Below are 52,115 nucleotides of genomic sequence, written 5' to 3' on the forward strand. Positions count from 1 at the left end.
GCGGCCGGGACATCGTCCCGGCCGCCTCTCTCGTGTCCTGGATGCGTCAGCGCATCTTTCCGCCGCGCGGCATCCGCATGCCCTTGGGCATCGGGCCCTTCGGCAGCGGCATGTTGCTCATCAGGTCGCCCATCGCGCGCAGCCGGTCGTTGGTCGAGGTGACCTGCGGGCCGCTGAGGACGCGGGGCAGCTTGAGCATCGTGGTGCGCACCTTCTTCAGCGGCACCTGGCCCTCGCCGTTGCCGACCAGGATGTCGTGCACCGGGACGTCCACGACGATCCGGTTCATCTTCTTCTTCTCGGCCGCGATCAGCGTCCTGACCCGGTTCGGGTTGCCCTCGGCGACCAGCACGATGCCGGCCTTGCCGACCGCGCGGTGCACCACGTCCTGGTTGCGGTTCATCGCCACCGCGGGAGTCGTGGTCCAGCCGCGCCCCACGTTCTGCAGGACCGCCGCGGCGGCGCCCGGCTGGCCCTCCATCTGCCCGAAGGCCGCCCGCTCGGCGCGGCGTCCGAAGACGATCGCCATCGCCAGGAAGGCCAGCAGGAAGCCCAGGATGCCCAGGTAGATGGGGTGGTCGATCAAGAAACCGATCGCGAGGAAGACACCGAAGGTGACGATTCCCACAGCCGCGACGACAAGACCGACCCTGGGGTCGGCCTTACGGGTCATCTTGTACGTCAGGGCGATCTGCTTCAGTCGCCCGGGGTTCGCAGCAGCGTCAGCGCTGTCTGAGTGTGCCTTCCTCGCCATACCTGAAGTTTACGTGGCCTAAGACGTGCGGGGAGCCACGGCCTCCAGAACGTGCTGGGCCTCGACGCGGTCCTTGGCCCGGCGCCGGTCCTCCAGCACCGCGGCCCAGGCGTTGCGGCGGGCGGTGCGCTGGCCGCCGCCGAGCAGCAGGGACTCCATGGCGCGCAGGGCGTCGGTGACGGACGGGATGGCTGTGGCGATCACGGGACGTACCGGTGCGGCCTGCATGCTGGAGGTCGGCATCGTGAAGGTCCCCCCTCGGGGCGGGAGTCGATGAGTGGGAGCTGTGCGTACATTCAGCGTCACTGTTCGGTGTTACCAGGGCATGACGAGGTGGTCAAACGCCGATGAAACACCGATGGGCGCCCTGCGAAGCCGTCGCGAACGCGGACGCGGCCCGCACCACGTCCCCGACCTGCGGGGAGGATGCGGGCCGCGCCCAACTGGCCTTTACTGGCCGGTAGTTGCTTGTGCCTGAATTCACACGGCCTGGGCGGCCTGCGCGGAGTCGGTGGCCGTCGCGGTACCCCGGGCCTCCATCGCCTGCTGGAAGAGGCGGCCGGCGCGGTACGACGAACGGACCAGCGGACCGGACATGACACCGGAGAAGCCGATCTCCTCGGCCTCCTCCTGCAGCTCGACGAACTCCTGCGGCTTCACCCAGCGCTCGACCGGGTGGTGGCGCACGGAGGGGCGCAGGTACTGGGTGATCGTGATCAGCTCGCAGCCCGCGTCGTGCAGGTGCTGCAGCGCCTCGCTGACCTCCTCGCGGGTCTCGCCCATGCCGAGGATCAGGTTCGACTTGGTGACCAGGCCGTCCTCGCGGGCGCGCGTGATGACCTCGAGCGAGCGCTCGTAGCGGAATCCGGGGCGGATGCGCTTGAAGATGCGCGGCACCGTCTCGACGTTGTGCGCGAGCACCTCGGGGCGGGAGGAGAAGACCTCGGCCAGCTGCTCGGGCACGGCGTTGAAGTCGGGGATCAGCAGCTCGACCTTGGTGCGGCCGGCCTCGCGGCCGGCGGTCTGCGCGTGGATCTGGCGCACGGTCTCGGCGTACAGCCAGGCGCCGCCGTCCTCCAGGTCGTCGCGGGCGACGCCGGTGATGGTGGCGTAGTTCAGGTCCATCGTGACGACGGACTCGCCGACGCGGCGCGGCTCGTCACGGTCGAGGGCCTGCGGCTTGCCGGTGTCGATCTGGCAGAAGTCGCAGCGGCGGGTGCACTGGTCGCCGCCGATGAGGAACGTGGCCTCGCGGTCCTCCCAGCACTCGAAGATGTTGGGACAGCCCGCCTCCTGGCAGACCGTGTGCAGACCCTCGCTCTTGACCAGTTTCTGCAGCTGGTTGTACTCGGGGCCCATCTTCGCCCGGGTCTTGATCCACTCGGGCTTGCGCTCGATGGGGGTCTGGCTGTTCCGGACCTCCAGGCGCAGCATCTTGCGTCCGTCGGGTGCGACTGCGGACACGACCGGCTCCCTACAGCTTCGATTCTTCGGCGAACACCAGAGTACGCCCGTTAAAAGTGCGGCCTTACGTGTGGCCAACCCGTGGCCAGAGGGACGCATTCCCCAGGGCCGCCGGCAGCCGTCAGGCGGACGCCTTCTCGATCACGCGGGGCTGCGGCTCCGCGTTCTCCAGGACGTCGCGCAGATGCCTCTCCAGGACCGGGAGCACCTCCTCGATCGTGATGTCACGGCCCAGCTCGTTCGCGAGCGAGGCCACGCCCGCGTCGCGGATGCCGCACGGCACGATCCGGTCGAACCAGGTGTTGTCCGGGTTCACGTTCAGGGCGAAGCCGTGCATCGACACGCCCTTCGCGATCCGGATGCCGATCGCGGCGAGCTTGCGGTCCTCGCGGCGCTGGCCGGCGTTGGAGGGGGCGTACTCCGGCCCGTTCATGCGCGGGTCGAACTCCTCGTCGTGCAGTCGCGGGTCGAAGTCGAGCGAGAGCCCGCCGAGCGAGGGACGCTCGTCAGCGCTCTCGGTCGCGCTCCGCCTCGACTCCGCTTCGGCCGGGTGTCCCTCCCTCGTTCCTCGGTCGGAACCCCCAACCTGCGCTGCATCTCGGCTGCGCCGCTCCATCGGGTCCCCGAGCACCCACACGCCACTGCGGCCCTCCACCCGGCTCGTCTCGACGCCGAACTCCGCGCAGGTGCCGATCAGCGCGTCCTCCAGGCGGCGGACGTGCGCGATGACGTCCACCGGGCGCGGCAGCTTCAGGATCGGGTAGCCCACCAGCTGGCCGGGGCCGTGCCAGGTGATCTTCCCGCCCCGGTCCACGTCGATGACGGGCGTGCCGTCCAGGGGGCGCTCGCTGTCCTCCGTGCGCCGCCCGGCCGTGTAGACCGGCGGGTGCTCCAGGAGCAGACAGGTGTCCGGGATCTCGTCCGCGAAGCGGGCGGCGTGGACCTCGCGCTGCTTCTGCCATGCCTCCTGGTACTCGACGGCGTCCTCGCCGAACCCCAGTCGGACGAACCGCAGCTCACTCACGGCTGTGCCTCCTCGAACCTTCGCCCAGCAGTAATCCGGGCCCATGCCACTGTACGGCGGCCTGGAAACCGGTGACCGGGCAGGTGGCTTCCGCCCTGCGTCCGTCAGCGCGGCTGTCATTGCCGCCGCCAATCCTCACACGATCGGATGAATGTGGGGCGAAGGCGGCGGAATGGCCGGGGCGGGCCGCTAAATTCGCGCCGTTCCTCCCCCAGGGCTTCTCCCCCAGAGCTACGCCTGGGGGGACCCCAGGAGGTACCCCCATGGGCTGCTCCCGGCCCGGAAGGCAGGAGACCCGACAGCAGATGACGGAACGAGCCCCACAGCGCACCCCCAACCGGCAGCTCGCCGCGCTCATCGCGGAGGCGGGCTTCTCCCATGCCGGGCTCGCCCGCAGAGTCGACCAGCTGGGCCTCGAGCACGGCCTCGACCTGCGCTACGACAAGACCTCCGTCACGCGCTGGCTGCGCGGTCAGCAGCCGCGCGGTACGACCCCGGCGCTGATCGCCGAGGTGTTCACCCGGCGGCTCGGGCGGCGGCTGTCCGCCCAGGACCTCGGCCTGGACGCCTGCGCGCCGGTCTACGCGGGCCTGGAGTTCGCGGCCACGCCCGAGGAGGCCGTGGACATCGTCAGCGGGCTGTGGCGCAAGGACTCCGGCAGCCACGCCGAACTGCGGAAGATCGCGTTCACCCCGGCCGGTCTGGTCGTGCCGAGCCGGGACTGGCTGATCGGCCGCGCCGACGAGCGGGTGGGCCGCGGTGAGACGGCGCACAGCGGCGCGGGCCGGGTTCCCCTCCAGGGCGGCCGCGTCACCGTGCCCCGGCAGCGCGGCACCGATCGCGGACCCGGCCAGAAGGTCTCCGGCGGCGACATCTCCGCCCTGCGGTCCGTCGGCGAACTGTTCCGCGCCCTCGACAACGCCTACGGTGGCGGCCACGCCCGGCAGGCCCTCGTGCGCTACCTGGAGCACGAGGCCGAGCCGATGCTGCGCGGCACGTACGGGGAGGCGCTGGGCCGCCGGCTCTTCGCCGCGGCCGCCGACCTGACCCGGCTCGCCGGGTGGACCTCGTACGACATAGCGGCACACGGCCTCGCCCAGCGGTACTTCGTCCAGGCCCTGCGGCTCTCGCAGGCGGCGGGGGACCGGGCGTACGGCTCGTACGTGCTCGTCACCATGAGCCGCCAGGCCGTCTACCTCGGGCACGGCCGCGAGGCGGTCCAGCTGACCCGGGTCGCACAGCAGGGCGTGGGCTCCTCGGCACCGCCGCTGGTGCAGGCGCTGCTGAACGCCGCCGAGGCGCGGGCCCACGGGGTCCTCGGCGAGGCGCGGGCCTGCAACGCGGCCCTCGCCCGCGCGGAGCGCGCGCTGGAGTCGGCCAGGCCGGGCGACGACGTGCCGCACTGGGCGAGCTTCTTCGACGAGGCGCAGCTCGCCGACGAGATCGGGCACTGCCACCGTGATCTCCAGCAGTACCGCTCGGCGGTCCAGCACGCGGAGCGCTCGCTCCGGCTGCGGGCCCCCGCCTTCGCCCGCAGCCGGCTGTTCTGCCGTGTGGTCCTCGCGACGGCGCGCCTGGGCCTGGGGGAGCTGGAGCAGGCGTGCGCGCTGGGGGCGGAGGCGGCGCTGCAGGCGTCGGAGATGCGGTCGGCGCGGGCGTCGGAGTACGTGCGGGAGTTCGAGCGCCGCCTGGAGCCGTACCGGGACGCGAGCCCGGTCCGCACGTACCGCGACCGGGTGGCGGCGCTGGGGTGACGTCCCGCCCCGGGCGGGTGACGCCCGCGGCGGTGCCCTCAACCGCCGGCGGGGCTGACAAGTCAGCCGCGCCGCGATTGAGGCGCTGGGGCTCCCCCCACGCCCGCAGGGCGTAGGGGGCGGGTTCGGGGACGGAGTCCCCGGGTCAGGCGCGCGCCCCCCGGACCTGGACCTCCGCGAGGGACAGCGGATTCGTGGACGACGCCAGCCGCACCCGCACGTACCGCGCGTCCGTGCCCGGCGGCAACGTCACCGTCGTCGTGCGGCCCGCCTGGGACGTGACGTGGACCGCCGTGACGCCGGGGGCGCTGCGTGCCGCGTCCAGGCCGTCCGCCGTGAACGGGTTCGCCGAGGCCGGCATCCAGAGGTCCTTCAGCCGGTCCGCGCAGCAGTCCGTGCGGTTCCCCACCTGCACCTGGTCCACGCGCGCGCTCGTGCCCAGGTCCACCTGCCACCACGCCTGGTTCGACGGCTCCGCGGTGTCCGTCACGGAGCCGCTGCCGAAGGCGCCGTCCGTGTTGCCGTCCACGGCGCGTGAGGCGGGCGCGTCCCAGGCCGCCGACTTCTGCGTCGCGAGGCGCAGCACGATGTCGCCGGCGGCGGCCCGTTCGGTCGCCGAACCGATCCGGGGTGTGAAGCCGCTGGTGCGCGTGATCTCGCCGCGCAGCTGCTCGGCGAGCTCCCGCACCGACTGGCGTGCGGGGCCAAGGGAGAGGTCGGATGTATCGCTTGGACTTCTGGGGCGAGTCGTCCGAGGGCGGTGGGCCGCCCCGGGTGACTCAGGCCGCCGCCTCCAGCGCGGGCGTCACGCAGCCCGGCCGGATGCCGAGGTCCGACAGGAGCGCGTGCGCGGCCCGGCGGCCCGAGACCAGCGCGCCCTGGACCGTCGCCGTGTCCCGGTGGTCGCCGCAGACGTAGAGCCCCGCCAGCACACGCACCGGGCGGCGCAGGTCGTGCGGCGGCTTCATCTCCGGTACGCCCGCGGCATCGTGATGGACGCTCAGGAGATCCCAGTCGTTCGTCGGCGTCCCGTACAGCGTCGCCAGGTGGCGTCGCACCTGCCGGTCCACGTCGTCCGGCAGGCCCCCCACCACCGTGGAGGAGATCAACGCCCTGCCCTCGGGGGCGCGGGACGGGTCGACCTCGCTCATCACCGCCGTGTGCGAGACGGGCCCGACGCGGTCCGCGTCCAGGACCAGCGACGGATCGGTCAGCGGAGGCTCCGGCGCGGTGTGATGCACCACCGTCACCGGCCGGAACGAGGGCACGCGCAGCCCCGGCAGCAGCTCCGCCGCCGTGCGCGCCTCCGTGGCGACCACGACGGAACGGCAGCGGAACTCGCCGTGCTCCTCGGTCGTGACCCTGTTGGTCGCGATGTCCGTGACCCGTGTGCCCGTGCGGACCGTCCCCTCCGGCAGCGCGGCGGACAGCAGTTCGGGCAGGGCGGACGCCCCGCCCGCCGGGACGCACAGCCTGCCGCGCGCGTAACCGCGCAGCACCAGGTCGGCGCACCGGCTGGAGGTGGTCAGCTCCGGGTCGCACAGCAGCGCGGCCAGCAGGGGGCGCAGGAAGCCGTGCACCGTACGGGCGGGCAGTCCACGGCTGTGGAGGGCGTCGGCGGCGGCGCGTTCCGGCCGGGCCAGCACCCGCCGTACGGAGGTGCCCGCGAGCCGCGCCAGCGACGCCCCCAGCCGGGCCTGGTCGAGATGCCGCGGCCGAGGGGCGCTCGCGAGGGCGCGCGCGACGGTGAATGCGACCCCTACGCCCCGGGTGGCGTGCGGCGACGTCCCGACCTCTCCGGTCCGCTGGAGCCGCCCCTCGGCGTGCACGAGCACACCGGGCGAGAACAACCGCAGTTCGGCGTCGCGCAGCGCGGTGATGCGCCGCAGCTCCGGGAACGCGGTACTGAGCAACTGACCTGCGCGGTCGAGCCGGAATCCGTCGACCCGCTCGGTGGCCATGCGCCCGCCCACGACCGGGGCGGCCTCCAGGACCCTGACCGTCACCCCCGCACTGGTGAGCCGATGAGCTGCCGAGAGTCCGGCGATCCCGGCCCCGACGATGACGACGTCCGCGTGATCCGCATGCTGAGCGGTGCTGAGCACGTGCCCCTCCCCGAGGTCGGCGCGGCTGGTGGGAACCTCATGCCCCCATCAGGCCCGTGGAATACCCGAGTTCGCACCGAGACTAGGAACCGGGACCCCGACCTGCAGTCGCGCACACGACGGAGCACCGGAGCGCGGGGGCGCACGGCGCTGGTCGTCCGTCGTTCGCGGGCGGCGGTGATGCGCGCGTGGCGGGCGCGACGTCGTCGGGGGCCATGGGCCGCCGTCCGGGAGCGTCTCGGTGCGCAATCCGGTCGGTGAGCCGCACGGCGCGCTCCAGGCCCAGGGGCGGGATGCCCTTTCGGACGGTGCGTCCGAGTCGGCTCCTGCCGGTATCGGCCGACGCGTTCACCACGTCGGCCGATACCGGCGGTTCGGCAGGGGCGAGGTCAGGCCGCGACCTCCGCCCGTGCACCGGCCCGGGGCTCCTGCCGTACGACACGCCGGCGCCGGGACGGCATGCCCGCTGTCGGGTTGGCGACGCCCCAGGCCGCGCCCTTGCAGATCAGTTCCTTGTAGAGGGAGGCCACGCGGCCCGTCAGGGCCCTGTCGACCGCTCGGTCGTCGGCCGTGACGAACTGGACCAGGCCCTCCTTGCGGCCGAGGGAGACGCACTGCTGGAAGTAGCGGATGGAGACGTGGGGGACCTTGGTGGCGGCGAGGCGGGCGGCGATGGCGTCGGCGGCCTGCCAGGCCATGGGGACGCCCGAGGCGCAGGACATCCGCAGCGGCTTGTCGTTCGGACCGATCGCCATCGCCGCGTCACCCACGGCGTACACGTCCGGGTGGGAGACCGAGCGCATCGTGGTGTCGACCACGATCTGGCCGCGGTCGGTGACCTCCAGGGTGGTGGCCCGGGCGATCGGGTGGACGGCGAAGCCGGTGGTCCACACGGTGACCTCGGCGGGGATGGTCCGGCCGTCGGCCGTCGTCACGCCGTCCGCCTCCACGGCGGTGACCGCGGCGTGTTCGTGGACCGTGATGCCGAGCTCGTCCACCACCTTCCGCAGGTGGGCGCGGCCCTTGTCCGAGAGCCAGTCGCCGAGGGCGCCGTGTGCGGCCAGGGCGACGTCGAGGTCCGGGCGGGTCTCGGCGATCTCGGTCGCGGCCTCCAGGCCGGTCAGGCCACCGCCGACCACGACCACGGGCCGGCCGGCGTCCAGGGCCGCCAGGCGGTCGCGGAGGCGGAGGGCGCCGGGGCGGCTGGAGACCTCGTGGGCGTGTGCGGCGGCGCCGGGGACGCCCCCGTCGTTCCAGCCGCTGCCGAGGGCGTAGACCAGAGTGTCGTACTCCAGTTCCTCCCGCTCGGAGCCGGGCGCGGCGGCGACCGTCACCGTCCTGCGGTCCACGTCCACGGCGGTGACCTTCGCGAGCTTCAGTGCCACGCCCGTGCCCGCGAACATCTCGCTGAACGGCCGGTGCCTGAGGTCCTGGCCGGCCGCGAGCTGGTGCAGCCGGACGCGCTCGACGAAGTCGGGCTCGGGGTTGACGAGGGTGATGGTGACGTCCTCGCGGTGCAGCCGCCTGGCGAGGCGGCCGGCGGCGACGGCTCCGGTGTAGCCGGCTCCGAGGACGACGATGCGGTGCTGCATGGGCCTGCTCCTGTCTGCGAGGATTCCGCCGCTGTCTTGGCGGTTTCGCCACTTGAACCGGGCAGCCCTGCGATTCCTGACAGGATCAGGATGTGAAGCACGTCACATCGACTCAGAGGGTGTAGAGCGGGGTGCCCCCGTGGTCCGCGGCGGCCCACTGCTCGGTCGCGCGGACGAGCTTGTCGGGGTTGACCTGGCTGCGGACCGCGGTGATGCCCTCCTCGGTGACCTCCAGGCACGTGATCGCGACGACCCGGCCGTCCACGACCGCCACGATGGCGGGCTCGCCGTTGGCGGTCGTGGCGTAGATCTCGGGCGCGCCGCCGACGTAGGCCCGCTTGGCCTCGCTGGGCTTGAACAGGCCGCGCAGCAACTTCGCGACGGCGACCGCGCCCTCGAACGCCTTCGCGCGTGCCGGGACCTTCCCGCCGCCGTCGCCTACCGAGACGGCGTCCTGGGTGAGCAGGCGTATGAGGGGTTCGGTACGGCCGCTGGTCGCCGCGGCCAGGAACTCCTCGACGATCCTCCGGGCGGCGGCCTCGTCGATCTCGGTGCGCGCCTTGCCGTTTGCGACGTGCTTCTTGGCCCGGTGGTAGATCTGCTGGCTGGCGGCCTCGGTGACGTCCAGGATCTCGGCGATCTCCCGGTGCGGGTAGTCGAAGGCCTCACGCAGCACGTACACCGCCCGCTCGTTGGGCGACAGGCGCTCCAGCAGGACGAGGACGGCGTACGACACCGACTCGCGCTGCTCGGCGGTGTCGGCCGGGCCGAGCATCGGGTCCCCGGCGAGCAGCGGCTCGGGGAGCCACCTTCCCACGTACGTCTCACGCCGGGCACGTGCCGAAGCGATCATATTGAGGCAGAAGTTGGTGAGGACCTTCGTCAGCCAGGCCTCAGGCACCTCGATCCGCTCGACGTCAGCCGCCTGCCAGCGCAGGAACGTCTCCTGCACGGCATCCTCCGCCTCACTCGCCGAGCCGAGCAGCCGGTAGGCGATGGCCTCCAGCCGGGGCCTCGCAGCCTCGAACCGGTCCACGTCACTCATGATCAGGGCCATGCCCGCGATCCTAGTCGCCCCAGGGCGGAACGGCAGGCGGGACAGCGCGCCCCGGTCAGCATCCGGGCCTGGTCCAGGAGTTGCGGGGTCACGACGTCCGGGGCGGCAGCGGCCGCGCGAAGTCCCACTCGGCATCGGACAGTTCATGGCGACACATCACCCGACCGCGATCCACCAGCCGAGATCACATCGACGACAGACCCCAGTCAGCGCAGGGCCGCGCGGATGGCGTCGTCGATGTGGGGGAACGCGAACGAGAAGCCCGACTCCAACAGGCGTACCGGCAGAGCGCGTTGGCTGCTCAGGACGTCCGCGGCCATCTCGCCCAGCACCAGCCGCAGCGCCGGCGTCGGGACCGCGAAGAGTGCCGGGCGGTGCAGGACCCGGCCCATCGCCTCCGTCACCTCGCGGTTCGTCACCGGCTCCGGCGCCGTCAGGTTCACCGGGCCCGACAGCGACTCCGTGTCCAGGATGTGCCGCAACGCCGCCACCTCGTCGTGCAGCGCGATGAAGCTCCAGTACTGGCGCCCGCTGCCGAGCCGTCCCCCGAGCCCCGCCCGGAACAGCGGGAACATCCGGCCCCACGCGCCGCCCTCCCGCGCCACCACCAGGCCGGTGCGGGCGAACGCCGTACGCACGCCCGCCTCCTGCGCGGGCGCCGCCGCCTCCTCCCACTCCACGCACACACCCGGCAGGAAACCTTCCCCGGGCGGCGCGTCCTCGTCCACCGGGCGGTCCCCCGTGTCGCCGTAGAAGCCGACCGCGCTGCCGCTGACCAGCACCTTCGGCGGGGTGTCCAGCGAGGCCACCGCCTCCGCGATCGCCGCCGTGCCGAGCACCCGGCTGTCGCGGATCTCCCTGCGGTACGCCTGCGTCCAGCGGCGGTCGCCCACCCCCGCGCCGGCGAGGTGCACGACCGCGTCGCAGCCCACGAGGCCCGCGACGTCGACGTACTGCCGCCGCGGGTCCCACTCGACCTCGTCCCCCGCCCTGGACGGGTGCCGTACCAGCCGCACCACCTCGTGCCCGTCCGCACGCAGCGAGCGCACGAGCGCCTTGCCGATGAGCCCCGAGGCGCCGGTGACGGCGATACGCGATCTCTGCATGGCCCCATCCTGCCCCGCCCGTACCGCATGGCACAGTTGCCCCCATGCCCGAGCCGCACACACGTCCCGCGATACCCCCGGCGATACGTCCCGCGCGCGCCGCCGACGACACGGCCCTCGGCGAACTCGACCGGGCGACCTGGTCGCCCCTGCACGCCGTGCAGCCGCGGCCCGAGCCCCCGTACGGGCCGTTCTTCGACGCCACCCACCGGCCCGAGGACTTCCTGGTCACCGAGGACACCGACGGCACGCTCCTCGGCTACATCCGCCTCGTGCGGCCGACGCCCCTCGCCTGCAACCGGCACGTACGCCAGATCGAGGGCCTCGCCGTGGCCGACCGGGCGCGGGGCCGCGGCGTCGGCCGGGCCCTGCTGCGCGCGGCGTGCGACGAGGCGCGCCGCCAGGGCGCCATCCGTCTCACCCTGCGCGTCCTCGGCCACAACGTCCCGGCGCGGGCGCTGTACGAGGCGGAGGGCTTCAGGGTCGAGGGCGTGCTGCCGGGCGAGTTCCTGCTGGAGGGGCGTTACGTGGACGACGTCCTGATGGGCCGTTCCCTGAAGGCGTGACCCGCGCGGACGTACCGCCGGGCGGTCAGCCGCCGAAGCGTTCCCACAGGCGCGGGAGGCGCCGCGCCAGCGCCGCGTCGTCGTCGAAGGCGAACGGGACGCCCGCCGGCTCGGTCGCCTGCGCCGGAATGCCGAGGTCCGGCGCGTCGACACCGGTCAGCTGCTCGTACGCCTCGTCCGCCGCGTACCCCAGCTCCTCGCCGTCTCCGTCGATGTCCTCGTCGAAGTCGTCCAGAAGCTCCGCCAGCGAGTCGGGGTCGTGCACCGCGCCTTCGAAGACCTCGCGGCCCTGGCCGATGAGCCAGCAGCGGAAGTAGTCGAACGCGTCGTCGCTCGCGCCGCCGAGCAGCACGGCCGCCGCGCCCCACAGGTCCCATGTGTACGCGCGGTTGTAGCGGGCCTCGAAGTGCCGGGCGAAGTCCAGCACGGAGTCGGGATCGAGCTGCAGCAGCCGCTCGACGAGCAGCTCGGCATGGTCCTCGGGGTCGCCCTCGGCGGCCTCACGGGTGCTGTCGACGATTTCCCAGAACTCCGTCTCGTCCATCACGGGACAAGCATCGTGTCTGGGGGAGGGCGGCGCACGCGGAGCCGGGGAAAGCGGCCGTATCGAGATGAGCGGTCCATCGGGGCGATGGGCGGCAATGCCGGACAGAAGGTGTCGGGATTCCGTGCGACGGTCGCTCCATGACGACGAACGAGCCGTTGAACGGATCCGTGGACACGCCCCTGCACCACCCTCCGCAGGAGGCGCCGGCCGGCCCCCCGGACCGGCCGCTGCACGGCAGGATCGCGCTGGTCGCGGGCGCGACCCGGGGCGCGGGCCGCGCCATCGCCGTGGAACTCGGCGCCGCGGGCGCCACGGTCTATGTGACCGGCCGCACCACCCGGGAGCACGTCAGCGAGGTGGGCCGCGCGGGGGAGACGATCGAGGGGACCGCCGAACTCGTCACCGCCGCGGGCGGGACGGGCATCGCCGTCCCCACCGACCACCTGGAGGCCGACCAGGTCCGGTCGCTGGTCGAGCGCATCGACCGCGACCACGGACGCCTGGACATCCTGGTGAACGACATCTGGGGCGGGAACTTCCTGCTCGACTTCGACACCAGGATGTGGGACGTCGGCCTCGAGCGCGGCCTGCGCATGATCGACCTGGGGGTGCGGACGCACATCATCACGAGCAGCATCGCGCTGCCGCTGCTGGTACGGGAGCCGGGCGGCCTGGTCGTCGAGGTGACGGACGGCACCGCGGAGACGAACAGGGAGCGCCGCGAGAACTTCTACTACGACCTTGCCAAGAACGGGCCGATCCGCATGGCGTACCTCCTCGGCGAGGAACTGAAGGAGATGGGCGCGACGGCGGTGGCGGTCACCCCGGGGTTCCTCCGCTCCGAGGAGATGCTGGACATCTTCGGCCTCACGGAGGAGACCTGGCGGGACGGCATCGCCAAGCAGCGGCACTGGGCGCTGTCCGAGTCCCCGGCGTACCTGGGCCGCGGCGTGGCGGCCCTGGCCGCCGACCCGGACCGGGCCCGCTGGAACGGCGCATCGCTGGACAGCGGCCGGCTGGCCAAGGAGTACGGCATCACGGACACGGACGGCAGTCGCCCGGACGTCTGGGGCTTCATGCTGGCGGAGAAGGCGGGCGAGAGCCCGCGCGTGGACGCGTACCGCTGAGCCAGGGCCCGGGGGGCATCGCGCCTCTCGGGCCCCGCCCGGCGCAGGCGCCCGGGGCCGCGGGCGGCGTGCCTGCTTCACCGCCCCGTGGCCGGTGCCGGCGCGCCCGGTGGTCTGCCTCGGCGGCGCGGGGCCGTCAGGCGTACAGGTCGCGCAGCCGCGTCGCCGTCGTCGCGAAGCGCTCCCGGAGCGCCGCCGGTCTCAGGACCTCCACCTCCGCGCCCAGCGTCAGCAACTGCGAGTACGCCACGTCCAAGGACTCCACCGGGAGCGTGAGCGTCACGCGGCCCCCGGCGTCCGGCGGGGGCGCGGCGGCGAGCGCCTCCTCGGCCACCGAGCGGTCCGTCACGTACGGCAGGCGCTCCGCGCCCGCCTCCGTCACCCGCACCACCACTTCCGCGCGGAGGATGGAGCGCGCGAACTCGGCCGCGCGCTCCGCCCAGAAGCCGGGCAGGTCGAAGTCCTCGTCCCGTTCGAAGACCTCCCCGTCCGCCTCCACCGCCGAGAACCGGTCGATCCGGTACACCCGGAACGACCCCTCCGCGCGGGCGCACAAGTACCAGACGCCCGCCTTCAGCACGAGACCGTACGGTTCCAGCTCCCGCTCCACCTCGGTGTCCCGGCGGCGGTACGACGCCCGGATCCGGTGATCCGCCCACACCGCCTCCGCGATCAGCGGCAGCAGCTCCGGCGTCCGCGGCTCCTGGTACCAGCCGGGCGCGTCCAGATGGAACCGCTGCGCCGCCGAGTGCGGGGCGTCTCGCAAGGACGGGAGCAGCGCCGCGGACACCTTCAGGCGCGCCGCGGAGGCCGCGTCCTGAAGGCCCATGTCCCGCAGCGCGCCCGGCAGTCCGGACAGGAACAGGGCCTCGGCCTCGTCGCGCCCGAGGCCGGTCAGCCGGGTGCGGTACCCACCGATCAGCCGGTAGCCCCCGCTCCGCCCACGGTCCGCGTAGACCGGCACCCCCGCCTCGGAGAGCGCGAGCGCGTCCCGCGTCACGGTCCGCTCGGACACCTCCAGCTCCCGTGCCAGCTCGGCCCCGGTCATGGAGGACCTCGCCTGGAGGAGCAGCACCATCTTGATCAGCCGGGCAGCGCGCATGGAGGCATTGTCGCGCAGCTCAGGCCAGCGGCTCCTGGAGCTCCGTCACCCACTTCTCCTTGTCCTGCGGGCACTCCAGGTAGACCTCCCGGGCGTACCCCGCCGAGCGGTGCCCGCCCGCCTCGATCCACTGCGCCAGGTTCTGCGCGGTGGGCACGATCGCGTCCATCGGACCGCGGTGCACGATTGTCGCCGCCCGCTCGACGGCGGGGAGATCGACCACAGTGAAGCCCGTGCCCGGTGCCTGGCCGGCCGAGACGGTGCACCCGGCGTGCACCAGGATCGCGCCGTCGCCCTCGGGCGCGTCCTCGTAGTACGCGATACCGGGCCCGGTCGGAGTGACGCCCGCCGCCTTCAGGCGGCGGAACAGCTCGTCGTACAGCGGGCTGATCACGGGGCCGATGTGCTCCGGCCCGTAACCGGCGGCGACGGCGGTCAGCTCGGCGACCCGCACCGCGGGGGTGCTCTTGATCACGACGTCCTGGGTGGGCATGCGGCCCTCGCTCTCGATCGACCGGAGCCTCGCCTCGACCTGCGCCAGCCGCGCGGCGGCCGCCGCCATCGACTCCTCGAGTTCCGCCTGCCGCAGTGTGAGCATTCCGCGCAGCTCCTCCGTGCTCACGCGGTCCTCCAGGATCTCCCGCACTTGTTGCAGGGTGAAGCCGAGATCCTTGAGGGCGACGAGACGGTTGAGGCGGGCGAGCTGGGCCGCGGAGTAGTAGCGGTAGCCGGTGAAAGGGTCGGTGTGTTCCGGCCGCAGCAGCCCGATGGCGTCGTAGTGGCGCAGCATCCGGGCCGACACACGGCCGTGCCGGGCGAAGTCTCCGATGGTGAACATGACGTCTCCCAGTGCACGGCTTCACACGGTGTCAGGGTCAAGCATCACGCGGAGGCCCCCGGCGACAGCGGGCGGTCGCCAGGGGCCTCGGAGCCTGCCTTACAGGGCCTGCCTCACAGGCCGTAGCGCTCGCGCGCCTCCTTCACGGCCGAGGCCGGGACCTCGCCGCGCCGGGCCAGCTGGGCCAGCGCGGCGACCGTGATCGACTGCGCGTCGACGCCGAAGTGGCGGCGCGCGCCCTCACGCGTGTCCGACAGACCGAAGCCGTCCGTGCCGAGCGACGACCAGTCCTGCTCGACCCACTGGCTGATCTGGTCGGGCACCTGCCGCATCCAGTCGGAGACGGCCAGCACCGGACCCGGAGCACCCTCCAGCGCCTGGGTCACGTACGGCGTGCGCTGCTCGCCGCGCAGCAGGGCCTCGTCGGCCTCCAGCGCGTCGCGGCGCAGCTCGCCCCACGAGGTCGCGGACCACACGTCGGCGGCCACGTCCCAGTCGGCGGCCAGCAGTTCCTGGGCCTCGAGCGCCCAGTGGATGGCCGTACCGGAGGCGAGCAGCTGCAGGCGCGGCGCGTCCGCCTCGGCCGAGCCCTCCTTGAAGCGGTACAGGCCCTTGACGATGCCCTCCTCGACGCCCTCCGGCATGGCGGGCTGCGGCTTGGGCTCGTTGTAGACCGTCAGGTAGTAGAAGACGTCCTCCGCGTCCGGACCGTACATCCGGCGCAGACCGTCCTTGACGATCACCGCGACCTCGTACGCGAAGGCCGGGTCGTAGTTCAGCGACGCCGGGTTCGTGGCGGCGATCAGGTGCGAGTGGCCGTCCGCGTGCTGGAGGCCCTCACCGGTCAGGGTCGTACGGCCCGCCGTCGCGCCCACGATGAAGCCCTTGCCGAGCTGGTCGGCGAGCTGCCACATCTGGTCGCCGGTCCGCTGCCAGCCGAACATCGAGTAGAAGATGTAGAACGGGATCATCGTCTCGCCGTGCGTCGCGTACGACGTCGCGGCGGCGATGAAGTCGGCCATGGCGCCGGCCTCGGTGATCCCCTCGTTGAGGATCTGGCCGTCCTTGGCCTCCTTGTAGTACATCAGCTGGTCGCGGTCGACCGGCTCGTACGTCTGGCCCAGCGGCGAGTAGATGCCCGCGGACGGGAACAGCGACTCCATGCCGAAGGTGCGGGCCTCGTCCGGGACGATCGGCACCCAGCGCCTGCCGGTCTCCTTGTCCCGCATCAGGTCCTTCATCAGCCGGACGAAGGCCATGGTCGTGGCCATCTCCTGCTTGCCGGACCCCTTGTACAGGGCCGTGAACGCGCGCTCCTCCGGCTGCGGCAGCGACGCCGCGTGGACCCGGCGGGCCGGGGCGGGCCCGCCGAGGGCGGCGCGGCGCTCCTGGAGGTAGCGGACCTCGGGGGAGTCGGCGCCCGGGTGGCCGTACGGCACGAGGCCGTCGGCGAAGGCGCTGTCGGCGATCGGGAGCCCGAGCAGGTCGCGCATGCCCTTGAACTCGTCGATCGTCAGCTTCTTCATCTGGTGGTTGGCGTTCTTGGACTCGAAGCCCTTGCCGAGCGTGTAGCCCTTCACCGTCTGGGCGAGGATCACGGTCGGCGCGCCCTTGTGCTCGACGGCCGCCTTGTACGCCGCGTACACCTTGCGGGCCTCGTGGCCACCGCGGGAGGTGTAGAAACACTCGGCGATCTTCGCGTCGGTGAGCAGCTTGGCCAGCTCGACGAGCGCGGGCTCGGCGCCGAAGAAGTGCTCGCGGATGTACGCGACGTCGCGGGTCGCGTACGTCTGGAACTGCGCGTCCGGCACCTCGCGGAGGCGGCGGACGAGGGCGCCGGTGGTGTCGAGCTGGAACAGCTCGTCCCAGGCCGAGCCCCACAGCGATTTGACGACGTTCCAGCCGGCGCCGCGGAACTGGGCCTCCAGCTCCTGCACGATCTTGAAGTTGGCGCGGACCGGGCCGTCGAGACGCTGCAGGTTGCAGTTGATGACGAAGGTCAGGTTGTCGAGCCGCTCGCGGGAGGCCAGGGCGAGGGCCGCGGTCGACTCGGGCTCGTCCATCTCGCCGTCGCCGAGGAACGCCCAGACGTGGGAGTTCGCCGTGTCCTTGATGCCGCGGTTGTGCAGATAGCGGTTGAAGCGAGCCTGGTAGATCGCGGAGAGCGGGCCGAGACCCATGGAGACGGTGGGGAACTCCCACAGCCAGGGCAGGCGGCGCGGGTGCGGGTAGGAGGGGAGGCCGTTGCCGCCCGCCTCCTGCCGGAAGTTGTCGAGCTGCTGCTCGCTCAGCCGGCCGTCGAGGAACGCGCGGGCGTAGATGCCCGGGGAGGCGTGGCCCTGGATGTAGAGCTGGTCGCCGGAGCCGTCGCTCTCCTTGCCGCGGAAGAAGTGGTTGAAGCCGGTCTCGTAGAGCCAGGCCGCGGAGGCGAAGGTGGCGATGTGGCCGCCGACGCCGAAGCGGGAGCCGCGGGTCACCATGGCGGCAGCGTTCCAGCGGTTCCAGGCGGTGATGCGCGCCTCCATCTCCTCGTCGCCCTCGAACGCGGGCTCGGCGGAGGTGGGGATGGTGTTGACGTAGTCCGTCTCCAGCAGCCGGGGCAGGGCGACGCCCGCCTTCTCGGCGTGCTGGAGGGTGCGGCGCATCAGGTACGCGGCGCGGTGCGGGCCGGCATGCTCCGCGACGGCGTCGAGGGACGCCGCCCACTCGGCGGTTTCCTCGGCGTCACGGTCCGGGAGCTGGTCGAGCTCGCTCGGAAGCTTGCCTACGGGGTCGGTCATGATCGCCGCCTTCCGGACAGGAGGGGGTGGAGAAGGGGGTGCCGTGTCTGGCAGGACAGGGCGAGGGTTGGTGAACCCGTCGACGACTGTAAGTCTCTGATCGATGATCGATCAAAGCCTGGGGAGAAATTGGCATCCGGTGCCGCAAAAGTGGGCACCCTGTGCCGCGGCGAATAGGTCTTTTCCGGGCGCTCGGCGCCCGGCCCCGGGCAGCGTGACGCTCGACCACCACGTACCGCCCGGCGGGGGTAGGGACGCGCAGGGGTCGTGTTCGGGACATAAGGCGTCGTCGGTCACCGCAACGCACGTTCGTGACAGCAGTCCCGCATTCGAGCCCCGGAGCGGCCCGACGCCGCGGCCACGGATCAGGCCGTGCCCGAGAGGCCCGTCGGGCCATGCGGGGTGGCCACACCCGGGGAGGCGTAACCCGGAAGCCCGCGCCGTCAGGCGCGAGGGGCGCAGCCCAGCACGTGGGACTTCACCAGCGTGCCGATCGACGGGTCGCGCCTGCGGAACGCCTCCACCAGCTCCTGGTGCTCCTCCGCGTACGACTTCTGCACCGTCCCCAGCCACCGGATCGACAGCGCCGTGAAGACCTCGATCCCGAGCCCCTCCCAGGTGTGCAGGAGGACCTTGTTGGACGCGGCACGCACCAGCTCGCGGTGGAACGCCACCGTGTGGCGGACCTGGGCCGCCGAGTCGCCCGTGCGGTCCGCCTCGTACAGCGCCGTGACGTGCGGCTCCAGCGCCGAGCAGTCGTCCGCCAGCCGCTCCGCGGCCAGTTCGGCCGCGATCTGCTCCAGGCCCGCCCGGACCGGGTAGCTCTCCTCCAGGTCGGCGGCCGTCAGATTCCGTACCCGCACACCCTTGTTGGGCGCCGACTCGATCAGCCGCAGCGACTCCAGCTCGCGCAGCGCCTCGCGCACCGGGGTCTGGGAGACCTCCAGCTCGGTCGCGATACGGCGCTCGACGATGCGTTCCCCGGGCTTCCAGCGGCCGCTGACGATCCCCTCCACGATGTGCTCGCGGATCTGATCGCGCAGCGAGTGGACGACCGGGACGGTCATGGAGCGCTCCTTAAAGCCGCGTCGACCTGTGACCCCTAGACAATACGGCGGCGCCCCCGCCGGAATGTACTCCCAGCGGGGGCGCCGTTCGTGAGGCTGGTTACAGACCGAGTTCGACCTCGAACTCGCCCGCCTCCAGGATCGCCTTGACGGCCGTCAGGTAGCGGGCCGCGTCGGCGCCGTCCACCAGACGGTGGTCGTAGGAGAGCGCGACGTACGTCATGTCGCGGACAGCGATCGTCTCGCCGAGGTCCGGGTGGTTCACGACCACCGGACGGCGGACCGTGGCACCGATGCCCAGGATGGCGGCCTGGTTCGGCGGCACGATGATCGTGTCGAACAGCGCACCGCGCGAGCCGGTGTTGCTGATGGTGAACGTCGCACCGGCGAGGTCGTCCGGCGTGATCTTGCTGGCGCGCACGGCGCCGGCGAGCTCGGCCGTCTTCTTCGCGATACCGGCGATGTTCAGGTCGCCCGCACCCTTGATGACCGGCGTCATCAGACCCTTCTCGGAGTCCACGGCGATGCCGATGTTCTCCGAGTCGAAGTACGTGATGGTGCCCTCGTCCTCGTTGATCCGGGCGTTGATGACCGGGTGGGCCTTCAGCGCCTGGGCCGCGGCCTTGACGAAGAACGGCATCGGGGAGAGCTTGACGCCCTCGCGCGCCGCGAACGCGTCCTTCGCCCGGGCGCGCAGCTTCATCAGCTTGGTGATGTCGACCTCGACGACCGAGGTCAGCTGGGCCTGGCCGTGCAGCGCCTTCATCATGTTGTCGCCGATGACCTTGCGCATGCGGGTCATCTTGACGGTCTGACCACGCAGCGGGGACGCCTCCAGCTTCGGAGCCTGCGGCGCGGCCGGGGCGGCAGCGGCGGCGGGCGCCGGGACGGCGGCCCTGGCGGCCTCCGCGGCGGCGATGACGTCCTGCTTGCGGATACGGCCGCCGACGCCGGTGCCCTTGACGGTGCCGAGGTCGACGCCGTTCTCGGCGGCGAGCTTGCGGACCAGCGGGGTGACGTACGCGTCGCTCGCCTCGACGGCGGCGGGCGCGGCGGGCGCGACCGGGGCGGCGGGCGCCGGTGCCGGGGCCGCGGGGGCGGCCGGGGCAGCGGCGGCCGGAGCCGGAGCGGCAGGTGCCGGAGCCGGAGCCGGGGCAGCAGGCGCGGGAGCCGGTGCCGGGGCCGCGGGGGCGGCCGGAGCCTCGGCGGCCGGGGCCGGGGCCGGGGCGGCGGGAGCCGGGGCAGCGGCCGGAGCCGCACCCGGAGCGCCGATGACGGCCAGCTTGGCGCCGACCTCGGCGGTCTCGTCCTCGCCGACCACGATCTCCAGCAGCACACCGGAAGCCGGGGCCGGGATCTCGGTGTCGACCTTGTCGGTGGAGACCTCGAGCAGGGGCTCGTCCTCCGTGACCTCCTCGCCGACCTCCTTCAGCCAGCGGGTGACGGTGCCCTCGGTGACGCTCTCGCCGAGGGCGGGGAGGACGACGTCGGTGCCGGAGGCGGAACCGCCGCCGGACGCGGCCTCGGCCGTCGGGGCCGGAGCCGGAGCGGCGGCCTCGGTGGACGGGGCGGCCTGGGGGGCCTCCTGGGCGGGGGCGGCGGCCGGAGCCGGGGCGGCAGCAGGCGCGCCCGTGCCGTCGTCGATGACGGCCAGCTCGGCGCCGACCTCGACGGTCTCGTCCTCGGCGACCTTGATGGAGGCCAGGACACCGGCGGCCGGGGCCGGGATCTCGGTGTCGACCTTGTCGGTGGAGACCTCGAGCAGCGGCTCGTCGGCCTCGACGCGCTCACCCTCGGCCTTCAGCCAGCGGGTGACGGTGCCCTCGGTGACGCTCTCGCCGAGCGCCGGAAGGGTTACGGAAACCGCCATGGTTTCAGTTGCTCCTTACGGTGGGGTCTCCCCAGCTCGTGCGAAGCACGAGCGAGGGGAAGGTGCGGAAGTGGTCGTCGCGCCCGGACTGATCAGTCGTGGGAGTGCAGCGGCTTGCCGGCCAGGGCCAGGTGGGCCTCGCCGAGGGCCTCGTTCTGCGTCGGGTGCGCGTGGATGAGCTGCGCGACCTCGGCCGGCAGAGCCTCCCAGTTGTAGATCAGCTGCGCTTCGCCGACCTGCTCGCCCATACGGTCACCGACCATGTGGACGCCGACCACGGCACCGTCCTTGACCTGGACGAGCTTGATCTCGCCCGCGGTCTTGAGGATCTTGCTCTTGCCGTTGCCCGCGAGGTTGTACTTCAGGGCGACGACCTTGTCCGCACCGTAGATCTCCTTGGCCTTGGCCTCGGTGATACCGACGGAGGCGACCTCGGGGTGGCAGTACGTCACCCGCGGCACGCCGTCGTAGTCGATCGGGACGGTCTTGAGACCGGCCAGCCGCTCCGCCACCAGGATGCCCTCGGCGAAGCCGACGTGCGCGAGCTGGAGCGTCGGGACCAGGTCGCCGACCGCGGAGACGGTGGGAACGTTGGTCTGCATGTACTCGTCGACCAGGACGTAGCCGCGGTCCATCGCGACGCCCTGCTCCTCGTAGCCGAGACCGGCCGAGACCGGGCCGCGGCCGATGGCGACCAGCAGCACCTCGGCCTCGAAGGTCTTGCCGTCCGCGAGGGTGACGCGCACACCGGTCTCGGTGTACTCGGCCTTCTCGAAGAAGGTGCCGAGGTTGAACTTGATGCCGCGCTTGCGGAACGCGCGCTCAAGAAGCTTCGAAGAGTTCTCGTCCTCGACCGGGACCAGGTGCTTGAGGCCCTCGATGACGGTGACGTCGGTGCCGAAGGACTTCCACGCCGAGGCGAACTCGACGCCGATGACGCCGCCGCCCAGGATGATCGCGGACTGCGGGACGCGGTCCAGCTTGAGGGCGTGGTCCGAGGAGATGATGCGGTTGCCGTCGATGTCCAGACCCGGCAGCGACTTCGGCACGGAGCCGGTCGCCAGCAGGACGTGGCGGCCCTGGATGCGCTGGCCGTTGACGTCGACGGAGGTGGGGGAGGACAGGCGGCCCTCACCCTCGATGTAGGTCACCTTGCGGGAGGCGACCAGACCCTGCAGGCCCTTGTACAGGCCGGAGATCACGTCGTCCTTGTACTTGTGGACACCGGCGATGTCGATGCCCTCGAACGAGGTCTTGACACCGAACTGCTCGGCCTCGCGAGCCTGGTCGGCGATCTCACCGGCGTGCAGCAGAGCCTTGGTCGGAATGCATCCGTTGTGCAGGCAGGTGCCGCCGAGCTTGTTCTTTTCGATCAGTGCGACGTCCAGGCCCAGCTGAGCTCCGCGCAGCGCCGCAGCGTAACCGCCGCTACCACCGCCGAGGATCACTAGGTCGAAAACGGTGCTGGCGTCGTTCGCCACGTCACGTCCTCCATGCATGTGCGCCGTTCGCCGTCGTCGATGACGGGCGGCGGCTGGTGTTCGGCCGCTTAGTCTTCGGCCCTGTGGTGGGGCCCTGTCCTGCCGAGAACCCATCTTCGCACTTGTCGGCGGACGGCGGGACGTGGGGCCGGGGCTTGAGATAGTGAGCTTGAACGCGTTGTGCGGATACCGGGGGGTAGGGGGCGCGCCCGACCGTACCGGGCTTCGCGCCGTGTCCTCGAACTCCCCCACAGCCTGGCGGCCCTGGGCGGGGGACCCCTACGCCCGCCGGACGCAGGTGGGGGTCCCTCCCCCGGCCGCCGGGCCGTAGGGGGAGTGTCCGGGGGCAGAGCCCCCCGGACACACGCGTCAGCCGAGGTCGCCGTCGGCCGTGCGCTCCGCCAGCTTGACCAGCGTGCGGACCGCCGAGCCGGTGCCGCCCTTGGGCGTGTAGCCGTACGGCGCGCCCTCGTGGAAGGCCGGGCCCGCGATGTCCAGGTGCGCCCAGGTGATGCCCTCGCCCACGAACTCCTTCAGGAAGAGGCCGGCCACCAGGCCGCCGCCCATGCGCTCGCCCATGTTGGCGATGTCGGCGGTCGGCGAGTCCATGCCCTTGCGCAGGTCGGCGGGGAGCGGCATCGGCCAGGACGCCTCGCCGACCTCCTCGGCGATCTCGTGGATGGCGGTACGGAAGGCGTCGTCGTTCGCCATGATGCCGAACGTGCGGTTGCCGAGCGCCAGCACCATCGCTCCGGTCAGCGTCGCCACGTCGACGATGGCGTCGGGGTTCTCCTCCGACGCCTTCGTCAGCGCGTCGGCGAGCACCAGGCGGCCCTCGGCGTCGGTGTTGAGCACCTCGACCGTCTTGCCGCTGTACATGCGCAGCACGTCACCGGGGCGGGTGGCCGAGCCGGACGGCATGTTCTCGGCGAGCGCCAGCCAGGCGGTGACGTTGACCTCGAGGCCCAGGCGGGCGGCCGCGACGACGGCGGCGAACACCGCGGCGGCGCCGCTCATGTCGCACTTCATCGTCTCGTTGTGGCCGGCCGGCTTCAGGGAGATGCCGCCCGAGTCGTACGTGATGCCCTTGCCGACCAGGGCCAGGTGCTTGGCGCCCTTGGAGTGCGTGTAGGACAGCTTCACCAGGCGCGGCGGGTTCTGCGAGCCCTGGCCGACGCCGAGGATGCCGCCGAAGCCGCCCTTGGCCAGCGCCTTCTCGTCGAGCACCTGCACCTTGATGCCGTGCTCCTTGCCGGCCGCGGTGGCGATGGCGGCGAAGGACTCGGGGGTGAGGTCGTTCGGCGGGGTGTTGATCAGGTCGCGGGCGCGGTTGATCTCCTCGGTGAGGGCGATCGCGCGCTCGGCGGCGGCCTTGAACGCCTTGTCGCGCGGCTTCGCGCCGAGCAGCGTCACCTCGGCCAGCGGCTTCTTGCCGTTCTTGCCGTTCTCCTGGTAGGCGGTGAACGCGTACGCCCCCAGCAGCGCGCCCTCGGCGATGGCCTCCGCGTCCTCGACCGCCTCTATCGGCAGCGCGAAGGCGGCCTTCTTCGAGCCGGTCAGCGCGCGGGCCGCGCTGCCGGCCGCACGCCGCAGCGCCTCGGTCTCGTACGCCTCGTCCTGCTCGGGCGCCGCGCCGAGCCCGACCGCCAGGACGACCGGCGACTTGATGCCGGCGGGGGCGGGGAGCTTGGTCACTTCGCCCTCGGCACCACTCGCGCCGAGGGTCTCCAGGACGGCGGCGAGCCTTCCGTCGAACGCCTGGTCCACGGCCTCCGCGCCCGGTGCGACCACCGGGCCCTTGGCCCCCTTGGCGACACCGACGACGACGGCGTCGGCGCGCAGCGTCGCCGCGCCGGCAGTGCTGAGAGTGAGAGCAGTCACGGTGGTGAAATCTCGCTTCCGTTGAGTTCCGAGGCCGCAGCGGCCGTACACGGGGATGGATCGGCATCCCCACGCCGGGGAAGAGCCTACGCGCGGTCGTAGGCCTCGCTCACGGCGACGGCGGTTCACTCGTCCGTGGTGTCTCTTTCATCTTTGAGCCAAAGGCCGTGAGAGGTCAGCCACACTCGGGCCGTTCGGGCAAGGGGACGCCGTGTTCCTTTGCATCATCTCCACAGATCCTCCTCGTGCCCGACCGTGCCGGGGAGGGCGTGCAAGGGGGAATCATGGAGTTGCACGGATCACGCATGGGCAGAGCCGCCGCGGCGGTCGTCGCCGCCGCCTCGCTGGCGACGGCGTTCCCGGCGGCCTCGGCCGCCGCACCGCTGCCCCGGATCGATCTGACCGTCCTCGTCGTCGATGACGGCGGCGGCGCGGTCGACGCGATCGTCTCGGAACTGCAGAGCACGGGGGTGCCGTACCGGAAGGTCGACCTGACCGACCCCGGCCGGCCCGTCGTGGACGCCGCGTTCCTGAGCGACACCCTCGACGGCCGGCCGCGCGCGAAGTACCAGGGCGTGGTCGTCCCGGACGAGGACCCGTTCGGCGCGGACACGACCCGGGGGGCGGCCGAGAACACGGCGCTTTTCGCGTACGAGAAGACGTTCGGGATTCGTCAGGTCGACGCCTACACCTGGTCGCATCCGGGGGTCGGCCTGGAGTACGTGGACGCCGGCGGATACGCGGGCGCCCTCGACGGCGCCCCGAGCGCCCTCACCGCGGCCGGCCGCTCCGGCCCCTTCCGCTACCTCGACGGGCCCGTCGCGTTCGAGGACAACTCGCCCACGGTGATGGAGAGTTACGGCTATGCCGGCCGGCCGCGGGAAGGTTTCACCAGCTACCTGGACACGCCCGTCGGCGACGGAACCGCGCGCGGCAGCCTCATCGGCGAGTACGCCCACGACGGACGCCGCGAGCTGGTGGTGACCTTCGCCTACAACCGGCACCAGCGGCAGTTCCGGGTCCTGGCCCGCGGCATCGTCGAATGGCTCACCCAGGGCGTCCACCTCGGGCAGAGCCGTCAGTACTTCTCCGTGCACGTCGACGACGTCTTCGCGCCCGACGCCCGCTGGGACACCGACCGCAACTGCACCCCCGGCGACTTCGACTGCACCGGCGCCGGCGAGGAGACCGCCCCGATCCGTATGACCGCGGACGACGCCGCGTACGCCGCGGCCTGGCAGCGCACCGCCGGCTTCACGCTCGACATGGTGCACAACGCGGGCGCGGGCGAGGAGTGGAGGGCCGAGCACGGAGGCAGCGACCCACTCACCGACCGGCTCCTCGCCGACAAGGCGCAGTACCGCTGGATCAACCACACCTACACCCACCCCTTCCTCGGCTGCGTCCAGGACGTGTCCGTCGTGCCGTGGCAGTGCGCGAGGGACGCCGCGGGCAACACGCGCTGGACCAGCCGCGCCGAGATCTCCGCGCAGATCCGCGACAACCACGACTGGGCCGTGCGCAAGGGCCTCGCCGTCGACCGCACCGAGCTCGTCACCGGCGAGCACTCCGGTCTCAGGACGCTGCCGCAGCAGCCGGTGGACAACCCGAACCTCGCGGGCGCCCTCGCCGACAACGGCGTCACATGGATCGCGAGCGACAACTCCCGGGAACCGCAGCAGCGCCCCGTGGGCGCCGCCCGGACCGTTCCGCGCCACCCGATGAACGTGTACTACAACGTGGGCACCGCGGCCGAGATGACGGACGAGTACAACTGGATCTACACCTCGGCGGCCGACGGGGGCAGCGGCGTCTGCGAGACCGACCCGGCCTCCACCTGCCTGCCCGAGCCGCTCGACACCGCCACCGGCTACGCGTCGTACATCGTGCCGCAGGAGGCGCGCACCGCGCTGGGCCACGTCGTCGCCAACGACCCCCGCCCGCACTACGTCCACCAGTCCAACCTCGCGGAGGAACGTCTCCTCTACCCGGTGCTCGACAAGGTGCTCGCCGACTACCGCGCCCTGTTCGCGCAGAACACCCCACTTGTCAACCCGCGCCAGCGGGACACCGGCACCGAGCTCGCGCGGCGCGCCGCCTGGAGCAGGGCGCTCGCGCAGGGCAGGGTCACCGCGTACCGCATCGGCGGCACCGTGACCGTCAAGGCGCCGTCGGGCGTGGCGGCACCCGTCACCGCGCCGGACGGCACCCGCAGGCAACTCCTTTTGACCACCACGGCGTTCGGCACCGCCTACGCCGGGGCGCGGTCCGCCTGGACCACGCCCGCACCGCTCCAGTCGGCGATCACGCTGAGGCTCCCGTCCTGAGCCGCTGAGCCCTCGACGTATCGACCGCTCGCCGACCGCTGTCCTGGGGGGACGAACCATGCTGAGCTGTGGCCGCCATGTCACCATGCTCACCGAAGGCACCTATCCGCACGTCCACGGGGGCGTGTCCACCTGGTGCGACCAGCTCGTACGCGGCATGCCGGAGGTCGACTTCCAGGTCGTCGCCCTCACCGGCAGCGGGCGCGAGCCGGTCGCCTGGGAACTGCCGTCGAACGTCTACCGGCACACCTCCTTCCCGCTGTGGGGCCCCGAGCCCGCCCGCCGGCGGCTCCCGCGGCGGGAATGCCGCCGCTTCCTCGACATCTACGAACGCTTCCTGCTGTCGCTGCTCGACCCCGCCGCCGGCTGCGACTTCGGCGCGGCACTGGACGAACTCACCGGCTACGCACGCGACGGCCGGCTGACGGCGGCGCTGCGCTCCGAGTCCGTGCTGCGCTCCCTGATGTGGATCTGGACGATGCCGCACCTGGAGATCTCCGCGGCCAGGCCCACCGTGCACGACGCGCTCACCGCCACCGACCTGCTGGAGCACGCGCTGCGCCCGCTGGCGGCGCGGATACCCGACGACGCGATCGCGCACGCCGTCAGCGCCGGGCTCGCCACGCTCCCCGCACTCGCCGCCCAGCACGTCGACGGCGTGCCCTTCCTGCTCACCGAGCACGGCATCTACCTGCGCGAGCGCTACCTCGGCTACCGCGCCCAGGCGCAGCGCGCGCCCGTGAAGACGCTGATGCTGAGCTTCTACCGGGAGCTGAACTCCCTCGGCTACCGGCGGGCGGACCTGATCACCCCCTGCAACCGGTACAACCGGCGCTGGGAGGAGCGGGGCGGCGCGCCCGCGGAGCGCATCCGCACCGTCTACAACGGCGTCGACCCGCACGCCTTCCCCGACGCCGGGCCCGAACCCGACGTGCCCACCCTCTCCTGGGCCGGCCGGATCGACCCCATCAAGGACCTGGAGACGCTGGTCCGCGCGTACGCGATGGTGCGCGCCGAACTGCCCGCCGTACGGCTGCGGTTGTTCGGCGGCGTGCCCGCGGGCGGGGAGGCGTACCGCGTCCGGCTGGAGAAGCTCGCGGCCGAACTGGGCGTCGTGGACGGCATCGCGTGGGAGGGCCGGGTCCGCGACGTGGCGCGCGCGTACGCGGCGGGCAGCGTGGTGCTGCTCTCCTCGATCAGCGAGGGGTTCCCGTTCTCGCTCATCGAGGCGATGTCCTGCGGGCGGGCGACCGTGTCCACGGACGTGGGCGGCGTACGGGAGGCGGTCGGGGACACCGGCCTGGTGGTGCCCCCGCGTGAACCGGCGCTGATGGCCGAGGCGACGCTCGGCCTGCTGAGGGACGCCGGGCGGCGCGCGGAGCTGGGGCGGCGGGCCCGGCAGCGGGTCGTCGACCGGTTCACGCTGACGCGGTCGGTCGACGGCTTCCGCCGCATCTACCGCGAACTGGCCGGCTTCCCGGAACCCGTGGCGCAGCCTCGGTACGCCGAGGCGGTGGCCGGGTGAGCGGTCCCCTGTGGCAGGGGCCGGGGCCGCGGGTCGACGCCCTGCCCGTCCTGCCGCGGCAGCGCGGCGGGACGGCGGCCGACCCGCTGGACGCGCTCGCGGAGCGGCTGCACGACGTGGTCGCCGCGGCCGTGCACCCCGACGAGATCGCGGCGGTGCTCGAGTCCGACGGCATGACGGACGACCACATCCGGCTCACCTACGGGCGCCCGGACTCCTTCACGCTGGCGGAGGAGCTGTACGCCAGGGTTCCCCGCGCCCACCCCGAGCCTCCCGGGCCGCCCGCCGACCCCTGGCAGGTGGGCCTGCTCGGCTGCCTGCTGCGCGGTCTCGTGTTCGCGCTGCCCGGCCTGGCCTACGTCCTGGCCGCGCCGCTCCTCGCGGGAGCGGCCCTGGCGCCGCTGCTCGCGGGCGCGCTGACGGGCTGGACGTGGAACCAGGCGCTGTCCCACCGGGCCTATGCGTGGCTCGGCCTCGGCGACCGGGCCTCGGCCGTCCGCTGCCTGCGCGCCGGCGCCCCGGTGGGGGCCGTGCTCGGCACGGCGGCGGCGCTGCTGTGCACCGGAGCGGGCCAGTGGCCGTCCGCGGTGTTCGCCGCGGTCCAGTCGCTCTACCTGGCGGCGGCGACGCCCCTGCTGGTCCTGGACCGCGAACGGGCCCTGCTCTGCTGCCTGTCGCCCCTCCCGGCGGGCACGGTCCTGGTCCTGCTCCACGAAGCGACACCGCTGTGGGCGCGCACGGGCCTGCTGCTGGCGTCGCTGACGGCGGCCCTGGCGACGGCGACGGCGGTCCTGCGCCCAGCGGCCGGGGCAGGCGCGCGTCTGCGCGGAGTGCTGGGGCGCGTCCGGCGCGGGCCAGGACGCCGGGAACCGCGCGCCCCGGCCGGGCAACGGCCGTACGGGGATGCGGAGCCGGCCGCCGGTGACGGCGGCACGGCCGGGGCGCGGTCCGCGTTCGGCACGCGCCCGGCCACCGGCACGGTGACGCGGCTTCCGGGCGGGAGGTCACGGGGTGCGCTGCGCGGTTTCCGGCACGGGTGGCCCACCTGCCGGCCCGGTGCGGAAGGAGGCCGTCCTGTCGCCGTGGTGGCGGGCAGGCTGTGCTCGATCGCCGGTTGGGCGCCCGTCTCCGAGCGCGCGGGGGACGGCCGCACGGCGGGCGTGCGGCCCGTGTCCGCCGCCGGCGCGCGCCCGGCTCCCGCCGGGGTGCCGCGGGCTTCGGGCGCAGGCCGCCTCTGCCTGCTGAGAGCGGCCCGCAGGAGGCGACCGCCGCTCGCCGCGCCGCGGCTCGTCGCGTCCGTGCCGCACGGGCTGTCCGGGCTCGGCGTCGGGGTCCTCGTCCTGTACACGGCCCTCGGTGACGTCCTCGGCGGGCTGACCGGCGCCGCCGTCGCCGCGCCGTCCGCCGTCGCGCTCACCCTCAGCATGGGGCCCGCCGAGTGGCTGCTGCACCGCTTCCGCAGCGAGACCCTCGCCGGGCTGCGGGCCAGCACCACGGCCCGCGCCTTCTGGCGCACCGCCGCCGCCGTGCTCGCCGAGTGCCTCGCCGGCTACCTCGCCGTCCTGTTCGCGCTCGCGCTCGCCGGGACCCTGCTGTGGCCCGGCGCTCCCGCGCTCGGCGGCGTACGGCTCGCGACGCTGCTCCTCATCGGCACGGTGCTGTGGACCGGACTGCTGCTCCAGTCGTTCGGGGCCGTCACCGTCGCGGCCGGCGTGTGCTGCGCGGCGGCGCTCGTCCAGACCGCGGCGCTCGTCACCGGCACGGGCAGCCCCCGGGCGGCGGGGCTCGCCGTCGCGGCGACGGCGGCGGCCGTCCTCGTCGGACTCGTCTGCGCCCTTCTGGGCCGGGCCACGGCACACCGCGTATGAGCGGACTCCTCGTCCCGTACTACGAGCACCCCGCCGACCGCCCTGCCGCCTGGGACGCCGTCGTCGCGGCCGCGCCCCGCCTCTACGGGGTCGTCCTCAACCCGGCCAGCGGCCCGGGCGCCGCACCCGACGCCGAGTTCGCCGCGGTCGCGGCCCGGCTGCGGGACGCCGGGGTGCGGGTCGTGGGCTACGTGGACACCGACTACGGCCGCCGCCCGCACGCCGCCGTCCTCGCCGACCTCCTGCGCCACCGCGACTGGTACGCCACGGACGGCGTCTTCCTCGACCAGGTCGCCTCCGGCCCGGAGGCCCTGCCCCACTACGGTCGCATCGCCGTCGCCGCCCGCGCGGCGGGCGCCACGACCGTCGTCCTCAACCACGGCGTCCACCCCGACCCCGCCTACGCCGAACTGGCCGACCTGCTCGTCACGTTCGAGGGCCCCTGGGACGCCTACCGCACGGCGGGTGTCCCGTCCTGGACGTCCGCGCACCCGCCGGAGCGGTTCTGCCACCTGGTCTACGCGGCCCCGCCCGACGCCCGCGCGGGCGCGGCGATCCACTGCGTGGTCCCGGGCACGGGCGCCCATCCGTGGGGCACGCTCCCGCACGCGCTGGCGCCCTCCGCCTACCGGCCGAGCGGGTGACCCAGCGTCAGCACGATCAGCGCGGCCGTCGCCGCCGTCTCCGCCAGGGCGCCGAACACGTCGCCCGTCACCCCGCCGAAGCGGCGCACGCAGTGCCGCAGCAGCACCTGCGCCGCGGCCAGGGCCGCGAGGACCGCGAGGGCCGCGTGCGGGGCACCGTACGGGCCGGTCAGCGCGCCCGCGCCCGCCGCGCACCCCGTCACCAGCGCCGCCACCGCGAACGCGAGGCGTGCGGGGACGGACTCCGCGACCGCCGCGCCGAGGCCCTCCGGGCGCGCCGCCGGGACGCCCGTGCGGGACGCGAGGGTCAGGGCCAGGCGGGCCGTGACCGCCGACAGGGCCGCCGCGCCCGCCCCGAGCGCCCAGCTCTGCGCGTACAGCGCGCTCAGCGCCGCGACCTGCGCCAGCAGCACGAAGAGCAGTGTGATCACGCCGAACGGGCCGACGTCCGACTGCTTCATGATCCGCAGCGCGTCCTCGGCGGGCTTCCCGCTGCCCAGGCCGTCCGCCGTGTCGGCCAGCCCGTCCAGGTGCAGTCCGCGCGTGAGCACGGCCGGTACCGCGGCCGTGGCGACCGCGGCGAGCAGCGGCCCCAAGCCGAGCAGGAGCAGGACGCCGCCGAGCGCCGCGGCGCACAGGCCCACGAGCAGGCCGGCGAGCGGCGCGCACAGCATTCCGGTGCGCGCGGCGTCGCGGTCCCAGCGGGTCACCCGCACGGGGAGCACGGTCAGCGTGCCGAAGGCGAAACGCACGCCATGCAGAGCAGTCACCGCGCGAGGGTAGCCCGACGCCTGAGAAGCTGAATCGCCCATAACGCGCAAACCGGAAGCGGGTGGCATGGGTCACTGGTTCTATGACAACTTCGTCGAGCCGGGAAAGCTCCCGATGCTGCTCGCGCTGGCCTCGTTCGTCATCACGTTCCTCGTCACGCGCACGGTGACCCGGATGATCCGCGCGGGCCGCGGGCCCTTCAGGAACGTGGCTCCGGGCGGCATGCACATCCATCACGTCGTGCCCGGCGTCATCCTCGCCGTGGTCGGCGGGTTCGTGTCCCTCGGCGGCGACCGGCGCAGCGTCACCGCCTGCGTCGGCGCCGTCATCTTCGGGGTGGGCGTGGGGCTCGTGCTCGACGAGTTCGCGCTGATCCTCCACCTCGACGACGTCTACTGGACCGAACAGGGCCGCCAGAGCGTCGAGGTGGTCGTGCTCGCCGCGGCCCTCGCGCTCCTCGTGCTCGCCGGCTCGTCGCCCCTCGGGGTCAACGACCTCACGCCCGACGAACGGCAGAACCGCGCCTCGCTGATCCTCACCCTGGTCGGCAACTTCCTCCTGGTCATCGTCACCCTCTTCAAGGGCAAGCTGCGGATGGCCATGATCGGCGTCCTCGTCCCCTTCGTCGCCGTCGTCGGTGCGGTACGGCTCGCCCGGCCCGGCTCACCGTGGGCCCGCCGCGTCTATCGCCGCCGGCCCCGCGCCCGCGCCAAGTCCGTGCTGCGCGCCACCCGCCACGACCGGCGCTGGGGCGGACTGCGCCGGCGGTTTCAGGACCTGATCGGCGGCGCGCCCGACCGGCTGCCGACCCGCAGACACTGACGGCGCCGCCGCAGCAGCGCGTCCACCCCGCACACCAGCAGCACCGCGCCGATCGCCGCCAGGTGCTCCTTGCCCGCCAGGTTCGGCTTGACGATCACTTCGACGATCATCGCCACGACGACCAGACCGGCCGTGACCCATGCCCCGTAGCGGTAGCAGACGAACACCGCGAGCCCGACCACCGCCGCCGACGGCCCCGTGTCCACGATCCGCGCGTCCGAGGCCGGCAGCCCGAACGGCACGTGGGGGCCCACCGCGACACCGATCCGCGCGTACGTCGTCCCGGCCAGCGTCGACAGGTACGCGACGACCAGCGTGCGCCACCGCCCCAGAGTCAGCTCCGCGATGCCGAACACCAGCAGGATCTGCGCCAGCGCACCCCACACGGGCAGGTCCAGCGCCGGCACGAACAGCGACAGCGGTGTACGCAGCAGGGCGAGCCACAGCGGGTCCTCGGCCCGGACGAAGCCGATGTCGTGGACCAGCCGCAGGCCGCCGGGCCGGTGCTGGAGCACGTAGAAGAAGGCGGTGAGCCCGACGGAGGCGAGGGTGAGCGCGATCGCCCGCCACCGCCCCCGGACGAGTGCGGCACGGACCGTCGCGTACAGCGCGCCCCACTCACGGCGCGCGAACGCGGCAACGGACGCCGTGCTCACCGACCGGCCTCCGGACCACGGGGGCGCAGCCTCCCCCAGACTTCGCCCGGGGGAACCCCCAGCAGTCTCGGGGCCTTCAGGAACCCCTCGGCGCGTGCGGCTGCGACGCCGATGCGCAGCAGGTCGGCGCTCTTCTCGAAGAGCATGAATCGCGGCTCCCAGATCGGTCGGTACTTGGCGTTGGCCCGGTAGAGGGACTCGATCTGCCACCAGCGGGAGAAGAAGCCGAGCAGCGAACGCCACAGCCTCAGCACCGGTCCCGCACCGAGCTTCGAGCCCCGTTCGAAGACCGACCTGAACATCGCGAAGTTGAGCGACACGTGAGTGATCCCGATCTCTCCGGCGCGCTGGAGGAGTTCGATGACCATGAACTCCGTCAGTCCGTTCTCCGCCTCGCGGTCGCGCCGCATGAGATCCAGTGACAGCCCCTTCGGCCCCCAGGGCACGAAGCTCAGCAGCGCCTTGAGCTCGCCCTCGCCGTCCGTGCACTCGAGCATCACGCAGCGCCCGTCCGCCGGGTCGCCGAGCCGCCCCAGCGCCATCGAGAAGCCGCGTTCGGTGGCGCCGTCGCGCCACTCGTCGGCACGCCGCAGCAGCTCCCGCATCTCCGGCTCGGGGATGTCCTCGTGGCGGCGGATCCGCACCCGGTACCCGGCGCGGCGGACCCGGTTGTAGGCCTGGCGCACGGAGCGCATCGCCCGGCCCTCCAGCATGGTGCGTTTTCCCGGGAGTTGACCCCCGGACCCCCATTCGGCCGTTTCGACGATCGCCTCGTCGCCGAGTTCGAGGGCGTCCATGCCGTGCCGGGCGTACACGGTGCCCGCTTCCTCGCCCGCTCCCATCACCGCCGGGATCCAGCCGTGCTCGCGGGCCTCGGCCAGCCAGGGCTCGATCGCGCCGGGCCACGCCTCCGGGTCGCCGATCGGGTCGCCCGACGCGAGCGAGACCCCGCCCACCACGCGGTACGCCACGGCCGCCTTGCCTGTCGGCGACCACACGACGCTCTTCTCGCGGCGCAGCGCGAAGTAGCCCAGCGAGTCCCGCTCGCCGTGCCGCTCCAGCAGGGCGCGCAGTCTCGCCTCGTCGTCCTCGGTGAGCGGGTCGACGGCCCGGCGCGAACGGAACGCCGCGTACAGCACGGCGAGAAGCAGCAACGTGGCCATGACGTTGATGACGACGTCCACCCAGCCGGGCGTGGTGATCTGGGGGAAGCGCTCCTCGTCGCCGGCGATGGACACGAGCCGCATCGCTCCGTGGCGCCAGCGCTCCAGGAAGGCCGAGCTCTGGGGGGAGGTGTTGGTGACGGTGACAAGACCGGTGGCGAGCAGGGAGGTGACCAGCAGTCCGCCGACGGCGACGGCTGCGGCCAGCTTCGGGTTGGAGCGGTCGCCCTTCGCGTAGAACTCGCGACGGCCGAGCAGCAGCGCGGCCATGAAGGCGGCACTGAGCGAGAGGGAGATCCAGTTCTGGGCGTGCTGCCGGATCTCGGGGTAGGTCATCGCGACGGCGAACAGCAGCAGGAACACCCCGCCGAGGACGAGGTTCAGGATCCACGCTGCCCGTTTGCGGCGCCGCATGGTGATGGCCAGGAAGAGGGTGAACACGCCCGAGGCGAAGCCCGCGGTGAGCAGGTAGGGGGTGAAGTAGTTGTCGGTGTTGTGGCGGCGCAGGTCCTGGCCGAAGGCCACCCACACGGCGCTCAGGAAGTTGAGGAACGTCACGACCCGCAGGTACCAGACGGCGCATGCCGCGCTGCGTCGTGTGCGTGCGGTACTGCGCCTGGACTCTTCACCGGACGAACGGACTTCTCCCATGAAACAGGATCATATGGGGCATTGCGGGTCATGCAGGGTCGTGCTGCGGCCGCCGTCCTGTCGGCGGCCGCGTCCGCCGGTCCGTCAGCCCGTCCCGCTCGTGTCGTCGTCGCCGTCCGCCGCGCCCGTCCCGGGCTCCCGCTCGGGGAGCTCCGCCGCGAAGGCGGCGGCCGCCTGGACCAGGGGGAGAGCGAGCAGTGCCCCCGTTCCCTCGCCGACCGTGACGCCGTGGTCGAGCAGCGGGGTGAGCGCCAGCCGGTCCAGTGCCTTCGCCTGCGCCGGCTCGCCGCTGAGCTGACCCGCGAGCCACCAGTCCGGTGAACGGAACGCTGCGCGCTGGCCCACGAGAGCGCACGCCGCCGCCACGACACCGTCCAGGACGACCGGCATCCGGCGCACCGCGCACTGCAGGAGAAAACCGGTCATCGCGGCCAGGTCGGCGCCGCCGACGGTCGCGAGCAGCTCCAGCTGGTCGCCCAGCACCGGCCGCGCCCGGCGCAGCGCGTCGCGGATCGCCGCGCACTTGCGCATCCAGGCCAGGTCGTCGATCCCGGCCCCGCCGCGACCGGTGACGACGGACGCGTCCGTGCCGCACAGCGCGGCGATCAGGGTGGCGGCGGCCGTGGTGCCGCCGACGCTGAGGTCGCCGAGGACGACCAGGTCCGTGCCGGAGTCGGCCTCCTCGTCGGCGATCGCCATGCCGAGGCGTACGGCCTGCTCGGCCTCCTCGGCGGTCAGCGCGTCCTCGATGTCGATACGTCCGCTGCCGCGCCGCACCCGGTGCTTCACGACGTCCTCGGGCAGCAGCCCGGGATCGCAGTCCAGTCCGGCGTCGACGATCCGCACCGGCACGCCGGAGCGGCGGGCCAGCACGGCGACGGGGCTCACGCCCTCCAGCACGGCCCGCACCAGCTCGTGCGCGGTACCCGACTCCCGCCCGGACACGCCCAGTTCGGCGACGCCGTGGTCGCCGGCGAACAGCACGACGCGCGGCTGCTCGATGGCCCTGACGGGAACGGCGGCCTGCGCGGCCGCGAGCCACTCACCCAGCTCGTCGAGCCGCCCCAGCGAACCGGGCGGCACGACCAGCCGCTCCCGCCGTTCCTCGGCGTCGCGCCGGATGCCGCTGTCGGGGCGCTCGATCAGATCGGAGAAGTCGTCGAGATTCAGCCTGCTCATTCGCCGAACAGTACCGTTTCCCCACCCCGCCCCTTCCCGTAACCGGGGGCTCCGCCCCCGGACCCTCCCCCTACGGCCTGGCGGCCGTGGGAGGTGCCCCCAGCGGGGCTGGATTTCGCTGCGCGAAATCAGCCCGTCCGGCGTTTGAGGACACCGCGCGAAGCGCGGTACGGGGTCCGGGGCTTGCCCCGGTTCGGGAAGGGGCGGGGTGGGGAAAGGCGCCCCTCGCCGCAGCGGCGCACACGCCCCCGCCCGCCCCGCGTCCCGGGCGGAGCCCCCGGAAGGGCTCAGCCCCGCAGGGGCAGCACCTGCCCCGCGACCACCAGCAGTACGTGCTCGCACTCCTCGGCGAACGCCGCGTTCAGGCGCCCCAGTTCGTCGCGGAACCGGCGGCCCGACGGCGTCGCCGGGACCACGCCCGAGCCGACCTCGTTCGTGACCGCGACCACCGTCCGGCTCGTCTCCCGCACCGCGGCCACCAGTTCGGCCGTCCGCGCGCGCAACGTCCGCTCGCCGTGCGCCGCCCACTGCGCGTCGTCCCACGCCTCCGCCCGGTCCATCGCGTCGGTCAGCCACAGAGACAGACAGTCGATCAGCAGCGGCGGCCCGTCCTCGCCGAGGAGCGGCGCCAGGTCGCACGTCTCGGTCGTACGCCACGAACCCGGCCGCCGCTCGCGGTGCGCGGCCACCCGCGCCGCCCACTCGGCGTCACCGTCGCGGCGCCCGCCGGTCGCGACGTAGAGCACGTCCGGGAAAGCCTCCAGCCGCCGCTCCGCCTCCAGCGACTTGCCCGAACGGGCCCCGCCGGTCACCAGCGTGCGCCGGGGCACGTCCGGGACCGCGTGGTACTCGCCGACGATCAGCGTCGTCCCGTCCGGCACCGCCCGCGCCCCCGCGGCCGCCAGCCGCCGCGCCAGCTCGGGACCGCCGGGCACGTCGTGGTCCAGATGGACGGCGATCACGTCGGTCGTGGAGCCGATCGCCCCCGCGGCCCGCAGCCGCGCCACCGCGTCGGGCCGCCCCACGACGTCCGCGACGACCATCTCGTACGCCGCGAGCCCCTCGGCCAGACCGGCCGACGCCGCGCCCGGCGGCAGGTACAGGAGCCGCTCGCCCTCCGGCGACGTCACCTCGTATCCGGTGCCGGGATTGTCCACCGGCACCGCCCGCACCCGGTGACCGCTGATCAGCGTCAGCTCCCGCCCGTCCGGGACCCGGCCGGCCGCCGGCAGCCCGGCCGGGAGGTCGACGGCGGGCCCGTCGTGCGGATGGGTCAGCAGCACCTGGCGTACGCCGACGAGCGAATGCCCCGCCCGCGCCGCCGCCAGCGCGGCGCCGGGCGTGAGGTCGAGCAGCAGTGCGCCGTCCACGAGCAGGGCGGTGGCGGCCCGTGCCTCGGTGCCGCGAGCGGTCGCGCAGACGGCACACGGGCAGTCGGGACGGGGGAGTCCGGCGGGCGCGCCGGTGCCGAGCAGAGTCAGTTCCACGTCCCTGATCCTCCCGCGTCCCCCCGGCGGGTGCGCGCCCGGCTACGCTGCGGGCAGCAAACTGATCAGCTGCCAGGACCCGGAGGCGCACATGGCATGGACGTGGCGGTTCGAGAAGTCCGACGGTACGGAGGTGCAGCCGGCCGTGGAGCCGGAGGAGTTCACCACCCAGGGCGACGCCGAGTCGTGGATCGGTGAGCACTGGAAGGAGCTCCAGGAGGGCGGGGCGGACCAGGTGGTGCTGTCGGAGGACGGGTCGAAGATCTACGGCCCGATGAGCCTCCACGCGTCGTAGCCCCGTAGCGGACGGCGCACCGGGCCGCGCCGAGGGCGTGGCCCGGCCCGCACGTCGTCGGCCATCGCGCGGCCTCCGGGCGCGACGGTCCCGGGCCGACGTCAGATCTCGCCCAGCGTGACCTCCGCCGTGCGCTGCGACCCGCCCCGTTCGTACGTCACCGTCACCTCGGCGCCCGGCCGCTGCGAGGCCAGCGCCTCCGCCAGCGACGTGATGGTCGTGATCTCCTCGTTCCCGAGCTTGGTGATGACGTCGCCGGCCCGCAGCCCGGCCCGCTCCGCGGCGCCGCCCGCCACGACCTCGACCACCGCCACACCGGTCGGCGTGTAGTCGTCGTCGAGGACCGTACGGCCCGTGATGCCGAGCGCGGCCCGGCCCGAGTCCGTGACCCGGCCCGTCCTGATGATCTGGTCGGCCACCGTGCGCACCGTCGAGACCGGGATGGCGAAGCCGATGCCGGGCGCCTGGCCCTCGCCCAGCGCGGGATCCGTCGCGGCGAGGGTGGGGATGCCGATGACCTCGCTCTCCATGTTGACCAGCGCGCCCCCGCTGTTGCCCGGGTTGATCGCGGCCGAGGTCTGCACCATGTTGGCGATCGTCGCCCCGGTCCCGCCGTCCCGGGCGGTCTCGCTCACCGTCCGGCCGACCCCCGAGACGATGCCCTGGGTGACGCTGCTGGACAGCCCCAGCGGCGAGCCCATGGCCAGCACGATGTGCCCGACCTGGACCGTGGAGGAGTCGCCGAACTTCGCCGCCTTCAGTCCGTCGGGCACGGACTGAAGGCGGATGACCGCGAGATCCTGTTCCGGGTACGAGAAGACCAGCCGCGCCGTCGCCGGTGCCTCGCCCGTCGCCAGCGTCACCCGGAACGACCGGGCGTCGCCCACCACATGCGCGTTCGTGACGATGTGCCCCTTGTCGTCGTAGACGACCCCGGAGCCGAGATTCTCACCCGCCTCGATCTGCACGACCGACGGGAGCACGTTCTCGATGACGGTCAGGTAGTCGTCCTCCAGCTCGTTCGCGGCCGTCGGAGCCATGGCGTGCGCCGCGTCCCGGGCCGACGGCGCGGACGGCCGCGGTGGTGACGCCTGCGAGCAGCCGCCGAGGAGCACGGCCACGCAGAGCACAGCCGTGGCGGGCAGCGGAAGGCGGCGTGGCGGACGGCGGTGCGGGGATGCGCTCATGCCCGGAGTATCCCTTTTGTCACTCCGGGGGTGCCCGCCGGGAGCCGCCGATCAGGGGCGCCGGCCACGGCGCTCAGGGCCTGCGGGGCCCAAGGGCCGAGGCACCCGCGGCGTACGGCCTGCGGGGCTGGAGGGCCCGCAGGCCCCGCTGGAGGCCCGTCGCGCTCAGGCCCGCCGCACTCCGCACAGGTGCAGCAGCGCCGCCACCCGCCGGTACGGGTCGGCGCGCCCCGCCCGCTCCTCCACGGCGAGCAGCTGCTGGAGCTCCTCCGCCGGGGGCAGTTCGACGTCGTTTCCGACGTTGTCCGTGAAGACCCGCACCCCGTACCACGCGTGCAGCGGAGCGTTGATCCCCTCGAGCGTCTCCGTCAGCGCCGCCAGCCGGTCGGCCCGTACGGTCAGCCCGAGCCGGTTCGTGTACATGTCCGTGTCGAACGCGGCCCTGGTGGCCGGCCAGTCACCGGCCAGCCCGGGCCGCATCGCCAGCGCGTCGCCGTTGCGCACGAGCAGGGACAGCAGACCGCCCGGCGCCAGCATCCGCGCGAGGCCGGCGAGCATGGCGTCCGCATCGGCGACGTACATGAGCACGCCGTGGCACAGCACCACGTCGAAGCTGCCCGGCAGGAAGTGGACGCCGGTGTCGCGCCCGTCGCCCTCGATCAGCCGGACCCGCTCGCGGATCCCGGCCGGTTCGCCGACGAGCGCCTCACGCGCCGCCTTCAGCATGACCGGGTCCGACTCCAGGCCCGTGACCGTGTGCCCGGCCCGCGCCAGCCGCAGCGCCTGCGTGCCCTGGCCCATGCCCACGTCGAGCACCCGCAGCCGCTGCCCGACCGGGTACCGGCCGGAGATCTGCTCCTCCAGCTGACGGGCGACGAGCTCCTGTCGCACGGTGTTGCGCAGTCCGCCCGCACCCGCGAGCCACTCGGCCGACGCCCTGGCGAACCCCGAGGGCTCGGCGGAGTACGTGCTCAGGGCCGCTCTCCGCGCTTGACCTGCGGCTTGGGAAGGCGCAGCCGGCGCATCTGGAGCGTACGCATCAGGCCGTACGCGACAGCGCCGCGCTTCGGCTCGTTCGGGAAGCGCTCGCGCAGCTGCTTCTTGAGCCGGATCGCCAGACCGATGGAGTCGATGACGATCAGCACGATCACACCGAGCCACAGCAGCAGAGCGATGTTCTGCAGCTGGGCGACCCGGATCATGCTCAGCACGAGGATCACCACCGCGAGCGGCAGGAAGAACTCGGCGATGCAGAAGCGGGAGTCGACGAAGTCGCGCACGAAGCGCCGCACCGGACCCTTGTCACGGGCCGGCAGATAGCGCTCGTCACCGCTGGCGAGGGCCTCGCGCTGCTTGGCCAGGTCCGCACGGCGGGCCTCGCGCTGGCGCTTCATCGCCTCCTTGCGGTCCAGCGGTGGACTGGACGCACGGCGGCGCTGGCCCTGGGCCTCACTGCGCTTCGGCGTCGGGCGGCCCTTGGGGGCCTCGGGGTCGCGGGGCTGCTTGGAGAGGTCCGCCGTCACCTTTTCGGTGGGGGCCTTCTCTTCCTTGGAACGGCTACGGAACACAAAGCCCAAGGGTACGGGGTGCCAGGCATGGACCCCACCCCCGCGGGGAACGATCCCGCAACGGCATGCGTCCGTAAAGGACACAAGCACCACAGAGCGGACGGCGCGTGACGGGCCCCTGACGATCACCTACTCCTTGGGCGGGATCGGAGCCGTTCGCAGTCGTCCTTGGGGAGGAGCGCATCCGCACTCGAACAGTGCGGTAATGGATGCAGGGCCCGTACTGTGGGTTCTGTTGGAGTGGTGGAAGCCGAGTCCGTCAGAAGGGGGCGCGCGAAGCCCATGAGCGGTGTCATGAAGCGTATGGGGATGATCTTCCGCGCGAAGGCGAACAAGGCCCTTGACCGGGCCGAGGACCCGCGCGAAACCCTCGATTACTCGTACCAGAAGCAGCTGGAGCTGCTGCAGAAGGTCCGCCGCGGAGTCGCGGACGTCGCCACGTCCCGCAAGCGCCTCGAGCTCCAGCTCAACCAGCTCCAGGGCCAGTCCGCCAAGCTGGAGGACCAGGGCCGCAAGGCGCTGGCGCTGGGCCGCGAGGACCTGGCGCGCGAGGCGCTCTCCCGCCGGGCGGCGCTCCAGCAGCAGGTGAGCGACCTGGAGACCCAGCACCAGACGCTGCAGGGCGAGGAGGAGAAGCTCACGCTCGCCGCGCAGCGGCTGCAGGCCAAGGTCGACGCCTTCCGCACGAAGAAGGAGACGATCAAGGCGACGTACACCGCGGCCCAGGCGCAGACCCGGATCGCGGAGTCCTTCTCCGGCATCTCGGAGGAGATGAGCGACGTCGGTGTCGCCATCCAGCGCGCCGAGGACAAGACCGCGCAGCTCCAGGCGAGGGCGGGCGCGATCGACGAGCTGCTCGCCTCCGGCGCCCTCGACGACCAGTCGGGCCTGGCGAAGGACGACATCCAGGCCGAGCTCGACCGTCTCTCCGGTGGCACGGACGTCGAGCTGGAGCTCCAGCGTATGAAGGCCGAGCTGGCCGGCGGCCCGGCGCAGCAGCAGGCGATCGAGGGCGGCGCGGGCCGTCAGGACGCGACGCCGCAGCAGCAGAGCACTCCGAAGTTCGACAAGCAGTAGTCCCACACGAGACGAGGACTCGTCATGATCGTACGGATCATGGGGGAGGGACAGCTGGAGGTGGCGGACAGCCACCTCGCGGAGCTGAACAAGCTCGACGACGAGCTGCTCGCGGAGATGGAGAGTGGTGACGGCACCGGCTTCCGCCGGACGCTGCACGCCCTGCTCGAAAAGGTCCGCGAGTTCGGCGAGCCGGTGCCCGACGCCTCCCTGGAGCCGTCCGAGCTGATCCTTCCCACGCCGGACGCGACGCTGGAGGAGGTCCGGGAGCTGCTGGGCGAGGACGGTCTGATCCCCCCGCCCCCGGAACCGGAGTCCCCCCGTACGGCGCCCTCCGACCACCCGGCCCCGGAGGAGCCTCCGGACTGACGGGCCCCTCCCGGGCCCCGTAAGCGCGTCGTGTGGTGTGGGGTCCCGGGGCCGAGCCCCGGGTGAGCGGCCCGCCCACCCCGTAACGTAGCCGGACGTGACCTCACTCGCCGACCGGGTCTCCCGGACCCAGCACTGGCTGCGCGCCCACCCCCTGGCGTTCGACGCCGCGCTGGCCGTCGCCGTGCTCATCTGCATGGTCACCGGGTCCTTCGCCGACCCGCACGGCCCCCACGGCCCCACCTTCGGCACCCGCACCCCCGAGGTCCGCAGCGCCGTCCTGATGGTCGTCGCCGCGGGAGCCCTCGTCTTCCGGCGGCGCGAGCCGATGGCCGTGCTCGGCGTGACCGGTCTCGTGTCCGTCGTCGAGCTCGTGGCCGGCGACCCCGCCGCGCCCGTCGCGATGAGCGCCGTCATCGCCCTCTACACCGTCGCGTCCACCACCGACCGGCCCACGACCTGGCGCGTCGGACTGCTGACGATGGCCGTGCTCACCGGCGCCGCGATGTCCTTCGGCTCCACGCCCTGGTACACCCAGGAGAACCTCGGCATCTTCGCCTGGACCGGCATGGCGGCCGCCGCCGGCGACGCGGTCCGCAGCCGCCGTGCCTTCGTGGACGCCATACGGGAGAGGGCCGAGCGCGCCGAGCGGACCCGCGAGGAGGAGGCCGGGCGCCGCGTCGCCGAGGAGCGGCTGCGCATCGCCCGCGATCTGCACGACGTCGTCGCCCACCACATCGCCCTGGTCAACGTGCAGGCCGGCGTCGCCGCCCACGTCATGGACAAACGGCCCGACCAGGCCAAGGAGGCCCTCGCCCACGTCCGCGAGGCCAGCCGCTCCGCGCTCAACGAACTGCGCGCCACCGTCGGCCTGCTGCGCCAGTCCGGCGACCCCGAGGCGCCCACCGAACCGGCCCCCGGCCTCGCCGTCCTCGACCAACTGGTCGCCACCTTCCGCCAGGCCGGGCTGCCCGTCGAGCTCGCCCGCGCCGACGACGGCGTCACGCCGCCCGCGGCCGTCGATCTCGCCGCGTACCGGATCATCCAGGAGTCGCTGACCAATGTGCAGAAGCACGCGGGCCCGGAGGCCAAGGCCGAGGTGAGCGTCGTGCGGGTCGGCTCCACGCTGGAGGTGACCGTGATCGACAACGGCGCCGACGGCCCGGCCCCGTCGGACGGCGGCGGCCACGGGCTGATCGGCATGCGCGAGCGGGCCACCGCGCTCGGCGGCGCCCTGACCGCGGGCCCCCGCTACGGCGGCGGCTTCCGGGTGCAGGCGATACTGCCCCTGCATGCGCGGGCGGCCCGCGCGGGGGAGGACCGATGACCATCCGGGTGCTGCTGGCCGACGACCAGACGCTGCTGCGCAGCGCGTTCAGGGTCCTTGTGGACTCGGAGCCGGACATGGAGGTCGTCGCCGAGGCCGCCGACGGCGCGGAGGCCGTCGCCCTCACCCGTTCCGCACGCGCCGACGTCGTCCTCATGGACATCCGCATGCCCGGTACGGACGGGCTCGCCGCGACCCGCATGATCAGCGCGGACCCGGACCTGTCACACGTACGGGTGGTCATGCTGACGACGTTCGAGGTGGACGAGTACGTCGTCCAGTCGCTGCGCGCCGGTGCCTCCGGTTTCCTCGGCAAGGGCGCCGAGCCCGAGGAGCTGCTGAACGCGATCCGCGTCGCCGCCGCCGGAGACGCGCTGCTGTCCCCGGCGGCGACCAGAGGACTGATCGCGAAGTTCCTTGCGCAGGGAGGTCGTTCGGACGACCCGGCCGAGCCCGGCGCATACTCCGAGCGGCTGTCCGCCCTCACCGGCCGCGAGCGCGAGGTGCTGGTGCTGGTCGCCGGCGGGCACTCCAACGACGAGATCGCCGACCGTCTCGAGGTCAGCCCGCTCACCGTCAAGACCCATGTGAACCGGGCCATGGCGAAGCTCGGCGCCCGCGACCGGGCGCAGCTGGTGGTCACGGCGTACGAGTCCGGCCTGGTACGTCCGCGGGTGGAGTAGCCCGCCCCGCCGCACACCCCAGCCGGGCGCAGGGACCGCCGCCGAACCCGGACGGGTCCGTGGGCAGCGGCCCGGCACCGGAAACGCGCCGAGGGGCGCTCCGCCATCCTGCGGGGCGCCCCTCGGCGTACGGGCGAACGGCTACGGCAGCGCCAGCATCCGCTCCAGCGCCAGCTTCGCGAAGCTCTCCGTCTCCTTGTCGACCTGGATGCGGTTGACCAGATTCCCCTCGGCCAGCGACTCCAGCGCCCACACCAGGTGCGGCAGGTCGATGCGGTTCATCGTGGAGCAGAAGCAGACCGTCTTGTCGAGGAAGACGATCTCCTTGCCCTCGTCCGCGAAACGATTCGCCAGGCGGCGGACCAGGTTCAGCTCCGTACCGATGGCCCACTTCGAGCCGGCCGGGGCCGCCTCCAGCGTCTTGATGATGTACTCGGTCGAGCCCACGTAGTCCGCGGCCGCGACGACCTCGTGCTTGCACTCGGGGTGCACCAGCACGTTCACGCCGGGGATCCGCTCGCGCACGTCGTTGACCGAGTCCAGCGAGAAGCGGCCGTGCACCGAGCAGTGCCCGCGCCACAGGATCATCTTCGCGTCCCGCAGCTGCTCGACCGTGAGTCCGCCGTTCGGCTTGTGCGGGTTGTAGACCACGCAGTCGTCCAGGGACATCCCCATGTCGCGGACGGCGGTGTTGCGGCCCAGGTGCTGGTCCGGCAGGAAGAGGACCTTCTCGCCCTGCTCGAAGGCCCAGTCCAGCGCCCGCTTCGCGTTCGACGACGTACAGATCGTGCCGCCGTGCTTGCCGGTGAACGCCTTGATGTCCGCCGAGGAGTTCATGTACGACACGGGGACGACCTGCTCGGCGATGCCCGCCTCCGTCAGCACGTCCCAGCACTCGGCGACCTGCTCGGCCGTGGCCATGTCGGCCATCGAGCAGCCGGCCGCCAGGTCGGGCAGCACGACCTTCTGGTCGTCGGTGGTCAGGATGTCCGCCGACTCGGCCATGAAGTGCACACCGCAGAAGACGATGTACTCGGCCTCCGGCCGCGCCGCGGCGTCCTTGGCCAGCTTGAAGGAGTCGCCGGTGACGTCCGCGAACTGGATGACCTCGTCACGCTGGTAGTGGTGACCCAGGACGAAGACCTTGCTGCCGAGCTTCTCCTTGGCCGCGCGGGCGCGCTCCACCAGGTCCGGGTCGGACGGCGAGGGCAGGTCGCCGGGGCACTCGACGCCGCGCTCGCTGCGGGGGTCGGCCTCGCGGCCGAGCAGCAGAAGGGCGAGCGGCGTCGGCTGGACGTCGAGCTCGGGGCGGGTTGGGGCGGTGGTCACGACACGCACCCTTTCTTCGTCTGACAGAGGGCTTCTCGTCTATTTGACGCTATCTATCATAACCGCTTCACGTCACTTTGACGATGTCCATAGCGTCGATGTGACGCACCCCCTCTCCACAGGCCGGTGCCTTGCGCCGACCAGGTGTGCGAGCATGAAAGGGAAAGACTAGGGCTCGCCCGGAATGAATCCGGGACCCGGCCGGTTGCACCCGTCGGCAAGCAGTCTCCGTACTACCCGGGAGAGAAGCAGATGTCCGTATCGGACGAGACCACCACCGTGAGCGACGGCATCCTCCTGTCCGACGCCGCCGCGGCCAAGGTCAAGGCCCTGCTGGACCAGGAAGGCCGTGACGACCTGGCCCTGCGCGTCGCTGTTCAGCCCGGCGGCTGCTCCGGTCTGCGCTACCAGCTGTTCTTCGACGAGCGTTCGCTCGACGGCGACGTCGTCAAGGACTTCGGCGGCGTGAAGGTCGTCACGGACCGCATGAGCGCCCCGTACCTGGGCGGTGCGTCGATCGACTTCGTCGACACCATCGAGAAGCAGGGCTTCACGATCGACAATCCGAACGCGACGGGCTCCTGCGCCTGCGGCGACTCGTTCAGCTGAGACATCCCGTCCTCGCACGGCGAAAGGCGGCGGCTCCGATTCCGGGGACCGCCGCCTTCGCCGTACGCAGGCGCTGCTTTCTCCGGCGGCTATCCCTTGCGGGGCAGCGCCTTGCCGGTGCTCGCGTCCACGACCTTCCGGCCGTCCAGGGGGGCGTCCAGCGTCACCGACTCCGTGAGCTCCTTGGCCATGGCGATGCACACCCGGTCCGGGTCCGGATTCGGTTCGACGATCTCGACCCTCACCTCGTCGGGGCTCTCGGTCGCCCGCGCCTCGTAGTTGCTGCAGACGCCGCCCCAGAACGTCACCTTCAGCGTCCTGCCGTCGGCGCTGTACGAGATGGCCGGCGGCGACGGGACCTTCTTCTCCGGGTCGCTCGGAGTGATGTCCTTCTGCGGGGGCTCCGCGGCCTTGAGATAGGCCGGCTCCACCGCGGGATGCGTGACCGTGAACGGCTCGGCCTGGCCCTCGGCCGCCACCTGGAACAGCCAGGACGGCACCAGCGCCTGCCGCCCGTCCACGTACTGCGCCGCCAGACCGAAGACGGCCTTCTCGATGGTCAGCTCCTCCGGCGCGGGGGTGTCGCCCGCCCGCTCGCACGGAGCGGCGGGCTGCTCGCCCGTGCGCATGTCGTCCTTGTGCGGTACGGGCGTCGCGCAGCCGCCGATGCCGATCGGGCCGCCCTTTCCGGCCTCGTTCAGCGCCTTCACCGCCTCGTCGGCGGAGATCACCGGATAGCTGTGGGACTTCACGGGCTTCTTCAGCTGGCCGCTGCCGCCCACAACCTGGCCGTCCGCACCGACCTGGATGCCGGTGGTCCAGCCGTACGTGGGCAGGCCGCCCACCACCGGGTCCGCGTTCACCACCCGTACCGCGCCCATCAGCTGGCGGGCGTCGAGCTTCGCGTCGTCCTGGCCGACCGCGGCCAGCACCGGCGCCGCTGCCTTCTTCGCCGCCGCCTCGTCGACCGCCGGTCCGGGCTCGCCCGGCGCGACGGAGCCGCCCGCCGGACAGTCCTTGCCCTTCGGACAGTCGTCGCCGCGCGCGGCCCCGTAGCGGGCGAACGTCCAGGTGCCCGGGGCGTCCTTGTTCACCTGGAGCAGGGGGCCCGTGCCGTCCTTGTCGGACCCGATCTTCCAGGCCGCACCGGCCTGCCGCGGTGAACCCGCCACACCGAGCGCCTTCGCCAGCCGCGCGACCTCGGCCTCCGTCACCGAGCCGGCCGCCCGGTGCACGGCTGCCCGCTCGGGCCCCTCGGGCAGGTCGCCCGCGGCCCGGTAGACCACGCCGCCGCCGTTCGGGTCGGGCTCGCCAGGAGCGATGGAGCCCGCGCCGCCGTCGACGCTCCCCGGCATGTCCAGGGAGAGCAGCGGAGCGGGCCCGCCCTTGCCGGCCTCGCTCTTCGCTTCCGCCGCCGTGTCGCTGCCGCTGCCCACTCCGGTGGTCGCGACGTACGCCCCGCCTCCGCCGGCGACCAGCACCGCCGCCGCCACCGAGGCGACGACGAGCGGGGAACGCCGGTGGCGGGGGCCGTCGTGCGTCTTGTCCGTGCTGCTCACCGCATCGCTCCTTGTCTCGTGCCTCCTGCTGCGGAGGGCACGGATGGGACGGAGCGGGGGAGCGTGTGGTTCCCTCGCGTCGCTCGGCCGAGTCGCCGGATCAGTCGCCGTAGTCGGACATCGCGTCCACGAGCCGGGCCGATGCGGGCGGCACCACGACCCCGTGGATGAGCGAGTGGTGCACGGGCGCGGGCGCCTTCACCGCGGGGACGACCCAGTGCGGCGCCATACGCGCGCAGTCGCCGCGCAGCTGGTCGAGACTCATCTCGGACTCCCGCGACTCGCGCGCGGCGATGTGCTTCGTCATAGCGGCACCGTACGCACCTGGGACTGACGGAAAAAAGCCCTACTATCGGGTAGTTTCCGCACGGGGAAAGGGTCCGGGACCCGGTAGCGTGGACTGACACTGCCAGCCCGCCCCAGGAGCGCCTCACCGTGCGTATCGCAGTCACCGGCTCCATCGCCACCGACCACCTCATGACCTTCCCCGGCCGCTTCGCCGACCAGTTGGTCGCGGATCAGTTGCACACGGTCTCCCTGTCCTTCCTCGTCGACAACCTCGATGTGCGCAGGGGTGGTGTCGGGGCGAACATCTGCTTCGGCATGGGCCAGCTGGGCACCGCGCCGATCCTGGTCGGCGCGGCCGGCTCGGACTTCGACGAGTACCGCGCCTGGCTCGACCGCCACGGCGTGGACACCGCCTCGGTGCGCATCTCCGAGGTCCTGCACACCGCCCGCTTCGTGTGTACCACGGACGTCGACCACAACCAGATCGGTTCCTTCTACACGGGCGCGATGAGCGAGGCCCGGCAGATCGAGCTCAAGTCGGTGGCGGACCGTGTCGGCGGCCTCGACCTCGTCCTGATCGGTGCGGACGACCCGGAGGCGATGCTGCGCCACACCGAGGAGTGCCGCTCCCGCGGCATCCCGTTCGCCGCGGACTTCTCGCAGCAGATCGCCCGTATGAGCGGCGACGAGATCCGGATACTGCTGGACGGCGCGGCGTACCTGTTCTCCAACGAGTACGAGAAGGGCCTCATCGAGTCCAAGACCGGCTGGACCGACGCGGAGATCCTGGCGAGGGTCGGCCACCGCGTCACCACGCTCGGCTCCCAGGGCGTCCGCATCGAGGCGGCGGGCAAGGAGACGATCGAGGTCGGCTGCCCGGAGGAGGAGGCGAAGATCGACCCGACGGGCGTCGGTGACGCGTTCCGGGCCGGCTTCCTGTCGGGCCTGTCGTGGGGTGTGGACCACCAGCGGGCGGCGCAGGTGGGCTGCATGCTGGCGACGCTGGTGATCGAGACGCTGGGCACGCAGGAGTACACGCTGCGGCGCGCGCACTTCATGGAGCGCTTCACGAAGGCGTACGGCGACGAGGCGGCCTCCGAGGTCCACGCCCACCTGTCCTGACCCCTGGGGGCTCCTCCCTCACGCCCTACGGGCGTGGGGGAGGACCCTTACCGGACCCACTCCCAGCGCCTCGATCTCCCCCTACGGCCTGGCGGCCGTGGGAGGTGCCCCAGCGAGGCTGCAATCAGCCTGTCCGGCGATTGAGGACACCGCGCGGTACGGGGTGCGGGGCTTGCCCCGGTTTCGGGGAGCGGGAGTCCGCCACGCCGCCAAGGCGTAGGGGGAGTGAAGGGGGACAGCCCGCCGCAGGCGCCCCGCCCCCGCGCTACGACAGACGCCGCACCACGTACGCCACGCCTCGCTCCGCCTCCCGTTCCCCCACGTACTCCTGGCCCCGCATCCCGCACCACGCCGGGATGTCCAGCCGGGCCGCCTCGTCGTCCGAGAGCACCGTCACCGTCGCGCCGACCGGCACGTCGCCGATCACCTTCGCCAGTTCGATGACCGGGATGGGGCACCTCCTGCCCAGCGCGTCCACGACGAGCGACGCGTCCGAGCCGGACGGCTCCAGCGCCGAGGGCGCCGGCGCGCCGAGCCGCTCGCGGACCGACGACACCACCCGCGGCAGCACCTCCAGGAAGCCGTCCACCTCCGCGGACGTCGTACCGAGCGGCAGCGACACCCGGACGTTCCCCTCCGACAGCACCCCCATCGCCCGCAGCACATGGCTCGGCGTCAGCGTGCTGCTCGTGCACGACGAACCGGACGACACCGAGTAACCCGCCCGGTCCAGCTCGTGCAGCACAGTCTCCCCGTCGACATAGAGACAGGAGAAGGTCACCAGATGGGGGAGCCGCCGTACCGGGTCGCCCACCACCTCCACGTCGGGCACGAGCTCCGGCACCCGGGTGCGGATCAGGTCCACCAGGGCCCGCAGGCGTACGGCCTGCTCCGCCGCCTCCGCGCGGACCGCGCGCAGCGACGCCGCCGCCGCCACGATCGCCGGAATGTTCTCGAAGCCGGGCGCGCGTCCCGACTCCCGCTCGTCGACGGGACCTTGCGGGGCGAACCGGACACCCTTGCGCACCGCGAGCAGCCCGACCCCCGCCGGCCCGCCCCACTTGTGCGCGCTCGCGGCCAGCAGCGACCAGTCGCCCTCGACCGGCCCCCACGGCAGGGACTGCGCCGCGTCCACCAGCAGCGGCACGCCCGCGTCCCGGCAGGCGTCGGCCACCGCGCCGACCGGCTGTTCGGTGCCCACCTCGTGATTGGCGGACTGGATACAGGCCAGTGCGGTTCCGGCGCCGAGGGCCGCGGCGAACTCGTCGGCGGACACCGAGCCGAGCCGGTCCACCCCCACCTCCGTCACCGATCCGCCCGCCGACTCCCACGAGGCCGCCGAGTGGAGCACGGCGGAGTGCTCGACGGAGGACACCACGAGGTGGCGGCCGACACGCCGACGCGCGGCGAGCGCGCCGGAGATCCCGGAGTGCAGCGCGTGCGTCCCCGATGGAGTGAAGACGATCTCGTCCGGGCGGCATCCGACGGCCTCCGCGGCCGCCTCCCGGGCGGCGTCCAGGAGCAGCCTCGCCCGCCGCCCTTCGCGGTAGAGCCGGGCCGGGTCGGCCCAGCCCTCGTCGAGCGAGGCCTGCAGGGCCTGCCGTGCGACGGGGTGCAGGGGGGCGGAGGACGCGGCATCGAAGTAGGGCACGTACTCACGCTAACTCCGGACAGGAGAGGGGACGTCAGATGGGGGCCGGAGCGGGGCATTCCGGGCCTCCGGGCTGGGCTTTCCATCCCTTCGGGGTGTCGGACGGCGCGTTGGGCACCCTCCCCGCGCGACCCCAAATGGCGTCCAGTAGGGTTTGGTCCGCATAAACATCCAAACCCCTGCCCGCGTCAGGGCCGGCGACCGACCAGCGAGACGGCCGCAGCCGGTCGCGCGGGCCGAGACTCTCGGGAAGGCGCTACGTGAGTCCCAACGGCTCCGACCGCTCGTCGCGGCGCCCGATGCGGCGGAAGCTGCCGCAGGTGCTGACTGCGGGCCTGATCCTGGCTACCGCCTCCGGTTGCTCATACAACTGGGAGGACTTCCCCCGGCTGGGCATGCCCACCCCGGTGACGGAGGAGGCCCCGCGGATCCTCTCCCTCTGGCAGGGCTCGTGGGCGGCAGCGCTCGCCACGGGCGTGCTGGTGTGGGGACTGATCCTGTGGAGCATGTTCTTCCACCGGCGCAGCCGCACCAAGGTGGAGGTCCCCCCGCAGACCCGGTACAACATGCCGATCGAGGCGCTGTACACCGTGGTCCCGATCATCATCGTTTCGGTGCTCTTCTACTTCACCGCGCGTGACGAGTCGAAGCTGCTCGCCCTCTCGGAAAAGCCCGCCCACACCATCAACGTGGTCGGCTACCAGTGGAGCTGGGGCTTCAACTACGTCGAGAACGTCGACGGCGACGCCAAGACCGGAGTCGAGGTCCCCAAGGAGCTCGACGCCGTTCCGGACAAGTACCAGGAGAGCTTCCCCGAGGGTGCCGAGGGCGTCTACGACGCCGGTATCCCCGGCACCCGGAACCCGCAGACGGGCAACCCGGGCCCGACGCTGTGGCTCCCCGAGGGGGAGAAGGTCCGGTTCATCCTGACCTCTCGCGACGTCATCCACTCCTTCTGGGTGGTCCCCTTCCTGTTCAAGCAGGACGTCATCCCCGGCCACACCAACGTCTTCGAGGTCACCCCGAACAGGGAGGGCACCTTCCTGGGCAAGTGCGCCGAGCTCTGCGGCGTCGACCACTCCCGGATGCTCTTCAACGTCAAGGTCGTCTCCCCGGAGCGCTACCAGCAGCACCTGAAGGAGCTTGCCGAGAAGGGGCAGACCGGCTTCATCCCGTCGGGCATTGAGCAGACGGACCCGGCCAGGAATGCGGAGAAGAACCAACTGTGAGCATCCTCAACGAACCCCAGGGTGCCGCCGCGGCAGATGAAGACTCGTACGAGAACGAGCTGCCGGTCCGGCGCAAGCAGCCCGGCAACGTCGTCGTGAAGTGGCTGACGACCACCGACCACAAGACGATCGGCACGCTCTACCTCGTCACCTCGTTCGTCTTCTTCTGCATCGGTGGCCTGATGGCGCTCTTCATGCGCGCCGAACTGGCCCGTCCCGGCACGCAGATCATGTCGAACGAGCAGTTCAACCAGGCGTTCACGATGCACGGCACGATCATGCTGCTGATGTTCGCGACGCCGCTGTTCGCCGGATTCGCGAACTGGATCATGCCGCTGCAGATCGGCGCGCCCGACGTGGCGTTCCCGCGGCTGAACATGTTCGCGTACTGGCTGTACCTCTTCGGCTCGCTGATCGCGGTGGCCGGCTTCCTCACCCCGCAGGGTGCGGCCGACTTCGGCTGGTTCGCCTACTCCCCGCTGTCGGACGCCGTCCGCTCGCCGGGCGTCGGCGCCGACATGTGGATCATGGGTCTGGCCTTCTCCGGCTTCGGCACGATCCTCGGCTCGGTCAACTTCATCACCACGATCATCTGCATGCGCGCTCCCGGCATG

Annotated in this window: 44 protein-coding genes and 3 pseudogenes; 17 read left to right on the forward strand and 30 right to left on the reverse strand. The window is 72.7% G+C overall.

Annotation, left to right across the window (positions count from 1 at the left end):
• Positions 1 to 46: 46 nt before the first annotated feature.
• The 5 genes and pseudogenes from ACWD0A_RS28450 to lipB all read right to left on the reverse strand — a co-directional run.
• On the reverse strand, positions 47 to 754 hold the full coding sequence (locus ACWD0A_RS28450) for a DUF4191 domain-containing protein (protein WP_451302651.1): 708 nt from the start codon (positions 752 to 754) through the stop codon (positions 47 to 49).
• Between the two features lie 18 nt (positions 755 to 772).
• Positions 773 to 982 (reverse strand): SCO2195 family GlnR-regulated protein, encoded by a 210-nt coding sequence (locus tag ACWD0A_RS28455; RefSeq protein ID WP_451302718.1) that lies wholly within the window; start codon positions 980 to 982, stop codon positions 773 to 775.
• Between the two features lie 252 nt (positions 983 to 1,234).
• Entirely contained in the window at positions 1,235 to 2,218 is a 984-nt protein-coding gene (gene lipA, locus ACWD0A_RS28460; protein ID WP_307715860.1) for a lipoyl synthase, read from the reverse strand.
• 121 nt (positions 2,219 to 2,339) lie between these two features.
• Positions 2,340 to 2,723 (reverse strand): annotated as a pseudogene (locus ACWD0A_RS28465) (lipoyl protein ligase domain-containing protein); the annotation flags it as partial.
• 96 nt (positions 2,724 to 2,819) lie between these two features.
• Positions 2,820 to 3,362: pseudogene (lipB, locus tag ACWD0A_RS28470) on the reverse strand (lipoyl(octanoyl) transferase LipB); the annotation flags it as partial.
• 185 nt (positions 3,363 to 3,547) lie between these two features.
• Between lipB and ACWD0A_RS28475 the strand changes: the two are divergent.
• On the forward strand, positions 3,548 to 4,996 hold the full coding sequence (locus tag ACWD0A_RS28475) for a regulator (protein ID WP_451302653.1): 1,449 nt from the start codon (positions 3,548 to 3,550) through the stop codon (positions 4,994 to 4,996).
• Positions 4,997 to 5,141: 145 nt separating this feature from the next.
• Here ACWD0A_RS28475 and ACWD0A_RS28480 read toward each other — a convergent pair whose 3' ends face one another.
• The 5 genes from ACWD0A_RS28480 to ACWD0A_RS28500 all read right to left on the reverse strand — a co-directional run bounded on the left by ACWD0A_RS28480 (position 5,142) and on the right by ACWD0A_RS28500 (position 10,856).
• On the reverse strand, positions 5,142 to 5,684 hold the full coding sequence (locus tag ACWD0A_RS28480; protein ID WP_451302655.1) for a galactose-binding domain-containing protein: 543 nt from the start codon (positions 5,682 to 5,684) through the stop codon (positions 5,142 to 5,144).
• Positions 5,685 to 5,775: 91 nt separating this feature from the next.
• Complete coding sequence (locus tag ACWD0A_RS28485; RefSeq protein WP_451302657.1) at positions 5,776 to 7,101, reverse strand: NAD(P)/FAD-dependent oxidoreductase; 1,326 nt, start codon at positions 7,099 to 7,101, stop codon at positions 5,776 to 5,778.
• A gap of 389 nt (positions 7,102 to 7,490) precedes the next feature.
• Positions 7,491 to 8,693: an NAD(P)/FAD-dependent oxidoreductase gene (locus tag ACWD0A_RS28490; protein WP_451302659.1), complete on the reverse strand. Its 1,203-nt coding sequence runs from the start codon at positions 8,691 to 8,693 to the stop codon at positions 7,491 to 7,493.
• Positions 8,694 to 8,805: 112 nt separating this feature from the next.
• Positions 8,806 to 9,750, reverse strand: coding sequence for an RNA polymerase sigma-70 factor (locus ACWD0A_RS28495; RefSeq protein ID WP_451302661.1), 945 nt, complete (start codon positions 9,748 to 9,750; stop codon positions 8,806 to 8,808).
• 206 nt (positions 9,751 to 9,956) lie between these two features.
• Positions 9,957 to 10,856 carry a TIGR01777 family oxidoreductase gene (locus ACWD0A_RS28500; protein WP_451302663.1) on the reverse strand — a complete coding sequence of 300 codons (900 nt, stop codon included), beginning with the start codon at positions 10,854 to 10,856 and terminating at the stop codon, positions 9,957 to 9,959.
• Between the two features lie 44 nt (positions 10,857 to 10,900).
• On the opposite strand from ACWD0A_RS28500, the gene ACWD0A_RS28505 reads away from it, so the two are divergent.
• On the forward strand, positions 10,901 to 11,422 hold the full coding sequence (locus ACWD0A_RS28505) for an N-acetyltransferase family protein (RefSeq protein ID WP_451302665.1): 522 nt from the start codon (positions 10,901 to 10,903) through the stop codon (positions 11,420 to 11,422).
• A gap of 25 nt (positions 11,423 to 11,447) precedes the next feature.
• Here the strand turns inward: ACWD0A_RS28505 and ACWD0A_RS28510 are convergent, their stop codons facing one another.
• The gene (locus ACWD0A_RS28510) at positions 11,448 to 11,966 is read right to left on the reverse strand and encodes a DUF4240 domain-containing protein (protein WP_451302720.1); all 519 of its coding nucleotides are present in this window, start codon (positions 11,964 to 11,966) and stop codon (positions 11,448 to 11,450) included.
• Between the two features lie 140 nt (positions 11,967 to 12,106).
• Here ACWD0A_RS28510 and ACWD0A_RS28515 point away from each other — a divergent pair, with 140 nt between their 5' ends.
• Positions 12,107 to 13,096 carry an SDR family oxidoreductase gene (locus tag ACWD0A_RS28515; protein WP_451302667.1) on the forward strand — a complete coding sequence of 330 codons (990 nt, stop codon included), beginning with the start codon at positions 12,107 to 12,109 and terminating at the stop codon, positions 13,094 to 13,096.
• A gap of 136 nt (positions 13,097 to 13,232) precedes the next feature.
• On the opposite strand, the gene ACWD0A_RS28520 is transcribed toward ACWD0A_RS28515, so the two are convergent.
• From ACWD0A_RS28520 to ACWD0A_RS28550, 7 genes are all read right to left on the reverse strand, one after another.
• Complete coding sequence (locus tag ACWD0A_RS28520) at positions 13,233 to 14,198, reverse strand: helix-turn-helix transcriptional regulator (RefSeq protein WP_451302669.1); 966 nt, start codon at positions 14,196 to 14,198, stop codon at positions 13,233 to 13,235.
• 19 nt (positions 14,199 to 14,217) lie between these two features.
• Positions 14,218 to 15,036: a MerR family transcriptional regulator gene (locus tag ACWD0A_RS28525; protein ID WP_451302671.1), complete on the reverse strand. Its 819-nt coding sequence runs from the start codon at positions 15,034 to 15,036 to the stop codon at positions 14,218 to 14,220.
• A gap of 113 nt (positions 15,037 to 15,149) precedes the next feature.
• On the reverse strand, positions 15,150 to 17,816 hold the full coding sequence (gene aceE, locus ACWD0A_RS28530) for a pyruvate dehydrogenase (acetyl-transferring), homodimeric type (protein ID WP_451302673.1): 2,667 nt from the start codon (positions 17,814 to 17,816) through the stop codon (positions 15,150 to 15,152).
• Between the two features lie 443 nt (positions 17,817 to 18,259).
• Positions 18,260 to 18,883 (reverse strand): GntR family transcriptional regulator, encoded by a 624-nt coding sequence (locus ACWD0A_RS28535; protein ID WP_307715874.1) that lies wholly within the window; start codon positions 18,881 to 18,883, stop codon positions 18,260 to 18,262.
• Between the two features lie 100 nt (positions 18,884 to 18,983).
• Positions 18,984 to 20,753 carry a 2-oxoglutarate dehydrogenase, E2 component, dihydrolipoamide succinyltransferase gene (gene sucB / locus ACWD0A_RS28540; RefSeq protein ID WP_451302676.1) on the reverse strand — a complete coding sequence of 590 codons (1,770 nt, stop codon included), beginning with the start codon at positions 20,751 to 20,753 and terminating at the stop codon, positions 18,984 to 18,986.
• Between the two features lie 92 nt (positions 20,754 to 20,845).
• Entirely contained in the window at positions 20,846 to 22,234 is a 1,389-nt protein-coding gene (gene lpdA / locus ACWD0A_RS28545; protein WP_307715876.1) for a dihydrolipoyl dehydrogenase, read from the reverse strand.
• A gap of 369 nt (positions 22,235 to 22,603) precedes the next feature.
• Positions 22,604 to 24,115 carry a leucyl aminopeptidase gene (locus tag ACWD0A_RS28550; protein ID WP_451302678.1) on the reverse strand — a complete coding sequence of 504 codons (1,512 nt, stop codon included), beginning with the start codon at positions 24,113 to 24,115 and terminating at the stop codon, positions 22,604 to 22,606.
• Positions 24,116 to 24,399: 284 nt separating this feature from the next.
• On the opposite strand from ACWD0A_RS28550, the gene ACWD0A_RS28555 reads away from it, so the two are divergent.
• From ACWD0A_RS28555 to ACWD0A_RS28570, 4 genes are read left to right on the forward strand one after another with little or no spacing between them, the layout of a single operon-like run.
• A complete protein-coding gene (locus ACWD0A_RS28555; protein WP_451302680.1) occupies positions 24,400 to 26,442 on the forward strand; it encodes a hypothetical protein in 2,043 nt (680 codons plus the stop codon).
• Positions 26,443 to 26,500: 58 nt separating this feature from the next.
• Positions 26,501 to 27,967: a GT4 family glycosyltransferase PelF gene (pelF, locus tag ACWD0A_RS28560; RefSeq protein WP_451302682.1), complete on the forward strand. Its 1,467-nt coding sequence runs from the start codon at positions 26,501 to 26,503 to the stop codon at positions 27,965 to 27,967.
• Complete coding sequence (locus ACWD0A_RS28565) at positions 27,964 to 29,835, forward strand: hypothetical protein (protein WP_451302684.1); 1,872 nt, start codon at positions 27,964 to 27,966, stop codon at positions 29,833 to 29,835. Before pelF ends, ACWD0A_RS28565 begins: the two co-directional genes overlap by 4 nt.
• Entirely contained in the window at positions 29,832 to 30,479 is a 648-nt protein-coding gene (locus tag ACWD0A_RS28570; RefSeq protein WP_451302686.1) for a spherulation-specific family 4 protein, read from the forward strand. Before ACWD0A_RS28565 ends, ACWD0A_RS28570 begins: the two co-directional genes overlap by 4 nt.
• On the opposite strand, the gene cobS is transcribed toward ACWD0A_RS28570, so the two are convergent.
• On the reverse strand, positions 30,461 to 31,249 hold the full coding sequence (gene cobS, locus ACWD0A_RS28575; protein WP_451302688.1) for an adenosylcobinamide-GDP ribazoletransferase: 789 nt from the start codon (positions 31,247 to 31,249) through the stop codon (positions 30,461 to 30,463). The genes ACWD0A_RS28570 and cobS overlap by 19 nt on opposite strands.
• 67 nt (positions 31,250 to 31,316) lie before the next feature.
• Here cobS and ACWD0A_RS28580 point away from each other — a divergent pair, with 67 nt between their 5' ends.
• Positions 31,317 to 32,072 carry a hypothetical protein gene (locus ACWD0A_RS28580; protein ID WP_451302690.1) on the forward strand — a complete coding sequence of 252 codons (756 nt, stop codon included), beginning with the start codon at positions 31,317 to 31,319 and terminating at the stop codon, positions 32,070 to 32,072.
• On the opposite strand, the gene ACWD0A_RS28585 is transcribed toward ACWD0A_RS28580, so the two are convergent.
• The 4 genes from ACWD0A_RS28585 to ACWD0A_RS28600 all read right to left on the reverse strand — a co-directional run bounded on the left by ACWD0A_RS28585 (position 32,021) and on the right by ACWD0A_RS28600 (position 37,208).
• On the reverse strand, positions 32,021 to 32,728 hold the full coding sequence (locus ACWD0A_RS28585) for a hypothetical protein (protein WP_451302692.1): 708 nt from the start codon (positions 32,726 to 32,728) through the stop codon (positions 32,021 to 32,023). The genes ACWD0A_RS28580 and ACWD0A_RS28585 overlap by 52 nt on opposite strands.
• Positions 32,725 to 34,542 carry a phosphatidylglycerol lysyltransferase domain-containing protein gene (locus ACWD0A_RS28590; protein ID WP_451302694.1) on the reverse strand — a complete coding sequence of 606 codons (1,818 nt, stop codon included), beginning with the start codon at positions 34,540 to 34,542 and terminating at the stop codon, positions 32,725 to 32,727. The genes ACWD0A_RS28585 and ACWD0A_RS28590 overlap by 4 nt, the downstream gene beginning before the upstream one ends.
• Positions 34,543 to 34,626: 84 nt before the next feature.
• The gene (cobT, locus tag ACWD0A_RS28595; protein ID WP_451302696.1) at positions 34,627 to 35,721 is read right to left on the reverse strand and encodes a nicotinate-nucleotide--dimethylbenzimidazole phosphoribosyltransferase; all 1,095 of its coding nucleotides are present in this window, start codon (positions 35,719 to 35,721) and stop codon (positions 34,627 to 34,629) included.
• A 287-nt stretch (positions 35,722 to 36,008) separates the two neighbouring features.
• On the reverse strand, positions 36,009 to 37,208 hold the full coding sequence (locus ACWD0A_RS28600) for a bifunctional adenosylcobinamide kinase/adenosylcobinamide-phosphate guanylyltransferase (protein ID WP_451302698.1): 1,200 nt from the start codon (positions 37,206 to 37,208) through the stop codon (positions 36,009 to 36,011).
• 91 nt (positions 37,209 to 37,299) lie between these two features.
• Between ACWD0A_RS28600 and ACWD0A_RS28605 the strand changes: the two genes are divergently transcribed.
• Complete coding sequence (locus ACWD0A_RS28605; protein WP_177153585.1) at positions 37,300 to 37,503, forward strand: hypothetical protein; 204 nt, start codon at positions 37,300 to 37,302, stop codon at positions 37,501 to 37,503.
• 101 nt (positions 37,504 to 37,604) lie between these two features.
• Here the strand turns inward: ACWD0A_RS28605 and ACWD0A_RS28610 are convergent, their stop codons facing one another.
• The 3 genes from ACWD0A_RS28610 to ACWD0A_RS28620 all read right to left on the reverse strand — a co-directional run bounded on the left by ACWD0A_RS28610 (position 37,605) and on the right by ACWD0A_RS28620 (position 40,258).
• A complete protein-coding gene (locus ACWD0A_RS28610; protein WP_451302700.1) occupies positions 37,605 to 38,690 on the reverse strand; it encodes a S1C family serine protease in 1,086 nt (361 codons plus the stop codon).
• Positions 38,691 to 38,855: 165 nt separating this feature from the next.
• Positions 38,856 to 39,581 carry a class I SAM-dependent methyltransferase gene (locus ACWD0A_RS28615; RefSeq protein WP_451302702.1) on the reverse strand — a complete coding sequence of 242 codons (726 nt, stop codon included), beginning with the start codon at positions 39,579 to 39,581 and terminating at the stop codon, positions 38,856 to 38,858.
• Between the two features lie 80 nt (positions 39,582 to 39,661).
• Positions 39,662 to 40,258 (reverse strand): DUF3043 domain-containing protein, encoded by a 597-nt coding sequence (locus ACWD0A_RS28620; RefSeq protein ID WP_177153582.1) that lies wholly within the window; start codon positions 40,256 to 40,258, stop codon positions 39,662 to 39,664.
• A 282-nt stretch (positions 40,259 to 40,540) separates the two neighbouring features.
• On the opposite strand from ACWD0A_RS28620, the gene ACWD0A_RS28625 reads away from it, so the two are divergent.
• From ACWD0A_RS28625 to ACWD0A_RS28640, 4 genes and pseudogenes are all read left to right on the forward strand, one after another.
• Positions 40,541 to 41,335 (forward strand): PspA/IM30 family protein, encoded by a 795-nt coding sequence (locus ACWD0A_RS28625; protein ID WP_451302704.1) that lies wholly within the window; start codon positions 40,541 to 40,543, stop codon positions 41,333 to 41,335.
• Between the two features lie 24 nt (positions 41,336 to 41,359).
• Positions 41,360 to 41,632, forward strand: a pseudogene (pspAA, locus tag ACWD0A_RS28630) (PspA-associated protein PspAA); the annotation flags it as partial.
• A gap of 169 nt (positions 41,633 to 41,801) precedes the next feature.
• Positions 41,802 to 43,031 (forward strand): sensor histidine kinase, encoded by a 1,230-nt coding sequence (locus tag ACWD0A_RS28635; protein ID WP_451302706.1) that lies wholly within the window; start codon positions 41,802 to 41,804, stop codon positions 43,029 to 43,031.
• On the forward strand, positions 43,028 to 43,714 hold the full coding sequence (locus ACWD0A_RS28640; RefSeq protein WP_451302708.1) for a response regulator: 687 nt from the start codon (positions 43,028 to 43,030) through the stop codon (positions 43,712 to 43,714). The genes ACWD0A_RS28635 and ACWD0A_RS28640 overlap by 4 nt, the downstream gene beginning before the upstream one ends.
• 141 nt (positions 43,715 to 43,855) lie before the next feature.
• Here ACWD0A_RS28640 and nadA read toward each other — a convergent pair whose 3' ends face one another.
• Entirely contained in the window at positions 43,856 to 45,052 is a 1,197-nt protein-coding gene (gene nadA, locus ACWD0A_RS28645) for a quinolinate synthase NadA (protein WP_307715893.1), read from the reverse strand.
• Positions 45,053 to 45,295: 243 nt separating this feature from the next.
• Here nadA and ACWD0A_RS28650 point away from each other — a divergent pair, with 243 nt between their 5' ends.
• Positions 45,296 to 45,652, forward strand: coding sequence for an iron-sulfur cluster assembly accessory protein (locus ACWD0A_RS28650; protein ID WP_030745999.1), 357 nt, complete (start codon positions 45,296 to 45,298; stop codon positions 45,650 to 45,652).
• Positions 45,653 to 45,741: 89 nt separating this feature from the next.
• On the opposite strand, the gene ACWD0A_RS28655 is transcribed toward ACWD0A_RS28650, so the two are convergent.
• Together ACWD0A_RS28655 and ACWD0A_RS28660 are read right to left on the reverse strand one after the other, a co-directional pair.
• Positions 45,742 to 47,211: a hypothetical protein gene (locus tag ACWD0A_RS28655; RefSeq protein ID WP_451302710.1), complete on the reverse strand. Its 1,470-nt coding sequence runs from the start codon at positions 47,209 to 47,211 to the stop codon at positions 45,742 to 45,744.
• Positions 47,212 to 47,311: 100 nt separating this feature from the next.
• On the reverse strand, positions 47,312 to 47,518 hold the full coding sequence (locus ACWD0A_RS28660) for a hypothetical protein (RefSeq protein WP_177153576.1): 207 nt from the start codon (positions 47,516 to 47,518) through the stop codon (positions 47,312 to 47,314).
• A gap of 128 nt (positions 47,519 to 47,646) precedes the next feature.
• Here ACWD0A_RS28660 and ACWD0A_RS28665 point away from each other — a divergent pair, with 128 nt between their 5' ends.
• Positions 47,647 to 48,621 (forward strand): carbohydrate kinase family protein, encoded by a 975-nt coding sequence (locus ACWD0A_RS28665; RefSeq protein WP_451302712.1) that lies wholly within the window; start codon positions 47,647 to 47,649, stop codon positions 48,619 to 48,621.
• 265 nt (positions 48,622 to 48,886) lie between these two features.
• On the opposite strand, the gene ACWD0A_RS28670 is transcribed toward ACWD0A_RS28665, so the two are convergent.
• Positions 48,887 to 50,272, reverse strand: coding sequence for an aminotransferase class V-fold PLP-dependent enzyme (locus ACWD0A_RS28670; protein WP_451302714.1), 1,386 nt, complete (start codon positions 50,270 to 50,272; stop codon positions 48,887 to 48,889).
• A 260-nt stretch (positions 50,273 to 50,532) separates the two neighbouring features.
• Here ACWD0A_RS28670 and ctaC point away from each other — a divergent pair, with 260 nt between their 5' ends.
• Positions 50,533 to 51,501 (forward strand): aa3-type cytochrome oxidase subunit II, encoded by a 969-nt coding sequence (ctaC, locus tag ACWD0A_RS28675; protein ID WP_177153573.1) that lies wholly within the window; start codon positions 50,533 to 50,535, stop codon positions 51,499 to 51,501.
• Positions 51,498 to 52,115 (forward strand): cytochrome c oxidase subunit I (locus ACWD0A_RS28680; protein ID WP_451302716.1); only part of this gene is annotated, 618 nt, incomplete at its 3' end. The genes ctaC and ACWD0A_RS28680, both read left to right, overlap by 4 nt.

It is taken from the genome of Streptomyces sp. NPDC002867 (genome assembly GCF_053591895.1).

Bases quoted from the DNA above. Each gene is read 5' to 3' on its own strand.
- ACWD0A_RS28490 (WP_451302659.1), bottom strand. From the start codon at position 8,693: ATGCAGCACCGCATCGTCGTCCTCGGAGCCGGCTACACCGGAGCCGTC.
- ACWD0A_RS28605 (WP_177153585.1), top strand. From the start codon at position 37,300: ATGGCATGGACGTGGCGGTTCGAGAAGTCCGACGGTACGGAGGTGCAG.
- ACWD0A_RS28500 (WP_451302663.1), bottom strand. From the start codon at position 10,856: ATGCAGAGATCGCGTATCGCCGTCACCGGCGCCTCGGGGCTCATCGGC.
- ACWD0A_RS28660 (WP_177153576.1), bottom strand. From the start codon at position 47,518: ATGACGAAGCACATCGCCGCGCGCGAGTCGCGGGAGTCCGAGATGAGT.
- ACWD0A_RS28535 (WP_307715874.1), bottom strand. From the start codon at position 18,883: ATGACCGTCCCGGTCGTCCACTCGCTGCGCGATCAGATCCGCGAGCAC.
- sucB (WP_451302676.1), bottom strand. From the start codon at position 20,753: ATGGCGGTTTCCGTAACCCTTCCGGCGCTCGGCGAGAGCGTCACCGAG.
- ACWD0A_RS28450 (WP_451302651.1), bottom strand. From the start codon at position 754: ATGGCGAGGAAGGCACACTCAGACAGCGCTGACGCTGCTGCGAACCCC.
- aceE (WP_451302673.1), bottom strand. From the start codon at position 17,816: ATGACCGACCCCGTAGGCAAGCTTCCGAGCGAGCTCGACCAGCTCCCG.
- ACWD0A_RS28475 (WP_451302653.1), top strand. From the start codon at position 3,548: ATGACGGAACGAGCCCCACAGCGCACCCCCAACCGGCAGCTCGCCGCG.
- ACWD0A_RS28590 (WP_451302694.1), bottom strand. From the start codon at position 34,542: ATGGGAGAAGTCCGTTCGTCCGGTGAAGAGTCCAGGCGCAGTACCGCA.
- ACWD0A_RS28495 (WP_451302661.1), bottom strand. From the start codon at position 9,750: ATGGCCCTGATCATGAGTGACGTGGACCGGTTCGAGGCTGCGAGGCCC.
- ACWD0A_RS28525 (WP_451302671.1), bottom strand. From the start codon at position 15,036: ATGTTCACCATCGGAGACTTCGCCCGGCACGGCCGTGTGTCGGCCCGG.
- ACWD0A_RS28640 (WP_451302708.1), top strand. From the start codon at position 43,028: ATGACCATCCGGGTGCTGCTGGCCGACGACCAGACGCTGCTGCGCAGC.
- ACWD0A_RS28455 (WP_451302718.1), bottom strand. From the start codon at position 982: ATGCAGGCCGCACCGGTACGTCCCGTGATCGCCACAGCCATCCCGTCC.
- cobT (WP_451302696.1), bottom strand. From the start codon at position 35,721: ATGAGCAGGCTGAATCTCGACGACTTCTCCGATCTGATCGAGCGCCCC.
- ACWD0A_RS28580 (WP_451302690.1), top strand. From the start codon at position 31,317: ATGGGTCACTGGTTCTATGACAACTTCGTCGAGCCGGGAAAGCTCCCG.
- pelF (WP_451302682.1), top strand. From the start codon at position 26,501: ATGCTGAGCTGTGGCCGCCATGTCACCATGCTCACCGAAGGCACCTAT.
- ACWD0A_RS28570 (WP_451302686.1), top strand. From the start codon at position 29,832: ATGAGCGGACTCCTCGTCCCGTACTACGAGCACCCCGCCGACCGCCCT.
- ACWD0A_RS28650 (WP_030745999.1), top strand. From the start codon at position 45,296: ATGTCCGTATCGGACGAGACCACCACCGTGAGCGACGGCATCCTCCTG.
- ACWD0A_RS28555 (WP_451302680.1), top strand. From the start codon at position 24,400: ATGGAGTTGCACGGATCACGCATGGGCAGAGCCGCCGCGGCGGTCGTC.
- ACWD0A_RS28625 (WP_451302704.1), top strand. From the start codon at position 40,541: ATGAGCGGTGTCATGAAGCGTATGGGGATGATCTTCCGCGCGAAGGCG.
- ACWD0A_RS28505 (WP_451302665.1), top strand. From the start codon at position 10,901: ATGCCCGAGCCGCACACACGTCCCGCGATACCCCCGGCGATACGTCCC.
- ACWD0A_RS28610 (WP_451302700.1), bottom strand. From the start codon at position 38,690: ATGAGCGCATCCCCGCACCGCCGTCCGCCACGCCGCCTTCCGCTGCCC.
- ACWD0A_RS28520 (WP_451302669.1), bottom strand. From the start codon at position 14,198: ATGCGCGCTGCCCGGCTGATCAAGATGGTGCTGCTCCTCCAGGCGAGG.
- ACWD0A_RS28510 (WP_451302720.1), bottom strand. From the start codon at position 11,966: ATGGACGAGACGGAGTTCTGGGAAATCGTCGACAGCACCCGTGAGGCC.
- ACWD0A_RS28515 (WP_451302667.1), top strand. From the start codon at position 12,107: ATGACGACGAACGAGCCGTTGAACGGATCCGTGGACACGCCCCTGCAC.